The following is a 57671-nucleotide window of genomic DNA, read 5'->3' as shown; positions in this document are numbered from 1 at the left end:
GCGCCCAGGCCGCCACGCCCGGCCCCGCGGCCCCGGCCGCCTCGGCGCCGGTCGCCTCCACGCCCTCCACCTTCGGCGAGACGACCCGGGCCCACCACCCGGCCGGCCCGGCGGGCGAGGTCGCCCACGGGACCGCCTCCACCGATCTCCCCGGCCCGCAGGGCGCGCCGGAGAACGCGAACCGCCAGTCGACCGCGACCGCCGGGCAGCCGGTCGCCGACCCGGACGGTGCCCCGACCCCGACCGCCCCCGCCACCCTCACCGCCGCCACCGGCTGTGACCTGGCCGTCTTCAGCGCGCTCTCCCCCACCGCCCTCGCCGACTTCCTGAGCGACCCGGCGCACGGCTACGACGAGTGCCTGTATCCCCTGCTCAGCAGCTGGCGGCCCGAACTCGCCAAGGTCCTCACCCAGGACCACGTGCGCACCGTCGCCGACCGGATCACCTCCCTCGCGCCGGACTTCGACAGCGCCAACACCCACAACCAGCGCGGGCTCTGGTACTTCCTGCACGTCGCCGTCTACTTCGACTTCAGTCACAAGGAGCTCGACTTCGGCGACGACACCACCAAGGCCGCGATCAAGAGCGCCACCGCCGCCTACCTCGCCAACCCGCACGTCTTCGAGCCGACCGAGCACGCCGGCAACGCCATGGGCGAGGTGTTCCAGGCCAACAGCGGCCCGGGGCTGCGCCCCGGCCTCCTCCCGCTCGGTGAGCGGGTGATGCGCCAGTACGCCACCGCCGACAGCCCCTACATCGGCAACCGCGGGTGGAACTGGGCCCTCCAGGCCGCGCTCACCATCAACTTCCAGGGCATCAACAACGTCGTCGAGGACGGCGGGAAGTTCCAGGAAGCCGTCGCCGACAACCCCTCCTACCGGCAGGCGATCCGGGCGTTCGCCGGCTACGGCCACCTCAAGGGCACCGGCACCGAGTGGGCCGCCCGCGACGCGATGCTGGAGTTCGCCCGCCTCGGGAGCATCCCGGCAGTCCTGCCCGAGGTGAAGGCCAACGCCGGCGCGGTCCTCACCGCCACCCGCGACAACTTCGGCCGGCTGAGCCCCGCGTGGGCCAACGCCGCCATCCCGGTCAACGACTACGGCCTCTGCCAGGCATACGACGCCTGCCGGGCCGACCTGATGCGGCAGTTCTTCCCGAACACCTACAGCTACGACAACGGCACGCTCGTCGTCCGCACCGCCCTCGACAAGGCCACCGCCGACCAGCTCTACTACGCCACCAAGCAGGTCAAGGCCCAGTTCTTCCGCACCATCGGCACCGACCAGCCGCTCGCCGACGACACCCACCCCACCCTCACGGTGCAGCTGTACGACACCAAGAGCAACTACCAGCTGCTGCAGAACCTGCTCTTCGGCGTCGGGGACGTCGAGAACGGCGGCATGTTCATCGAGGAGCAGTCCACCTTCTACACCTACCAGCGCCTCAGCACCGAGTCCTACTTCAGCCTGGAGGAGCTCTTCCGGCACGAGTACACCCACTACCTCAACGCCCGCTGGGCCATCCCCGAGAGCGGCTACACCGAGCGCTGGCCGGCCGACACCACCTTCGCCATGAACGAGGGCACCGCCGAGTACTTCGCCGGCGCCACCGCCAAGGACGGCGTCAAGGCCCGCAAGTGGATGCTCACCGAGATCGGCTGGGAGAAGCGCGACGGAAAGCAGAGCATGACGGTCGATCAGATCGTGCACGCCACACGGGACGTGGGCTTCCGCGTGTACCCGTACGCGGCCGTCTTCTTCAACCTGCTCGGCGAGAAGCACCCCGAGCAGCTGGCCGAGATGTACCGCCTGCTGCGCGCGGACGACCTCGACGGCTACAACGCCTGGCGCGACCGGATCGGCCGGGACGCCGGACTCCAGCGCGAGTACGACGACTACCTGGACACCGAGATCCCGCGCGCCGGTGACCTCTACGTCCCGGCCACCGACTTCACCCCCAACGGCCGGCTCCGCTTCGCCTACGCCTACGAGGTGCAGGACGCCTTCGCCCGCGCCACCCAGAACACCCCGGTCTGCAAGGACAACGCCGACTGGAACAACACCGTGCGCTTCACCTGCACCGGCCGGATCACCACCAACCTGAACAACACACTGGACGCCGGCCGGGTCCGCGAGTCGATGGCCGACACCGTCGACTACTACCTGCTCACCCGTGCCGGCACCGCCGCCAACAACCTCGCCGACATGAACTGCTGGTTCGGCAAGATCGAGGTCTGGCCCACCGGCCAGGCCGGCAGCGCCGACTACACCTGTGAGGGCCCGCTCCGCCGCTGACCGTCCTCCCGCGGGAGGACCCGGACCAGGGACGGCCGGGTCCTCCCGCGGGGCGACACGTTGTGGATCCAGCCGCCGGGACCGAGGACCAGGAGTTCTCCCCCCGGCTACCCGGCCGCGGGGGCCGCCTGGTGGATGGCGGCGATCGTCGCGGCGGCGTCGAAGCCGAGCACCCGGTCGGGGCGGCCGGAGAGCAGGCCGGCGTAGAGCGGGCGGTAGTGGGCCACCTTGCGCGGGGTGCGGCCGTCGTTGCCGAAGGTGGCGATCAGCTCGCCGCCACGGGCGGCGAATCCGGTCATGGCCGTGTGGTCGATCCAGACCTCCACCCCGGAGCGGCCGAACACCAGGCTGCTCTCCTTGCTGCTGGATCCGGTCAGCCAGCTGCTGCGCAGCCGCGCCGTGCCCACCGCACCCCGCGAGCGGAACTCCACGGTGCACCAGGCGCTCGCGCCGCCGTCCGCCGGCTGGAGGGAGGTGAGCGCGGTGAGGTCGTCGACGAAGCGGGTGATCATGCTCAGCTGGTTCACCCCCGAGTCCGTCCAGCTGGACCCGTACGAGGCGAAGGCCGCGGGCAGCCGCTGGGCGTACGGGTCGTAGAACGCCGAGGTGATGCCCGTGACCGGCCCCCACTCGGGGTGCGCGGCGAGCAGCTCCGCCGCCCATTCCACCTCCGGCGAGAAGGCGAAGTGGTGGGCGGTGAACAGCCGGCGCCGGACGTCGGCCCTCCCGTCCAGCTCACGCAGCTCCGCGAGCGCGGCCGGATCGTGGACGATGGGCTTCTCCACCAGCACCGTGGCCGCGGAGCGCAGCAGCGCCTCGGTCACCAGCTCGGCGTGCGTCACCGTCGGGGTGGCGAGCACGATCAGGTCCGGCTCGTGCGCGCCGAGCGCCCGGGCGAGCCCGTCGTAGTGCGGAGGCGGCGCGGCACCCCGGAACCCGGACGGCCCAACCGGCCGCGGATCGACGGTGAACTCCAGCGTCACGTCGTCCCGTTCGGCCAGCACCGTGAGGTGGGTCTCGGCGATGATGCCGACCCCGACCAGTCCGACGCGCACCGGATCCGCCATCCGCTCCGTCCTCCTCAGCCGTTCTGTCCCGCTCAGTGGACCCTACCCCGGCCCCGTCAGGAGCCGGCGAGCGCCTCCACCAGCTCCTGGAGCCGGGCGTCGTCGACGGGCGTGCGGTGGGCGAGCTTGTTGCGTGCCTGCCGGAGCGTGCGCAGCCGGCCGAACTGCTCGTCGGTCAGGGTGATGTCCCGCTGCACCGCCGCGTGGTAGAGCTCGCCCAGCTCCAGGGAGGCCGCGTCCGGCGGTGCGCCCCTGGTGTCGCGCGGGGACTGCCGGGCGTAGGTGTCGACGAGCCGGGCGACGCCGCGCACCGCTATCCGCGGGAGGAGTTCGACGAAGCCGAGGCGGGCGTCGTCGATGAGCGGCAGGAGGACACGGTTCTGGGCCTGCCAGACCAGCTTGTCGAGTTCCGCGCCACCGGAGCCCTGCACACCGGAGCCGAGGCTGTGCCGGACCTGCCCCTCCCAGCTGTCCACCAGCCCCGCCGACCACGCCTCGCGCAGACCGTTCTCGGGCAGCGGTGCGTACGCCGCGGCGGGTGTGCCCCGCCCCTGGGCGCCCGGCTCGACGGCCCCGTCCGTGGGCCGGCACTCGCGCAGGGCGGACGCCAGGTCGCCGGTCCTGCCGCTCCAGGCCCTGGCCAGTTCCACCGCGAGTCCCAGATCGGGCCCGGCCGTCTGGACCACGGTCTCGCGGCGCAGGGCGTGCCGGATGAGCTTGGTCGGCGTCATGCGGCTGTGGGCGTGTCCGGAGGCCGGGTGCGGCATCGCGTCGGCCACCACGGTGGCCGTGTCGAGGTGGCTCCAGACCCCCCACCACCAGTGCGGCCGCGACACCGTCGCGTCGAGCAGCCCCACGGTGTCCTCCTCCAGGTCCTGCAGCCGGGAGGCCACCAGCAGCCGCGGACGGTCACTCGGCTTGAGGCCGGCCTCCTTCACGGCGGCCTGGAAGCGACGCACCAGCCGGGACACCGCGTACGGGTCCGCCTCCGTCCAGGCCCGCACGACGAGCACGGGCGTACCGCCGTCCGCGCCGCCGACCAGCTCGGAGACCAGGTCCCCGTCCAGACCGAGACTGCGGGCCAGCCGGGCGGCGACGTCGGTGTCCCGGTCGTCGGAGAGCCCGGCGTCGAGGACCGGCTCGTCGAGAACCGGCTCGTCGACGACGGGTGCGGGCGACAGACCCCCGGACGCTTGGACACCCGTACCCGCGAAGACGCCGAACGGGTCCCAGCCCCCGAAGCCGTCGTCGATGTCGAGGGTGTCCTCGGACGAGTGGGCGGCCCACTCGCCCTCGCCCCCGCCGCCGTCCGGCTCCCAGGGATCCCGGGCGTGCGGCACCGCCGCGACCGGGGCCGGACGCGGAGCCGTCCCCTTGCCCGGCGCCTCCACGGCGTGGTCCAGCCCGTGGACCACCTGCTCCACGGCCCGGTCGGCACGCTCCGACTCCACCTCGGCGTCCGGGAACAGCCAGACGCAGCTCAGCCCGGCCCGCAGGTCGGCGAGCACCCTGGCGCAGTGGCGCCGTGCACCCGGCAGGTACCGGACCGCCTCCGGGGACAGCCCGCCGGCCGGATCGAGGAGCTCGGTCACACCGACCCGCCCTGCGCACCCGCCACGGTCCTGAGCGCGCGGAAGGTGACGCTGTCCACGGTGAGGACCTCACCGTCGTCGTCGAGGACCCCGAGCGCCTCCAGGTCCGCCAGCAGTGCCTCGGCCTCGTCCAGGTCGTCGTCGAGCACGACGGCCAGGTCCTGCGGGATGGCGTGGACCCGGCCCTGCCGGTGCTCCTCCGGGCTGAACAGGTCGGCCCAGCCGGCCAGCTGCTCGACGTGGCGGTCGGAGAGGCCGACCCGCCGCAGGTGGTCACGGGCGAACTCCGGGTCGTCCGCCCGGGCCCGCACCAGGTCGAAGAGCCGCTCCCGGGGAGCGCCCTGGAGGTACTGGGCGATGGCCCACTCGACGAAGCCGGGCCAGCCGCCGGTCACCTCGATCAGGTTGCGCCGCTCCGGGGCCGAGACGAACGGCAGCTCCGGCCAGGCCCGCAGGCTGGTCGTGTTCCAGCGCCGCGGCTGCACCCGGGACACCTCCGGGAAGTCGGAGTGCAGCGCGGTCAACGGGTCGACGACGACCAGCGCGCGCCGGCGCGGGATCTCCTTGCCGTCCTCCTCCGACGCCGAGGTGTACTTGGCGAGTCGCTCGACGTCGGCCCGCACCTGCGCGACGGGGACGCCGCGCAGGTCGACGAAGAGCAGGTGCGGCGAGCGTTCCCGGGCCCACCTGGTGACCGCCTGGGTCAGTTCCGCGGACGCCACGGGCACCACCTGGCACGCGCGTCCGACGTGCTGCCCCGCGGCCTTGGCCAGGAAGTCGGCGCCGAGCGCCGCGGTGGCCGTGACCATCCCGGTGCGCCGGGACAGCACGGCGTGCCACTGCTCGTCCGTCAGCGGGCTCATCCGCAGGATCTGCCGGCGGTCGCGGTCGCGGCCGATGGATCGGCGGGCGACGCGCGGGTTGTAGTCGTACTTCTGGGTGAACTCGCTGGTGTGCAGCTCCGCCTCCAGCTCGTCACGGGTGCCGAGCATGTTGACGAGGTTCGGGCTGCGCATGACGAAGCTGTTGCTCCGGCCCGGGAGCGGGAGGACCAGTCCGAGGCCCTCCATCTCCACCAGGTCGGTGCGGACCTCGTCCACGCCGTTCTGCTCCGGGAACCCGTCCGGCCAGACCCGGTGCGCCTCCTCCTGCAGCTCCTGCGGCGTGTAGCCGCGGGCGTAGCCGTCCGTGAGGCTGCGCAGGGCCAGGATCAGCGTCAGGACCCGGTACCGGTCCTCCAGGTCGATGGTCAGCCGGAGCCGGTCCCGGATCTTGTCCCGGATGCCCCCGTTCTCGACGACCTTCTGCACGTCGGCGTTGGTGATCCGGGGGCGCCCGCCCTCCGGGGACAGGGCGCGGCCCTGCATCTCCTCGACCAGGCCCTCGCAGACGATCTGGACGAGGTTGGCCTGGTTGTTGGTCAGGGCCAGGATGCTCCAGACCAGGTCGGGGTTCTCGAAGAAGAGTCCGGCGGCGGCCAGCGGCTCGACGACCAGGTCGATCGCGGCCTTCGCCCGCAGCGGACCGACCAGGACCGGTTCGCCGCCGTGCCCGGTGATGGAGTTGGTGAGCCGGTTGTAGCGCTGCACCTGGTGCAGACCCGCGAACACGACCTTGAAGCGGCGTTCGGTGTCGGCCATCAGCTTCATCAGGCCGGTGAGGGTCCGGAAGGTCGACTGCGCGCCCGCCGTCGCCGTCTCGACCGGCCGGGCGTCCGCGTTGAGGAACGCGTCCGCCTCGTCGGCGAGGAAGAGGATGCGGCGCTCCTCGCTCTCGTTCAGCCACTGCTGGACGAGGTCGCCGATGGCCGTGGCGTTGGCGTGCTCCGAGACCCTGCGGTCGAGCACCCCGGCGGCCTTCAGCTGCTGGGCCAGCACGCTCCAGATCTCCTGCGGGAGGCGGCTGAGCCCGATCTCGGCGAACCGCAGGTCGGTGTAGACCGCGACCTGGTTGCCGCCGTGCCCGGCGCGGAAGCTGTCGGCCACCTGCTGGAGCAGCGAGGACTTGCCCAGCTGCCGCCCGCCGTAGAGGAAGAGGCCGCCCTCGCGGGCCATGATCGTGTGCTTCTCGTGGTCGCGGCCCTTGAACACCTCGGCGGCGACCTGACCGGCCTGGAACGGCTCGTACGGCCGGTACGCGGCCCAGGGCAGCGTCACCCGCTGCACCGCGCGGAAGGAGCGGGCCTCGCCGGCGGCGATCCAGCCGAACACCGCCGGGTCGACGACGATCGCCTGCTGCGGCTTCTGGTGGGAGGCCTGGGCGAGCCGCCGGCGCCCGCCGATGCCGAGCGGCTGCAGGTAGAGGATGATGTTGGCCCCGAGCGCGGACTCGGGCAGATGACGCATCAGGGCGTCGGGCCCGACCTCCTCGGTGCCGACGATGAGGACCCGGTAGACGCCCTTGGCCCGGGAGCCGATCCGGGACACGTAGCCCGGGACGTTGTCGCTGATCTCCGCGGTGATCGAGAGCGTCATCACCTGCCAGTCCTTGCGGTCCTGGTCCACCAGCCGGACCGGGCCCTTGACGCTCAGGCCGAGCATCCGCAGCACGCTGGGGACGTGCTTCTGGAAGGAGTTGCGGCGCTCGTTCAGCCGCCCGAGCGACTCCCAGGCCTGCAGGGCGACCGTGACCGCGTCGGTCTCCGCCTGCCCGGAGCGCCCGCGCGCGTAGTGGTCGAACCACCAGCGGGCGTCGGCGCCGGTGCTGCTGGCCCTGGGCGAGTCCGGGTGGCCCACGCCCTCCAGGAAGGCCGCCAGTTCGGTGCCGGTCTCGACGACCTGCTCCGGTATGCGCTCGCCCTTGCGGGCGAAGGAGAGCAGTTCCTCGGCGGTGGCGACGTCGCCGCGGTCGATCAGGGCGCTGACCCGGTCGAGGTCCGCCCCTTCGAGCTTCAGGTCGACCAGTTGCTCGCGCAGCTGGTCGGTCTTCTCCAGCATCCGGTCGTCCAGCCGGGAGACGAAGCCCCGCACCCGCTCCAGCAGCGGACGGAACCGCAGGCTGCGCTCCGAGGTCTTGAGGTCGAGCAGCTGGGCCGCCAGCTCGTTCTCCTGCCCGGGGGTGAGCAGGTTCTGCAGGCGGACCCGGGCGAAGAGGTTGTCGGCCTGGCGCAGGGCCGTGCCGGTCCTCTCGCGCCACTGCGCCTCGGCGTCACCGAGCCTGCGCCGCCACACCTCCAGCTGGTTCGCCTCGGGTCCGGTGGCGGCGGCCGGACGGCCCGCCGCCAGGTCGAGGAGCCGCCCGGCGATGTGCAGGTCACCGCGGTCGAGGTGGGCGGCGAAGGCCTTCGCCGGGTCGGCCGGCCGCAGGAGCTCCAGCAGGGCGTCCAGGGCGTCCGGAGCGGCGAGGTCCGGCGTGTCCTGGCCGTCGGCGGTCGCCGTCCAGGCCAGGCCCGGCAGCACGAGCAGCGGGTCGGTGCCGGGCGGACCGGCCGGGGCCCTCGAAACGCCCAGGGCGACTCCGTCGTCGATCCAGTCCAGCAGCAGCCGGACCGCTTCGCCGCCGGGACCCGGCAGCAGTGCCGCCTGGCGCGCCACCCGCCGCGCGGCGACCAGCTCGCTCCCGAGTCGCCGGCTGTCGCCACGCGGCGGCAGCTCGGCGACCTGGACCGCCTCGCGCAGCAGCGTCATCACCTCACCGATGCGCCCGCGCAGTTGGTCCAGGGCGGTGGCGATGATCTTGGTCTTGCGCTGGTTGGGCGAGCTGACCCGGCGCGTGGTCTCCCGGATGATCCGGTCGATCGCGTCGTCCTCGCCGTAGGTGTCCTCCAGGTCCTGACGCAGCTGTTCGGCGGTGGCACCGCCCACCGACCAGGCCACGATCAGGTTGAGGCTGTGCCCGAGTTCCGCGTCGTCCTTGAGCAGGGTCTGCAGCACCCGGGAGGCGAGCTGATAGGCCGTCTTGCTGGTTCCCAGACGGGCCTTGAGGGCCTCCGCCCGGTCCCGCAGGTCCGCCGGGTCGACGGTGTCGTCCTGTCCGAGCCCGGCCTCGTCGCCCGGCTGGAAGGGCACCCCCTTGCGGATCTCCAGCGCCAGCGTGCGGAAGAGCTCGTTCCAGACCTCGGGCAGGCCGGGGAGCTGTGCGAAGTCGTTGACGATCGGCAGCGCCCAGCCCGCCTGCAGTCCGCTGCGCACCGCGGCGGCCAGGGCGATGAGGTAGCCGTCCCGGTCCTCGGCGGTCGGCAGCGCCCGGTCCTCGACGCTGACCTGCAGGGTGATCGCCGCCTGCTGCCCGGGGGCCAGCCCGAACGCCGAGGTGGCGAAGGCCAGCGACCGGCACCGCTCCCGGCGGTCCCCGGCGGCCCGGGTCAGCCAGTACGCCTCGGCCAGCCGGCCGTCGGCGATCAGCTGCTCGACCGGGGAGGGGGCCTCGCCGGTCCGCGTCCAGACGTCGGTCGGTTCGGCGGCCGGCGGCTCGACGGCCACCGGTGCGTCGACCGGCTCGACCCGCTCGACCGGCTCGGCGGGCTTCGGCGCGGCCTCGGCCGACGGCTGCTTCGGGTGGGCGATCAGGTGCGCGGTCGGGTGGGCGGCACGTGTCTCCACCGACTGCCGCGGCACGCCCACGGCGGTGGCGGGCCCGGTCCGGCCGGGCCGCTCCTCCGCGGCCGGCTCCGCCGGTACGGCCTCCTCCGCGGAGCCCGGCGCGTCGAGGGTTTCGACGGTGTCGGCGGGCTGCCCGGGGGCCTCGGGCGCGGTCTCCGGCTGCGGTGCCTCCCGCTCGGCCTCGACCGGGAGGCCACCCTCGGCCGCCGGGACCGGCAGCTCCTCGTCCACGACGTCGCCCGTGCCGTCGCCCGTGGCCTCGGCCGTGACGTCGGCCGTGACCTCGCCCGCCGCAGCCGGCCCGGCGGGCTCCTCCGGGCGGACGGTGTCGACCGGGCCGCTCACCGGCCGCCCGCCCTTGAGCGACCGCAGCTCCCGGAGCCGGGCGCTCTTCGCTTCGACCTCCGCCTGCAGCGCACTGTGCACGGCCGGATAGCTCACCATCGCGGCCACCATGGCGGCGAGCTTCTCCAGCTCGGCCTCCGTGTTCGCGATCTCCTCGTCGGCCTTCGCCGCGCGGACGTCCGCCAGGATCCGGTCGAGGTCGTCATGGGTCTGCGTGGACGCCCACCGCACGTCACCGCCGAGGCCGAGCGCCAGTTCGGCCGTGGCGGCCCGCTGGTCGAACCAGGCGTCCACGGCCGCGGCCAGACCGGCGTCCCGCCGCCCCACGCCGCCGCGGACGTCCACCGCCAGGCGCTCCAGCCGACCGGCCAGCTCCTCGCCCTCCCCGCGCAGACGGCGCGCAGCGGCTTCGAGCTGCTCCGCCAGGTCGTCAGACACCGAGTTCTCCCTGTCCGCGGCTGCGGGTCGTGTGCTGTGCTGGTCGCCGTCCGGGGCCTCCGGCGCGGTCGTGCCGGAGGCGCGCTCCGTTCTGCTCGCACGGCGGCGAGGTCTCGGCTCGGGCCAGTCCGCCGGAGTCGCGGCGGCCTCCCAGAGGGTGCCCCAGTGCTCCAGGACCTGGCCGCGTTCGGGGGCTTCCTGGTCGGTCAGCGGATACCAGTGGAGTGCGAGACAGGCCAGCGACGGCGGCAGGTTCGTCAGCGCCGACCTCAGGCACTCGGCGTCCGCACCCCGGAGACCCTGTTTCACGAAGCCGTTCTGACGTGCCACCTGGTCGGCCGCCTCGCGCCCGACCTCGGCGATGTGCAGCAGCAGGTCGGCGGGAGCCTTGGCGACCCAGGCGCGCATGCCCGCGGCACTCGCGCGGACCTGCCGGGTCGACTCGCCCTTGTAGCTGAAGGTCCGGCCGTGCGCGACGGCGAGGAAGGCGAGAAGTTGTTGCAGGGTGTCCGGTGGCTGTTGGGAGAGCCACCGGCGGAGTTCAGGAGCTGACGACACGCCGCCCATCTTCACACGGTTCCGAAGCCCTCCGCAGCGGAATCGACCAGTACAACGGGCATCTCCCGGCTTTCAAACATCGGAATTGACACGAGATCGTACAGAGCTTGACAGCGGGTCGGCCGAGTGTCGGAGCGGAGCTTCGGTGCTTGGGCTCCGCGATGTGCCCAGGGGCCGGAGCGCCAGGGAAATATTGGTCTACTCCAATTCTGTCCGGAATACGTCGTCACAACGGGCGCCGGTGTGCCGTTCACTGTTGCACCCGAGCAGCCGGGTCCACTGGCCGCACGACTGGTCACTGTGGAGGCGGAATGCGAAGGGCCGTGCGCTGTCTGATCGTTGGGGTTGCAGCCGGAGTCGGTGCCGGGGTGCTGGCGGCCGTGCACCTCGGTGGACGGCTCCCCTTGCTGCCCGCCCTGTGTGTGGACGGGTTCGTCGTGGTCGGGTGGCTCTCGCTCGCCGCGCTGCTCCTCCCGCGACGACGGCCCCCGATCGTCGCGGTGGACGAGGCCGTGGGGCGGCCGTTCCTCTCCGACCTGCCCCACCCGACGGAGAACGAGCCCCGCGCCATGGCGCCCTGGAGAGGACGCCACTGGCCCTGAGCTTGGGGTTGGGAACCGGCCGAGATCACTGCGCGCCCTTTCGGCGGCGGGGCGGCTCCTGTCACGATGACACGAGACCCCAGAGACGAGGGAGAGCCAAGGTGTCGACGGTGCGCGTGAGTTCAGCGGTCATGACCCACCCGGTACGCCTGGTCCAGGCCCGCGAACTGGCCGAGCGGCTCGGGCTGGACGGCCTGGCGCTCGACCCGGAGCCGGACGGTCCGCCCTCGGCCATGCGGACGGCCATGGTCGCCTGGGCGGCGGCGGACTCCGCGGCGAGCCACCACCTCGTCGTCCAGGACGACGTGTCCGCCCCGGAGAACCTGGTGGCGCTCGTGGGCCGCGCGGCCGGCCGGTTCCCCGACGAGGCCCTGGTGTATTACACCAACTGGCACGCGCGCAACGGCGGAGCCTCCCGGCTCGCCGCGCTCGCCGGCGCCGCCTGGGTACGGGCCGTGCCCGACGAGTTCACGCCGTCGCTCGCGGTCTGTCTGCCGCTCGGCACCGCGGACGACTTCCGCGCGTTCGCCGCCGGCAGCGACGAGCGCCACGACGACGAGCTCTTCTCCGTCTTCTTCCGCGCCCGCGGCCGGATGAGCCTGATCGCGGTGCCCAACGTGGTGGAGCACATCGGCACCAGCAGCATCAACGGCCATGCCACGCAGGGGATCCGGCTCGCCGTCTGCCCCACCGACGCCGCCGACGCCGAGCCGCTGCTGGCGCGCGGCCGGGTCCTGGAGGAGCCGGGGTGGATCCCGTACATGCGCTACGGCGAGGGCTACATCCGGCTCGTGGGCCAGGAGAACGGCCCGGACGGCGGGCGCGGCCACCACCGTTGGCTCGACGCCCTGCCGATGACCGGCCTCACCGAGCGCGCGGTGCGCGAGGCGGTGGCCGAGGGCATGCCGGCGGACCTGGCGACGCAGGTGGCCGAGCGGTTCGGCCCGGCATTCGCCGAGGAGCTGTGGATCCACTGCCTGCTGCTCGGCCGGCAGGCGGCCGAAGCCGCCCGCCGGCTGGGCGACCCCGGCAGCCCCGGCGAGGTACCGCCGGACGTCCTCGCCCGGCTGCGGGACGCGGCGGTGTCCACCGCCGGTCCCGCCGGGCTGCCGCCCGAGCGCCGCCCGGAGGCCGGTCCGGACGAGGTGCGTCTGATGTCCGCCTTCGCCTGGACCGCCGTCAGGGCCGGGGAGCAGTGGTCTCCGGCGTGAGGCCTCGGACGTGAGCTCCCCGACGGCCTACGCGGAGGCCCCCGCAGCCGCCTCCGCGGCGGCCTCCGAGGTGACTGGGTGGGTGATCCACACCGCGGGCTCCCAGTACGAGCCGAGGTCCTGCTCGCGCTCGATCCGCAGGGTGGCGAGTCCGCTCGGGAACACGTAGTCGCCGTCCTCCGGGTAGTCGATGCCGGTCCAGCGCTCCCATTCGGCCACCGTGCCGGTGATCCGCGAGGAGCGCTCCGAGGCCCCGGCGATCGCGCCGCCGGCCTTCACCTGGGTGCGGATCCAGGGGTCGAACGGGGCGCCGTCCGCGCGCCGCCAGGTCGCGTACCGCTCGATCGGCACCAGCGGGTAGCGGTCCTTCCAGGTGGGCCGCACCGGCACCAGCACCGTCTCCAGGCCGGCCCGCCGCGCCACCTGGCGCATCCCGTCCAGCAGCACGCTGGAGAAGCCCCTGCGCTGGTAGTCCTCCGCGACCTCGATGCCCAGCGCGACCAGGGCGCCGGCCGGCCGGTCCGCCGCACGGTCGGCGAACGCCCGGGCGATGGAGTCGTCCAGTCCGGGGCCGAGGTCGGCGGCCGTGCCGTCCCAGGTCCGCGGCAGCGAGCGTCCGGCGCCCGCCACCACCTCGCGCTCGTCGTCGTACAGGACGAACTGGTAGTCGGCGAAGTCCTCGAACAGCCGGTCCCAGTAGCCGTCGTTGACGTCGCCGTGCAGGTTGTACTCGGGCACGATGCCGGCGAACCGTTCCGGCATGCGGTCCCACAGCTCGGGCTTCTCCGCGTGGGTCACCACGATCAGGGCCATCGGTCCGTCCTCCTCTTCCTGTTCTCCTAGGCGGGGACTTCGACGTCCCAGACGATGACGATCGGCAGCCCGTCCCAGGCCGCGCGGGCGGCGTCGGCGATGAACTCCTCGTAACCCCCGGGCGCGAGACGGCCGTTGAACAGCGGCTCGTGAAGGGCCCGGACCCGCAGCCCGGCTCCGGTGAACGCCTCCAGGTACCGCCCGGGCAGGTGCACGTGATTGCGGACGAACGCGAGCTGCTCGGAGCCGTGCACGAAGACGCACTGCCCCTGGAGGGCGATGACGAACGGGTGCAGGTCCGAGACGATGATCCGCCCGCCCGGACGGACCACCCTGGCCAGCTCCGCCACGCCCGCCGCCAGGTCCGGCAGATGGGTCATGGCCAGCGAACAGACGGCGAGGTCGACCGAGTCGTCCTCCAGCGGCAGGCTCTCCAGCCGCCCGACCCGGAACTCGGCCTGCGGGGCGCGCTCGCGGGCCTTGGCCAGCATCTCGGGCGACTGGTCCACGCCGATGGTGCGGTGCCCGCGGGCGACCAGGGCGCCGGTCTGCCGCCCGGTGCCGCAGGCGGCGTCCAGGGCGACGCCGGTGGGAAGGGTGTCGAGGATCCCGTGCAGCACGGGCTCCTCGACCTCGATGTACGAGTTGGGGAGCGAGTCGTAGACCGCCGACCAGGAGGCGTAGCCCTCGGCCAGGCCGAGTTCGCTGACGCCGGTGCCTCCTTCCGGCAGCTCCCCGTCGTCCGACACGAAGCGCCGGATGTCCTCGACGCGCGCCTTGAGGAACTCCTCCTCCCCGTCCATGGCGTGGCGCAGCAGCGCCAGGCCCTGGATTCCCAGGACGAGCTCCCTCACGCGAAATTCATTGCTCATGCGAATGCCTCGTTCTTGCCCGGAGGTGACGGATTTGCGGTAGCCGGTCGGCCTCGGCTGAATTCCGACTACCCGGCCCGGCGGTAGAGGATTCTCCCGATCCGGTTCGCTGTCCGAAAGGAGGCCCTGAATGACCGGTTCCACAGCACCGTTGCCCGGAATTCCCGGGACCCCCTACGATGGCGGGCCGAAGCGGCCGGGCACCTATTCACCGGCCGTTCGCCCTACCTGGGAGGCGGAATGATCGAGGGATATCTCGGCCGGGAAAGCGTCACCGCCGGGGAACAGCTGACCGTCCACGTCTCCACCGACGCCGCCGGGTTCCGGCTGAGGTTCTACCGGCTGGGAACGGAGCCGGTCCTGGTGGCGGAGAGCGGCCGGCACCCCGGGTCGCTGCACCTGCCGCCGCCGCACCCCGACGGCGTGCCCGGCCGGGCCTCGCCCGCCGAGGCCTGGGGCTGGCCGCCGCTCACCGTGCCCGTGCCGGAGGACTGGACGCCCGGCATGCACCTGGTCCAGTTCGTCGAGGACGGCGAGCACGACGAGGACGGACAGGACCGCGAGGACCCGCCACTGCTCGACGCCGCGAGCATCGAGGGCCCGGACCGCGAGTTCTTCGTCGTGCGGCCCCGGCGGCCCGGCAGCCGGTCCCGCATCCTCTACAAGAAGTCGACCTTCACCCGGCACGCCTACAACCGCGCCGACCGGCCGGGCGAGGACCGCGGCGCCAGCCTCTACGACCACCCCGTGTACCTGCCGGACGGCGATCCGCGCGGCCACCGGGTGAGCCTGCACCGGCCCGGCGGAATCATCGACCTCGCCTACTGGGACGCCCCTTTCATCGCCTGGCTGGAGCGCAACGGCTACCCGGTCGAATTCTGCACGGATCTCGATCTGCACGAGGATCCGGAGCTGCTTTCCTCGTACGATCTACTGCTCAGCGTCGGCCATGACGAATACTGGAGCGAGGAGATGCGGGGCCACGCCGAACAATTCGTCCGGGACGGCGGGAACATCGCCTTCCTCAGTGCCAACACCTGCTGGTGGCGCATTCGTCCGACCGACCGGAACACCGCCTTCGCCTCGGACACCGACCACCACGTGGGGGACGCGTACCCGCACCTTCCGGCGACCGACCAGTGGTGGCCGGCGGCGCCCGACGGTGTGGGCCGCCCCGAGAACTCCCTCACCGGGGTGAGCTTCCGCAACGGCGGCATGTGGGCGAGCGCCGAGGGGTGGCCCGGGGACCGTCCGCGCGAGGGCTACACCGTGCAGCACGCCGACCACTGGGTCTTCGCCGGCACCGGACTGCGCGACGGCTCCGACGGCGGTGAGCCCGACCGGCTCGGCGCGGGCACCACGCTGATCGGGTACGAGTGCGACGGCGCCGCCTACACCCGGGACGACCGCGGCGTCGCCCGCGCGAGCGGCGAGGACGGCACTCCCACCTCCTTCCTCATCCTCGGCATCCACGTCCTCGAACCCGTGCACGAGGACTTCCACGACTTCAAGTGGGGCCACTGGAACGGACCGGCCCGGGAGCCGGGTGTCACCAGCCCCCGGGCCGCGACCATGGGCGTCTTCACCGCCGGCGGCACCGTGTTCTCCGCGGGTACCACCGACTGGCCCGTGGTCTGCGGGAAGGACCAGGACGCCGCGGTCGCCCGGGTCACCCGCAATCTGCTGGACCGGCTGCGGCACCGCTCGCCACGAGCGTGAGCAGTTCCCCCAGCCCGCGGATCCGGGTCGCCCCGTCCACCAGGGGCGGCTCGGATCCGAGCACCGCGGGGTCCGGCCGGGACAGGTGGACGGAGCGCATCCCGGCCGTGAGCGGGCCGAGCACGTCCGGTGCCCACATGTCGCCGACGAACAGCACGTGCTCGGGCCGCAGTCGGCACCGCTCCAGCAGCGTCCGGTAGATCAGCGGGTGCGGCTTGCGCGCGCCCGCCCGGGCGGAGCCGACCACGACGTCGACCGACCCGTCCAGGCCGACCTCCCGCAGGCAGTCCTCCAGGTTCCAGAACCAGTTGGAGCAGATGCCGAGCAGCAGGCCGCGGGCGCGGAGCTCTCCGAGGACGGGGAGGGTGTCCTCGAAGAGCTCCAGCCGGACGGCCTTCATGGCCCGGTCGATCTCCTCGACCAGCCCCTCCAGCGCACCGTCCGGCACCCCGCAGTCCCGGGCCCTGCGCCGAAGCCGCCCCAACTCCCAACGGTGGTAGTCGAGTTCACTGGCGGAGTGGGCCGCGTGCTGCTCGCCCTCGGCGGGGCCCACCGTCCACTGGTCGCCCCAGCGGGCGCCCTGGGCGGACAGGCCCCGGCGGTCGAAGATCGCGCGGTGGTCGGGCGGCAGCGGCTCGACCATCCGCGCCAGCGTCCCGTAGAAGTCGAAGACGACGGCACGGATCTCCACCGGCCCCGCGGTCGGCACGGGCCCGGCCTCAGTAACGGCCGTGCCGGCGCGGGAAGTAGTCCTGCAGCTCGCCCTCGCGCTCGATGTCGACGGTCGCGCAGTGCAGCCCGCCGCCGAACGGCCCGACCGCCCGGAACGGCACCGGGACGATGTCGAAGCCGTAGGAGGACAGCTGCTCCGAGAGCCGGACCTCCTTCTCCTCGATGCACAGGGTGTTCTCGTCGAGGTTCAGCATGTTGCCGGCGAGCCACGGGCTGCAGAACGACAGCTTCGGCGGGTGGTCCCAGCTCGCGGGCTGCACCGCCTCGATGATCTCCCAGTCGTTGAGCCGGAAGAACTCCATCAGCTCGGCGTCCGCGAGCCGCTCGCCGCAGTGCAGCACGAGCCCGGGGCGCAGCGGCACCCAGGTCGCGTCGATGTGCAGCGGGTGGGTGTTGGTGGAGGTGACCACGTGCACCCGGTGGTCGGGGAAGTGGCGCTTGAGCCACTGGTAGCCGCTGCGGTTGGTGACGAAGGACAGCTGGACGAAGAGGTCCTTGCCGAAGCGGGCGACGTCGGCGGCGTCGAACAGCGGCTCGGCCTCGGTCAGCACCAGGTCGTAGTCGCGGACCCGGGCCAGCTGCTCCTCGGTCGGCAGGTCGTTGTAGGTGTCCCAGAACTTGGTGTTGTAGGAGGCGTCGGTGAGCCGCGGCTTCGGTGCGGCCTCCCAGCGCATGTTCTGGTCGGAGTCGAACAGGTTCTGCAGCAGGGGCCGGTAGGCCAGGTACTCGTGCCAGCGGCTGCGGTAGGACATGGTCGCTTCCAGGACCTCGTTGCCCACGGTCAGCAGCAGGTCGCGGGGCGGCATGCAGCCGAACATGGAGTCCTGCGTCCACTCGGGCGTGCTGACCTGCTGGTTGAAGTCGACGGGGGTGGGGCGGTCCACCCGGATGCCGCGCCGGCGCAGCATCTCGGCGAAGTTGTCCAGCTGCTCCTCGGCCTCGGCGACCATGTCCTCGGGCATCGGGCCGAAGGTGCCCAGCGGGAAGCCGTCCTCGGGGTAGTCGCGGCGCACCGCGTGCTCGGGGGCCTGGACCACGGTGCCCTCGGCCCGTCCCACGACCACGTGGCGCAGCGGGTCCCAGCCGTTCCAGGCGTTGACCCGGATCGGTCGGGCGGAGGTGTCGGGGGTCTGCTCGGTCGAAGAAGTCGTCTGCTCGGTCACGTTACAAGCCCTTCGTATCGGGATCACGTGGGTGCAGAGGCCTAACCTGCGGGTACCGCCCGGGAGGAGTCAAGTGTTGATCTCTCTGCGGGACACTGAACGTCATCTTCCGGCCGAATGTCTAAACCTCTGCGACTCTGGGCGATCAGACGGGTAATCAGAAGAGCACCCCCATAGCGAACTTGGAGACCTCATGGCCATTCGCATGTCCTACCGCCCCCTTGTCCTCACGTTTCTCCTGTCCCTCGCCGCCACCGGCTGTACCTCCAGTAGCGGGGACGGAGGCGACGCGGGCGGCAAACTGACGGTGTGGCTGGCCGTGGACGCGCAGGAGAGTTGGCCGCAATTGGTCCAGTCCACCAACGACCGGTTCACCCAGGCCCACCCCGGGGTCAAGGTCGACGTCCAGTACCAGCAGTGGACGACCAAGAACCAGAAGCTGGACGCCGTCCTCGCCGGGAAGAACGTCCCGGACGTGGTCGAGATGGGCAACAGCGAGACCACCAACTACATCGTGAACGGCGCCTTCGCCGCGGTGGACCCGGCGAAGTACGACCAGTCGGCCAACTGGCTGCCGGCCCTCGCCGACGCCTGCCGCGCCGACGGCAAGACGTACTGCGTGCCGTACTACGTCGGGGCCCGGGTCGGCATCTACCGCACCGACCAGTTCGCCCGCGCCGGTGTCGCCGACGCCCCGAAGACCTACCCCGAGCTGCTCTCCGCGCTCGACAAGCTGAAGGCCACCCTGGGCCCCGAGGACCCCAACTACTCGGCGCTCTACATGCCCGGCCGCTACTGGTACGCCGCCATGGCGTTCGTGAAGGACGCGGGCGGCGAGATCGCCGTGAAGGAGGGCGACAAGTGGAAGAGCACGCTGGGCTCGCCGGGCTCGGTGGCCGGTCTCACCGAGTGGAAGCGGCTGATCGACACCTACTACGTCGGTGACCGCGCCAAGGACAACTCCGACCAGCCGGCCGTGGTCGGCCAGGGCCGGGTGGGCGTCTTCTACGGCAACACCTGGGAGTCCGCCATGGCCACCGACGAGCGCTCCGGCGGGGACCCGAAGCTGAAGGACAAGTTCGGCACCTTCCCCTTCCCCGGCCCGTCCGGCAAGCTCCTGCCGCCGTTCCTCGGCGGCTCCACCCTGGCGGTGCCGGCCAAGTCGAGCCGCAAGGAGCTGGCCTCCGACTGGATCAGGATGTTCACCGACACGCAGTCGCAGAAGGCCCTGATCGCGGTGGACACCCTGCCCAACAACACCGTCCAGCTGGCCGAGGTGGCGGCCGGCGGCATCAACGGCCCGGCCGCCCAGGCCGCGGCCACCGGGGGCTGGATGACGCCGTTCGCGCCCGGCTGGACGTCGGTGGAGAAGTCCAACATCCTGCCCGAGATGCTCGAGCGCATCGCCAACAACAAGGCGTCCGTGCAGGACGCCGCCCGCGAGGCCGACCAGCGGATCAACGAAGTGATCAATGAGCGCTGACCGGGGCCGGCAGCAGCGGCGTCGGCCACTGCTGCCGTACCTGCTGATCGCCCCCACCGTCCTGGCGCTCGTCCTGGTCCTCGGCTACCCGCTGGTGGACATGGTCCTGCTCTCCTTCCAGGACATGACCCGGGAACAGCTCTTCAGCGGCGCCGCACCGCCGTGGGCCGGGCTCGACCAGTTCGGCAAGATCCTCGGGGACGGCTTCTTCTGGAAGGTCGTGGGCCGCACGGTGCTCTTCACCGCCGTGACCGTCGTGCTCACCGTGGTCTGCGGGCTGTTCACGGCGCAGCTCATGCACCGGGTCTCCCCCTGGGTGCGCGCCGTCATCGCCGGAGTGCTGGTCACCGTGTGGGCGATGCCCGCGATGGTCGCGGCGTCGATCTTCCGCTGGCTGTTCGACACCGACTACGGCGTCACGAACTGGGTGCTGTCCAATCTGCCGGGGGTCGACATGACCCACCACAACTGGTTCACCAACCCCTGGCAGGGGTTCACGGTCATCGTCGCCGTCGTGGTGTGGGGCTCGCTCCCGTTCGCCGCGATCACCCTGCGAGCTGCGCTCTCGCAGGTACCGCCCGAACTGGAGGAGTCCGCGATCCTGGACGGCGCCCGGCCGTTCCAGGTCTTCCGGCACGTCACCCTCCCGGTGATCAGACCGGTCCTGCTCATGGTCACCACGCTGAACGCGATCTGGAACTTCGGTGTCTTCAACCAGATCTGGCTCATGCGCGGCGGCCAGCCCGAGCGGGAGTACTACCTGCTGGGCGTCTACTCCTTCATCGAGTCCTTCGCGGTGAACCGGTACAGCACCGGCGCCGCGATCGCCCTCGTGACCGTCGTCCTGCTGCTCGCCGGCTCGGTCGTCTACCTGCGTCAGATGCTCAGGACGGGAGAGCTCGATTGAGGCGCCAACGCTCGCTCGGCCACGACCTCCTCGGGCTGCTCGTCGCCGCGGTGATCGGCTTCCCCATCTACTGGATGGTGCTCACCGCGTTCCGGCCGGCCTCGGAGATCCTGAGCCTGCCGCCGAAGTTCTGGCCGAGTTCGCCCACCTGGGACAACTTCGCACGGGCCCTGGGCTCGGAGACCTTCTGGGCCAACGTCCGCTCCAGCGTCCTCATCGGCCTCGGCACCGTCGTGGTGTCGCTGATCGTCGGGACGCTCGCCGCGTTCGCCCTCGCCCGCTTCCGCTTCACGGGCCGCAAGACCTTCGTCGTGGTGATCCTCATCGTCCAGATGGTGCCGCTGACGGCCCTGATCATCCCGCTGTACCTGCTGCTGAACGACGCCGGGCTGACCGACAGCCTGACCGGGGTGATCCTCACCTACCTGGTGTTCACCCTGCCGTTCACGGTATGGATGCTGCGTGGATTCATCGACGGGGTGCCCGTGGAGCTGGAGGAGGCGGCCATGGTCGACGGCTGCGGCCGTCTCGGCGCCTTCCGCCGGGTGGTGCTGCCACTGCTCGCCCCCGGCATCGTCGCCACCTCGGTCTTCGCGCTCGTCCAGGCCTGGAACGAATACGTCCTCGTCTACATCCTGTTGTCCACCCCTGAGAAGCAGACCGTCAGCATCTGGCTGGTCTCCTTCACGACCAGCCGCGGGACCGACTACGGCGGACTGATGGCGGGAGCCACGCTCACCGCCCTGCCCGTCGTGGTCTTCTTCCTCATCATCCAGCGCAGGATCGCCTCCGGCCTCGCCGCCGGGGCGATCAAGGGGTGATCAAGGGGTGATCCCGCGCACCGAACACCCGACTCTCCCGGTCGCACCCCGTTCACGCCCACAGGAGGACTCCGTGACGCACGACCGTCTCGATCTCGTCTCCAAGCTCTACCAGCCGTCCGGCTGGCCCCGTGTGCTGCAGGTGGCCGAAGGGGCCGCGTCGGACGCCCCGCTCGTCGTGGACCTCGACCCGACCACCTTCTGCGACCTGGCCTGCCCCGAGTGCATCAGCGGAAAGCTGCTCAACCAGGGCCGCTTCACCCCCGAGCGGCTGGCCGCGCTCGCGGAGGAACTGGTCTCCATGTCCGTCCGGGCCGTGGTGCTCATCGGGGGCGGCGAACCGCTCGCCCACCGCGGCACCCGTCAGGTCCTGCGCGTCCTCGGCGAGGCCGGCCTGGCCGTCGGGGTCGTCACCAACGGCACCATGATCGACAAGAACCTCGACGAACTCGCCGCCTACGCCTCCTGGGTCCGCGTCTCCATGGACGCCGGGACCTCCGGCACGTACGGCCTGTTCCGTCCCGACCGCAAGGGCCGCAGCGTCTTCGACAAGGTCGTCGCCAACATGCGGCTGCTCGCCGGGGCGAAGACCGGCGCGCTCGGCTACTCCTTCCTCGTCATGACCCGCCAGGAGCCGGACGGCCGGGTCGTCAGCAACCACACGGAGGTGCTGCAGGCGGCCGAACTCGCCCACGACATCGGCTGCGACTACTTCGAGACCAAGGCGATGTTCGACGAGGAGCACCACGTCATCCAGGTCTCCGAGGACATCCTCGACTCGGTCGACCGCCAGCTCGCCGAGGCCGCCCGGCTGGAGAGCGACACCTTCCAGCTCATCAACTCCTCCACGCTCACCTCGCTGCGCCGGCACACCGGGCCGGTCCAGCCCAAGGAGTACCACCGCTGCAAGGTGGCCGAGCTGCGCACCCTGATCACCCCGTCCGGGGTGTACATCTGCTCCTACCACCGGGGCAACCCGCTGGCCCGGATCGGCGACGCCGTCACCGACAGCCTGCCCGACATCTGGAAGACCTCGGACCGCGGCATCGTGGACCCGAGCCGGGACTGCCGCTTCCACTGCGCCCGGCACCGCTCCAACCTGGAGCTCGACCTGATAGCGGAAGGAACGGGCGCAGTCCCCCCGGGAGAGGACTACGACCCGTTCCTGTGACCTGACCGTCAGCCTGCGCTGACGCCGACCCGGTTCCCCGCCCGGGCACTCCGGCTCCCCGGAGCCGCCCGGGCGGGGATCACGCGTGCCAGGGGGAACGGAGCGCGCAGCGCGTCGGCCAGCCGCGCCACCACCCCCGGCGTGTCGGCCGCGGGGCAGACGCCGACCAGCGATCCGCCGCCGCCGGCCCCGCTGAGCTTCAACGGCAGGCCGGCGGCGCGCAGCGCCAGCGTCCGCAGCTCCTCCAGCACCGGGGTCGACATGCCCTGGAAGTCGCGCATCGCGTCGTGCGCCCGGGTCATCGCCTCCCCCAGCGCCTCGTGGTCGCGCCGGCGCAGCGCCGCCCACGCGGCCCCCGACGCCCGGTCGGCCTCGGTCCGGTACGCCGCGAGCGCCGGATCACCGGCCGCCAGCTGCGCCCGCACCGTGCGGATGTGGTCGGCGGTGTTCTTCCGGGTCCCGGAATCCACCACGACCACCCGCCAGTCCTCCGGGAACTCCAGCCGTTCCCGGACCACCGGCAGACCGCGCTCCCGGCCGTCGATCAGCAGCGCACCGCCCTCGGCGACGGCCAGGTGGTCCATGCCGCCGCCGTTGAAGCGGGCGAACTCGAACTCGTACGCCCACTGGACGAGCAGGGCGTCCGGCACCGGCTCGCCGCCCGGCACCGCGGCCGCCCGGGCGAACGCCCGGAACAGCGCCACGATCAGTGCCGTGGACGAGGACAGCCCGCTCGCCGAGGGCGCCTCACTGCTGACGCGCACGGCCGGCGCAGGGCCATGCACCTCAGGGAGCCGCTCGTGCAGGAACGTCCACACCTGCGCCGACCAGTCGCTCTCGGCCGGCTGCGGCGCGCCGGACGGTTCGCCGGGCACCACCTCGACGGTGGTCGGCAGGTCGAGGGCGAGGCTGACCGAGCGGCCGTCGCCCAGCCAGTCCAGGTCCTCCCCCGACAGACACGCCCGGCACGGCACCGCGACGCGGATCGCTTCTTCCTCGCTCACCTTGCCCGGAACCTCCCGTCCGTGAGAAACGCCCGGTACATCTCCAGTACGACCCGCGTGGGCGGATGCAGCGGCGCCGGCAGGTCGTCCAGCGGCCGGAACTCCGCCCGGCGCACCTCGTCCGCCCCCGGGGACAGCTCCCCCGACCAGCGCGTCGCCGCGAAGCACAGCGCGAAGCAGTGGTTGACGTCCCCGTTCGGGTAGGTCACGGTGTGCAGGGCCGGATCGGACAGCGAGCCGAAGGCGACCAGGTCCTCCTTCGCGACCCGCAGCCCGGTCTCCTCCGCCACCTCGCGGACGGCGGCCTCGGCGAAGCCCCCGTCCTCCTCGCAGGCACCCGCGGGAAGCTCCCAGACACCGTTGTCCGCCCGCTGCTGGAAGAGACCCCGGCCCGCCGCGTCGATCAGCAGGACCTGGGCCCCCGGAACCAACAGGGTCCGGCCACCCACCTTCTGACGCAGCGACCAGACGTACGACCCGACATAGCCCATGCTCGCACCACCCCCTCCGACGTCCGCCCGACGTCGGGCGGCCACGGGGGCACAGACTGTCACGCGCCGTCCTCGGCGAGCCAGCGCGGCACGGCCTCGGGCGTCTTCTCCAGCCACCGCACATAGCGGTCGACGCCCTCCGCGACATCGACCCGGGCCTGCCAGCGCAGCAGCTCCCGGCTCCGCTCGGTGGAGGCGAAGCCCCCGAGCGGGTCGCCCTCGGGGCGCGGGGTGACGATCCGCTGCGCCTGCGGGAAGTACGGTATCAGCAGGTCCGCGACGTCCCGGACCGCCGTCGGGCGCCCGGTCCCCACGTTGACCGTCCGGCCCGCCATCCCCTCCTCGACGAGCGCGAGCGCCGTCGCCTCGGCCACGTCCTGGACGTGGATCATGTCGCGCACCTGGACGCCGCCGCCGTTCAGACGCATCGGGCGGCCGAGCTTGGCCTGCAGGGACAGCCAGGGGACCATCCAGGAGTGGCTGCCCGGCTTCGGGATCTGCGGGTCGCCGTAGACGGAGAAGTAGCGCACGATCGCGTACTCGGTACCCGCCGACGCCCCGAGCATCAGCCGGGTCTGGTGCTCCGCCCACAGCTTGCCGTTGGCGTACACCGACAGCGGGAACAGCGCCTGGTCCTCGTGGAACATGTGCGGGCCGGGCGAGTCGGTGGGGCCGTCGCCGTACACCGACGCGGAGGAGACCAGCACCAGGCGGCGCACACCGGTGCGGGCCAGCTCCTCCAGGATGACCTGGGTACCCTGCACATTGGCCCGGAAGGCGACGTCGGGGTTCCGGGTGCAGGCGGCCACGTCGGCGTAGGCGGCGGCGTGGACCACGAAGTCGGCGTCCCGGAGCAGGCCGGCGACCAGCTCGCGGTCGCAGACGTCACCGACGACGAGCTCGGCCCCGGTCCTCTCGACCCCGAATATGGTGTGGCCGTCCTCGGGGTAGGCGTCCATCCGGTCCAGGACGACGACCTGGGCACCGGCCCGGCACAACAGGGACGTGAGGTGGCTGCCGACCAGGCCGCCGCCTCCCGTCACGACGATGCGAGCATCGCGGAGCTTCTCCAACCGGGACTCGACGCTCTCACCGTCGTCGCTTCCGGCCTCGTTCAACGGCGCGTGCGATTCAGCGGACATAGGGGGTTCCCTCCGTGAAGACGGCGAACTCTCGATTACTCGCTCAAGCACAGCCACATGCTTCACTCGGAAGGTGGCGTGCCAGTCCAGCATCCTTGGGACACCAACCGTGACGCCAGTGCGAATTCGGCACTCTTGCCAGCCTCCGGCTCTATCCGTACTGTCCGGAATCGATGGCACCCGCAGTAGCCGATAGCGACACGAGTGCCACCAAGTCCCCCACACCCCACCAGAAAGAGGGAAACCACGTGACGCGCCATCAGCTCAGCGCGGTGGTCATGACCCACCCCAAGCGCCGGCGGGCCGCCGAGCAGATGGCCCTGACCGCGCCTCCGGGCGCACTGCGCGTCGTCATGGACCCGGACCCGACCGGCACCCCGTCGGTGCTGCGCACGGCCCTCGCGGCCTGGGACTCCATCGAGGACGGCGCCACCCATCAACTCGTGGTCCAGGACGACATGCTGTTGTCCGAATCGTTCTTCGAGCGGGTCGACCTGGCCATCGAGGCGATGCCGGACGCGGCGCTGGCGCTCTTCGCCCTCTGGGACTCGCGCAACGGTGCCGCGGTCCGCTTCGGCGCCATGGCCGGTGCCCGCTGGGTCGGCGCGGTCAACGAGTACTTCCCGTGCGTCGCGATCGTACTGCCCCGGGCCGTCGCCGAAGGCTTCGTGCACTACGGCCGCGCGCGCCTCGGCGGCTGGCCCGACGACATCCTGATGCACCGTTACCTGACCGACCTCGGCGTCCCCCGCTACGTCTCCGTGCCCAACCTCGCCGAGCACCAGGACCAGGGCTCGATCTCGGGCAACGCCTTCCGCGGCCCGCGCCGCTCGGTCTGCTTCCTGCCCGACGACCGCCCCGGCGACGAGGGGCAGCGGCTGACCGGCCTGAGGGTCCTGCCGTTCTTCAAGTACGGCGTCGCGCGCTGCGCGGTACGGGTCGCCGGGCCCGGCCCCGAGCGCTGGCTGCACATGGACGGCGAGCAGTACCTGCGCGGCCTGGAACTGCCCGGCTCGCTGTTCACGCCGCCCGGGCCGGAGTCCGACGCACCCGACGTCCGGGGCACCTGGCTCACCGCCCTCGCCATGGGCCACGAGGCCGCCCGCCTCGGCCTGGACCCCGACGGCTCCGCACCGATGGTGCGCGCCGACGTGTACGCCGAGGCGATCGCCACGACCGGGCCGGGCGGCATCAGCAACACCAGCACCGAGGAGCGGATCGCCGAACGCCGCGAGGTCCTGGCGGCCGTGGCGCAGCGGGCGCTGGCCGCCGGCCACGAGTTCGCCGACCGGCCGGGCACCCGTCGCTCCCGGCGGCCCGGCGGCCTCACCGTCCGCGGCGGCGCCTCACCGCTCGGCGAGCACCTCGTGCGCAGGATCACCGACCTGGCCGACCTCGCCGACCCGGCCGGGGACGGCCTGCCGGACGCCACCCTCGACCTGAGCGGCCTGCGCGAGGGCGCCCCGGCGCAGGAGTTGACGGTCCGCCTGCCCGGCGACCCGCGCCCGTACACCCTCGCCGTGGGCGAGGTCTACGGCCCCGGCTGCTCCCGCGACACCCTCATCGGCCGCATGGTGTGGGACGCCCTGCGCAGCCACCCGGTGACCGTCCACGGCGATCCCGACAGCGAGCTGCACCCCGTCTACGTGGACGACCTGGCCGACGCCGTCCTGTCGGTGCTCCGCTCCCGCCCGGCCACCCGCGCCTTCACCGTCGCGGCCGAGAAGCCCACCACCCTCGCCGAGCTGGCGAACGCCGTGCACGCGGCCGTCCGCCCGGTGCCGGTGCAGACCGACCCCTCGTCCCACGACCTCACCGTCCCCCCACGGGAGTTCACGGACGGCCTGCGCCCGCCCGGCTGGGCGCCGGCAACCGACCCGGCCAAGGGGCTGCACGCCTTCTCCCAGTGGCTGGCGTACGAGGGAACCCTGCTCACCGTCGTCTGACCCCACCGGCCCCCGCCGCCGCACGCCCGGCCGAGGCCCATCGCCTCGGCCGGGCCGCTGCCGCAGTCCTCTTCCAGCCGCGCGGCCAGCGGCGTCGAGCCCCGATCCGGGAGAGCGGGCGGCCGGCGGCCGGCGCGACCGGCTATCAGGCGGGGAAGCTGCCGCCCATGCTCCACATGACGGACCACGAACCGCCCTTGTCCAGGTGGTTCTCGTAGACGTGACCGGCAGCGGCGCGGCGATGCTCTCGTTCACGGGCGCGTTGGTCTCGATGCCCGGGGCCATCGCTTCGCCGGCCCGCTCCAGGGCCGCCGCGTACCAGGCGGCGAGCCGGACCACGGCCGCGTCGAGACTCTCGGCCGTCTCCTCCTCGCCGGCCCGCTCGGCGGCGAACTCGCCGACCAGGTCGTGGAGGCGGTAGCGCAACGGCTCCGGGCTCTGCACCAGTTGGTAGTCCACGAGGAGTTCCAGCAGGCGACCCGTCGTGCTCGCCGTACGCCCCACCACCGCCGATGCGGAGTCGATCCCGAAGACGACGCCCGGCCACAGCCCCAGCAGGCGGAACGCCCGCGCGGCATCCCGCTCCAGCGGTGCGACGCCGTCCCGCAGGGCCAGGTAGCTCGACGACAGCGAGGCCCGCACGCCGAGATCGCCCACCGCCAGCTCCTCCAGCCGTCGACCGCCCTCGAGCGCCACAGGGCCGGCGCCGCGGACGACTCCTGGTGGACGGTGTTCCAGTCGCCGATCGGCCATGCGCCGCGTGCCCGGTCGAGGTGGTGCTCGAACACCCGGTAGTCCAGTTCGTCGTCGGCGACCGCGAGTCGGTATCCCAGCGGTGTGGCCGACAGCCTCGTGCCGGTGCCGTCGGACAGGACCTTGCGCAGCCGCGCCGCCAGGTTGTGCAGGGCGGCGGAGCCGGAGGCCGGTGGGTCATCGTGCCACAGGGCGTCCTGGAGGCGGTCGGTGGTGACCGCCTGGTTCGGGTGCAGCAGCACCACCAGCAGTGAGCGAAGCCTGGCACCACGAACAGCACGCTCCTGCATGCCTTCCTGGCCGCTCAGTTCGCCAAGGACCCGGAACCGCATCTTCCCCTGGAAGGGGATCTTCGCCTCATAGTAGGGCTGGGCGGGTGATGCGGGCCGGTCGCGCTGGACCGTCCGCGGGAGGGCCGCCGTTCCCGTGCGAGGCAAGGGGTGGCGGCCCTCCCGCGTCGACGGCCCGGGGGCCGTCACGGGTGGCGGACGGTTCAGAGGCGGGGGTCCACCAGGATCTTCACGGCCGTCTCGTTGTGGTGGATGAGGGTCTCGAAGCCTTCGCTGACGAGATCGTCCAGCCCGATGGTCCTGGTGATGAACGGCGCCAGGTCGATACGCCCCTCCTGCACGAGCTTGATGGTCTGCGGGTGGGAGTTGACGTAGGCGATCGTGCCGCGCAGGTCGACCTCCTTGAGGACCAGCTTCTGCATGTCGAGCGACGCCGGCTTGCCCCAGATCGAGATGACGGTGATGACGCCGCCCGGCTTGACGGCGTCGAACAGCGTGTCGAGGACGGCGTTGACGGACGTGGCCTCGAACGCGACGTCCGCGCCCCTGCCACCGGTGAGGCGCCGGACCTCCTCCGCGACGTCGGTGACGGCGGGGTCGATGACGTGGTCGGCGACCTTGGCGTCCAGCGCCTTCTGCCGGCGCAGCGAGCTGAGCTCGGAGACCGCGACCTCGACGCCCATCGCCTTGAGCACCGCGCAGGTCAGCAGCCCGATGGGGCCGGCGCCGCCCACGAGGGCGAAGTCGCCCGCCTTGGCACCCGAGCGCTGGAAGGCGTGGTACCCCACCGACAGCGGCTCGATGAGGGCCGCCTGGTCCAGCGGGACGTCGCCGACCGGGTGAACCCAGCGGCGCTCGACGACGACCTTCTCGGCGAGCCCCCCGCCACGACCGCCCAGCCCGATGAAGTTCATGTCGGGCGAGAGGTGGTAGACCGGATTGTTCTCACTGGTGTCGACATCGGGGCGCAGGATGTAGGGCTCGACGACGACGCGGTCGCCCGGCTTCAGGTCCTCGACGCCCTCGCCCACCGCGTAGACGACGCCGGACATCTCGTGACCGAGGGTCACGGGGGCGGACTCGCCGGAGACCGGGTGCGGGTGGCCGGCCGGCGGTACGAAGATCGGCCCGTCGAGGTACTCGTGCAGGTCGGTGCCGCAGATCCCGCAGTAGGCGACGTCGATGCCGACCGTGCCCGGGCCGACCGTGGGCTCCGGAGTGTCTTCGATGCGGATGTCACCGCGGTCGTAGTAGCGCGCAGCCTTCATTTGAACTGTCCTCTTCACCTGTTGTGCTCACGGCCCGCGTCGGGTCGTACCGTGCAGTGAGGCCTGCGCCTCACCAGGCGGATTTAAGTTGACCCTTAAACATTACCTCCGGCGCCGCGCACCGGCGCGGCGACACGCCCGGCACCGCTCGAAACCGGCGCGGACCTGCCGTCCTGCGACTGGGCCGGCCCCCCAAGCACGTGCGCGAGCGTCGAAACCGCGCTGCGGGCCGCCGGCGTCGGCCGACGCGCACGGTGGGCCGTTCCGATCCGGTCGGCGCGGCCGGAGCCGGCATGGCGCGCACCCCACGCGGGCAGGTACCGCTTGAACGCCGTCGACCCGTTCAAGCGGCGCCCGGCCGCCCTCCGTCACGCCGCGCCCGACCGAAGCCCTGCCGAAAGGCAGCAAGGAGCGCCGACGGACGACACCGGACGGCGGAGCCGGTCGGCGCTGATCAGGCGGACGGCTCAGCCCCCCGCGTCCGCGCCGTCCGGATCCTCGCCCTCCCGGGGCCACGTGCGGTAGCGCAGAACGTAGCTGGCGTTCTCGCCGTAGATCCGCCGGCGCACGTAGAGCACGGGCTGCCCGTCCGGGGCGCAGTTGACCCCCTCGCGCACGAGCAGCGGGCTGCCCGCCCCGATGCCGAGCCGCCGCGCGTCGGCGATGTCGGCGGCGATCGCGCTGAACGACCGCCAGTCGTACACGAGATCGATGCCGATCGCCTCGGCCACCGCCACCGTCGTGTTGCGGGACTCCGTCGATTCCGCGAACCCCGCAGGCAGCAGTCGGGTGGCCACCCAGTAGCTGCTCACGGCCCAGGGCCGGCCGGAGGCCGTGATCAGGGTGTCGAGGCGGGTCAACGCACCGGTGGGCAACCGCAGGTGCTCGGCCGCGTGCCGGTCGGGCGCCAGGTCCGGGCCGGCCGTCACCTCCACGGTCCGTTCCTCCGTGCCCTGCAGATCGCGCACGGGCAGGGGCGTGCTCCGGCCGTCGACGTCGAGGCGGGCACTGTTCGGGTTGACGTCGATCGTGGCCCGCACGACCGGTCGGCGCACGAAGGTGCCGACCCCGCGCCGGATCTCGATCGCGCCTGCGCGTTCGAGCTCGGCCATCGCCTGGCGGACCGTCAGTCGATTGGCGCCGAAGTGTGCGGCCAGCTCCGGTTCACTCGGCAGCCGGGAGCCCGCGGGGTACTGACCGGTGTCGATGCACTCCTGGAGCTCATGGGCGAACTGGAGGTACAGCGGACCGCTGCTTCGTGGTATCGGCACGTGGCGAATCCTACGGATCCGGCGCCGGCGGCCGGCCCCCGGTGCGCGATCCGTGAAGTTCTCCCGTCGTTCATCCGGGGGCCGCTCGACGAGGGATAGCATCTGCGCCATCTAGACATCTAGATGCCTGGCCGGAGCCCTGCGGGACCTGCACAGCCGCCTGGTGAAGGGCCCCGCCCCCGGCACCCCCATCGAATGAATCGCCACATCACGACAACCCGACGGGCAGGCCGACACCATGGACCACCAGCACGATCCGCGCACCCGGATCACCACGCCCATCACCGCCGACCTGCTGCGCGGGGCCCTCGACCTGGAGCGGACCGAGCGCGGCCTGCTGCCGCACCGGCTTCCCGCCTGGGCCCGCGCCCAGTGCGCGGACCCGCAACTGGCCAGGGTGGAGTCGCAGCCCGCCGGTGTGCGGCTGGCCTTCCGGACCCGGGCCACCGCCCTCGAACTGGACACCGTCCCCACCAAGACCGTCTACGCGGGCTTCCCCGCGCGACCCGACGGCGTCTACGACCTGCTCGTCGACGGCCGGCTCGCCGGCCGGGCGAGCGTGGCCGGCGGCGACACGCTGACCGTCGACATCGCCACCCGGACCGCCGAGCACCGTCCCGGCCCCATCGGCACCCTCCGCTTCGACGGCCTGCCCGACCGGCTCAAGGACGTCGAGATCTGGCTGCCGTACAACGAGACCACCGAACTCGTCGCGCTGCGGACCGACGCCCCCGTCGAGCCCGCGCCGGACCGGGGCCGCAAGGTGTGGCTGCACCACGGAAGTTCCATCAGCCACGGCTCCGACGCCGCGAGCCCCACCACCACCTGGGCCGCCCTCGCCGCCGCCCTCGGCGACGTGGAGCTGATCAACCTGGGCCTGGGCGGCAGCGCCCTGCTCGACCCCTTCACCGCCCGCACCCTGCGGGACACCCCCGCCGACCTGATCAGCATCAAGATCGGCATCAACGTGGTCAACCAGGACCTGATGCGCCTGCGCGCCTTCGTCCCCGCCGTCCACGGCTTCCTCGACACCATCCGCGAGGGACATCCCGGCACCCCGCTGCTGGTCGTCTCGCCCATCCTGTGCCCCGTGGTCGAGGACACGCCCGGCCCCAGCGCCCTCGACCTCACCGCTCTCAGTGTCGGACAGATCCGCTTCCGCGCGACGGGCGACCCTGCGGAGCGCGCGAGCGGCAAGCTGACGCTGGGCATCATCCGCGACGAGCTGGCCCGCATCGTCGAACAGCGCGCCGCCGACGACCCGAACCTCCACTACCTCGACGGCCGCAACCTCTACGGCGAGGCCGACGCCACCGCCCTCCCGCTGCCCGACCAGCTCCACCCGGACGCCGCCACCCACCAGCACATCGCCCAGCGTTTCGCCGCCCTCGTCTTCACCGCCCCGGGCCCCTTCGCCCCGTAGCCGACGGAACGCGGCGAGTCGGAGCGCCCATGAAGGGTTCTCCGGCCCGAGTGCCGCGTCCGCCCTGACCACCTGACCGCTCCGTCAACCGGGCCGGTGCCCCGCGCGATGAAGCCGAGCAGCCTGGCCGCGTTACGAACGGCCGCCTTCGCGTCGACAGGGACTGGATCGGCCCCAGCGGAGAGAAGACCGGGGTCCGGCTGAACAATGCCAAGTACCGGCACGGATCCCTGTCCCCCTCCATCGCGCCCGACTCGATGACCTGGGCGTGGTCTGGGACACCAGGGACGCCGAATGGGAGCAGCTCGTCCAGGACCTGACCGGCTACAAGGCCGAGAACGGTGACCTCCTGGTCCCGGCCACCTACGTCACCCCCGTCGGCGAAGGTGCTGATCCCCGCCACACGCGCAGCCGTCAGGTCGCTGGTTCAGCCGGAGAACCGGGTGCCATCGAGGGTGAGTGTTCGGGCGAAGGACAGGTAGCGCGTGCCGGTGCGCCGTTCACGGGGCCATCCAGCTCTCCGACTTCACTCTTTCGAACGACGCGGGTGGCGGATTCACCCATGATGTCCGCTTCAAAGGCAGGATCGCGTACTGACCAAAGGAGTTCCACCGGAACCAGGAGTACGCCATGTCCTACCTTGCCATCAACAGCACGGGTGAAGATGAGAACAGCGACGACGAGGCATCCGCCGACACGGCGGAGGAAGTACGGAGCCTGGTCCGCGATGTGGCTCAGCGGGACGACGTTCCCCAGGATCTGAGGCAGCGCGCCCAGGCGCTCACGGGGCGGTAGGGGCCGGGCTGCCCCTCCACCGCTGTCGTAGCGGTCCTGGCGCACCATGGCTCCAGGACCGCAGGACCTCTCCTACCTGGAGATCGGGCCTGCCCGGCGAGTGCCGCGTCTCTTCAGGACGCCGCCCCCGCAAACGGGCGCCTTGGCTGTTTCCCCGCCGTCCGGCAGCTCCGGGTGTTCATCGTGCGGGATCGCTCGGGTCACTATCAGTTCCTGCTCTTGTGTGAGGGAGTGAAGATGCGCGTGAGCGCCCGCCGGGTAGCGGCAGTTCTCTCGCTGACGGTGCCGTTGATCGGCAGTGCCGGTGATGTGAGTGCCACGACGAGGCCGAGCGAGCGTCCGGTTACGGTGACGGAATCCGTGGCTGAAGTGCCGGGTGAGTACATCGTCACGGTGAACCCCGCATTCTCTCCGGAAGCGGTCCTGCGCGAACTCGGCGTCCGGCCCCTGTTCACCTACGGCACGGCGCTGCGCGGCTTTGCCGCCCCGCTCACCGCGCTCCAGTTGCGGATGGCGCGCAGCCTGCCCGCCGTCGATGCGATCGAGGAGAACGCCCGGTTCGGCGTCGGTGCTCCTTCCCCGCAACCTCGGACGGTGGAGGACGCCAGGACCGGTTCCGTGCGGGACGGGCGAGCGCGGAGTACCGGAAGCGCGGACGCGTCCAGGGCGGCTGTTGAGGCGGCGAGCTGGGGCCTGGACCGGATCGATCAGCGACATCTTCCGCTCGACGGGCTCTTCACGGTCGCCGGGACCGGCAAGGGCGTCACAGCGTACATCGTCGACACCGGCATCGAAACCGGAAACGAGGAGTTCGAAGGCCGGGCCGCCGTGGGGTTCGACGCTGTGGATGACGGTCACAGCGGCCAGGACTGTCACTCTCACGGCACCCATGTGGCCGGCACCGTCGGCGGCAGGACCTACGGGGTGGCCCGCTCGGTGTCCCTGGTCGCCGTCCGGGTGCTCGACTGCCAGGGAGAGGGTTCCACCGCGACCTCCCTCGCGGGCCTGGACTGGATCGCCGCCCACGCCCGGCAGCCGGCGGTACTGAACGCCTCCCTCGGCGGACCGGCGTCCGACGCGCTCGACGCGGCCGTGAACACGGTGGCGGACCGGGGCGTACTGCCCGTCATCTCGGCCGGAAACGACGCCCAGAACGCCTGCGAGGTCTCTCCCGCCCGCGCGCGCAGTGCCCTCACCGTCGGCGCGGTCAACAAGCAGGACCGGCAGGCCAGCTTCAGCAACTACGGTCCCTGCCTATCGCTGTACGCGCCCGGCGTCGCCATCGTCTCCGCCAAACTCGGCGGTGGAGCCAGCACGCTCAACGGCACCTCCATGGCGGCGCCCCATGTCGCCGGAGCCGCCGCCCTCGTCAAACAGCGGGATCCACAGGCCACGTCCCAGGACGTCCTTGACAGGCTCGTCGCCGACTCCACGAAGGATGTCCTCACCCGCCTCGGCCCCGACTCGCCCAACCGCCTCCTCTACACAGGCGGCCTGTAACCAGACTTGTTCGCGCAGTCGCGCCGGAGACGTTCGAAGAACCGCTTCCGGACCGGGCGGGCCTCGGCGAAGACGTGCCAGGACGACAGGACCCGTCCCAGAATCGCCGCCAGGACTGACTTGACGTCAGGAAAGGCAGGGCGCCGCCCCTGCGACATCTCCGCAGGTCAGCGCACCCGTCCGCGCGCCTTCAGGGGGATGTCGGGGAGCGCCGGGGCCCGCAGTCGGGCGCCGGCGTAGCCGTGGACGTTGCCGAAGCGGGTGCCGGTTTCCCAGTCGGTGCGGGCCTGGGTGATCTCTTCGCCGGTGCGGCCGATGAAGTTCCACCACATACCACGGCTCTGCCGTTTCGTCCCAGGTCAGGGACTTGATCGACCATCCGGGGTCAGCAAGGGTCAGCAAGACGCCGGGAGTCGACACCATGGCCACCATCAACCTCGTCCGCGGCATGGGCAGCTTCTTCAAGGAGTACAAGATCCGCTGCCGCAACGCGGCCGACCGGCAGACCGAGGAGTCCGGCTTCACCACCCAGGACAGGTCGTCGAGGCCTTCACACTCCGGGGGCACCCGACACATACCGGAGTTGCTCAACAGTGCAGCCGCCCAGCGCAGTCCGGCCCACAGCAACCCCCTGGTCTTCCTCGACGCCTGCCGTTCCTCGGGAGCCTCCCCGGGCTTCACCCGGATGACGGGATGGGCCCAGCAGTTCCTCGCAGCCGGCGCCGGTACCTTCATCGACACGCTGCGGGCGGTGCGCAGCGACAAGGCCACTTCCTGGCTACGACACCGCATCCTCCTCGCCCGAATCACAAACGGTTACCCACCAATTACGGGACAGAGCTGTTCAAAGTACAGACCCTGACGCACGCGGGGGCGGGCGGTTACTCGCCCATGAAGACGACGCGGCGGGGTGCACCGGAGGTGCCGGACGTGGTGGTCGTGGTGCGGCCGGCCGGGACGGCTCGGTCGCGGCCCCAGGCGCGGATCTCCTCGATCTTTTCAGGGTTGGTCCGGCTGAGCGGCGTGGTGTTGGCGAAGGTGTCGAGCACGAACGACGGGAGCAGATCCGCGGCTCCGCCGTTGAGGTGCACCTCGGCGCCGACCTCGTGGAGGGCGGCTTCGATGTCGGAGCCGGCGAATCCCTCGGAGAGGTCGACGAGACGGTCCACCTGGTTCGGGTCGGGCTCGACCTTGACGTACTTGCGGTAGTAGAGATCGATGATCTCCTTGCGGTCCTGTGCGTCGGGGAGGTCGACGAAGAAGAGCTCGTCGAAGCGACCCTTGCGGAGGAGCTCGGGCGGGAGGCTGCGGACTTCGTTTGCGGTGGCGACGACGAACGCGCGGGAGTCCGACTCCTGGAGCCAGAAGAGGAACTGGCCGATGACGCGCTGCGGCACGCCGGTCCCGTCGTTCCTTCCGGCCAACCCCTTCTCGATCTCGTCGATCCACAGGATGCACGGCGCCACCCGGTCGGCGGTCTCCAGCGCTTCCCGCATCCTGCCCTCGGACTGACCGAGGTACTTGCCGTGGATGCTCGCCATGTCAAGCCGGTAGAGCGGGAGTTGCCACTGCGAGGCGATGGCCTTGGCGGACAGCGACTTGCCGCAGCCGGGCACGCCGACCAACAGCACGCCGCGCGGCGGCCGCAGGTCGGTGCCGCGCAGATCGGCGTGCATCAGTTCGTGCTTGCGCTGGAGCCATCCCCGCAGGCTGCTCAGGCCCCCGACGGAGTAGTCCGAGGCCTTGAGCTGGACCCGTTCGAGGCCGGCGAGGTCGCTGAAGATCCGGTCCTTGGCCCGCGCCAGCGCGAGGACGTCGTCGCGCTGGACCGATCCCTTGGCCACGATGGTGGCCATCAGGTTGACCGCTTCAGCCTCGGTCACGCCGAGCAGAAACTCCGAGGCGCGGCGCGCGTCGTCCTCGTTCCATTCGATCGGCACCACGCCGTGGTGGTCGTCGAGGAAGCTCCTGACGGTGCCGTACATCTCGGCGGCATCCGGCAGTTCGAGCTGCAGGCTCATGCCGAGCCGTTGCAGTCCGCTCCAGATCGGGCTGTCGGTGATCAGGACGATGCTGCCGGCGTTGGCGTCGGCCAGCCGGGCGAGTTCGGCGACGTGCCGGGTGAAGTGGGTGTCGGTCTCCAGCCCGTCCGGGTCGACCAGGATCAGGGTCGCCTGCGGGCGGCTGATGAACTGGGTGGTGGCGAACTCCATGGCGCCGGTCAGGGAGCGGTCGTCCTGGACGGTGGTGTTGGAGCGCAGGTCGCGCAGGCCGGTGGCCCTGGAGTAGATCCAGAACGGCTGGCTGCTACGGCGCGACCGGGTCGCCACCTCCTTCACCAGCCGCAGCGCCCGCTGCTGCTCGATGGTACGCAGGCCGATCACTGGTACTCGCGCGGTGAGGTAGTTGTCGAGGTCGTCTCGGCACTCGGCGTAGTTGGACATCTGGGCCTCGGGTCTCGGTTCGGCGGGACGGCGGTAGGAGGGCGGGTCGAAGACGCGGTCAGCCCGGGACGATTCGGCGGCGCGGCCCGTCGGCGGGGTCGTAGGACCAGCCGCCCGGGTCGGCCGGGGGCGTAGCGGTGATGACGGCGGTGAGCGGGTTGTCGCGCAAGGTGCGGCGGCGGGCGTCGACGGCCTGTTGGTCGTGCTCGCGCGACGCCCGGCGCTCCAGCCCTCGTTCCAGGTCCTGCTGGGCCCGGCGGATCTGCCCGTCGATGATCGCGGTCAGCTTCTCCCTCAGGTCGGCCGGGAGCTGCGGGTGGCCGGCGAGCGCCCGGATCCGGTGCAGCCCGGTGCGTGCCTGGGCGAGGGCGCGGCCCGCGGCGAACTCGTCGTCGGCCGCGTTGACGGCCGCGACGAGCGCGTCCGCCCAGGCCTGGAGGCGCCGTTGGAACGCTTCCCTGATCCGCGCCCCGAGCCGCTGCCAGGTGTCCTCGGGGAAGTCGGTGGGTGTGAGCGCGGGCAGGCCGGTGTCGTCGACCGGCTCGCCCGCCGACCAGCGCTCCAGGAAGTCGGCCCAGGCGTCGTACGGGCCGCCGAGTGGTCCGGGTGTTCGCACTTCCTGCTGCCTGGCCCGTGTCACGCGCCGCCGCCAGGCCGGTGTCACAGCCCGGTTCCGGGGCGACGCACCGTCACCTCGCCGGGCGGCAACGGTTCCCAGCCCGGCAGGCCCTCGACCATCCGGCGCAGCCGGCTGGTGGCCCGCTCCGTGGTGGGCTCGGGGCTGGCCGCCCACGGGGAGGCGGCGGGGCGACGCGGTGGTGGCGGGGCGGGGTAGGGCCTGGTCACTGCGTTCCTCCGGACTGCGGCGTGGCGGCGGCGGGTCGGACGGTGCGCCCGTCGAACGGGCTGTGGGCGTGGCCGGCGGCGGCCAGTGAGCCGATGAACTCGCGGGTCCGGGTCTCCACCTGGTCCGCGTTCCGGTAGGCGGTCTTCCAGTCGGTGTACTCGGCGCACGCGCCGCGCAGTTGGTGGATGGAGTCGTTCTTGGCGTGCGCCAGCAGCTTCTTGGCCGAGTCCGTGGCTTTCCGGGCGGCCTCGGAGCGGGTGTACAGCACCACTGCGCAGATGCCGCCGGCCAGGACCGCCAGGCCGAGGGCGACCGCGATGTTCATCGGGCCGACGACGAACAGCAGCAGCGCGAGCGCGCCGCCGAGCACGACCAGCCGGCGCTTCAGCGGGTAGGCCAGCGAGGCCAGGAAGGGGGCGGTGTGCTGGTCCCAGTGCCCGGCGAGCGACTGTTCCAGGGCGGGGAGCGGGGTGTTGAACGAACCCGCCCACTGCGGCAGCTTGAAGACCTGGGCCGCGACGGTGTAGCTGGTGGCGAACACCGCTTGGACGTCCGGCGGTTCGGCCATCCGGTAGTCCCGGCTGAAGCCGGCGTGGGCCTGCGCGAACCACTCGTGGCAGGCAGCGATGGCGAGCCGCTGGGTGGAGGCCGAGGCACCGATGGCCGAGGGGTTGAGTGCCGCGGTGGACTGGATGGTGAGGTAGTCGAGCGTCTCCTCCAGCGAAGCGGAGTCCACGTCCACGGCCTGCCTGGCCGCGTCCAGGTCGCCGTCGCACGCCACCACCGCCTGGTTGAACGCCAGGTCGCGGCGGAGCGGCAGCTCCTCGTTGTCGTACTCCGAGACCAGCCGGTCCAGGATGTCGTCGATGGCGTCCTCGAGCCGCTCGGACGGGAGGGACTCCCCCGCCATCATCGCGGTGTACTTGGCGAGGATCGCCCGCTGGGCCCGGGCCGAGGCGAGTACGGAGTCCAGGTGCGGCCACTGCAGGGACACCCGGGAGAGCCGGGGGAACTCGCCGGCGGCCGATGGTGCGCGCAGGCTGTCGATCTCCGCACGCCACCGACGTACCTGGGCGGCCCGGGCCTCGTCGTCGCCGAGCAGGGTCTCGCGCCACCGCCCGAGCGTCTCGTGCAGCATCTCGCGGCCGCCCGCGCCGAAGGCCCCCTGCGAGATGGACTCCAGGATGACCGCGAACTCCCGACCGAGCGCGGCCGGGTCCTGGGCGATCAGATAGTGCCGCAGCCACCGCACCGCGGCCTGCTGGCGGCCCTGTCTGCGCAGCACCAGCGCGAAGAGGAGCGAGGTGCGCTCCGGTGAGCGCCGGAACGCCTCGTCCACCGCCCGCTCGCACAGCGCCGGGTCGTCGGCGGACCAGGCCGCGAGGGCGACCAGGGCGGGCGCGAGCCAGTAGCGCGGCGTCTGGATCATCAGCTGCTCGCTCACCGAGGTCACCGTCGCCTCGGACACCAGGCCGAGGTCGAAGGCCTGCAGCATGCCGACGGCTGTGCGCCGGACCACCTTGTGGTGGCCGAACTCGTGGTCGACCTTGTCCTGGATGACACCGATGCGGGTCTCGGCCCGCTGCACGTTGGCGGTCAGCCGAGACTGGTGGACGAAGGCCAGGAAGTCGGCGCGCAGTTGCTGCAGTTCGCTCTGGGTCTGCTGCTGCGCGACGCCGACGGCGGAGACCTGACCGGACACCTGGCCGACCTGCTCGGAGAGCCGGTGCACGAGTCTGTCGACCTGCGCCACCTGGTTGCGCAGGACGTGGTCCACCTCTGTCATGCGGGTCTCCGTTCGCGGTGGAGCAGTCGGCGGGACGGGTTCACGGGCGTACCACGCTGCCGTCCGGGAGCACCGGCAGCACCAGGCCGCCGTCGTACACCTCGACGAAGGCGTAGGCGCCGGTGCGCACCAGCATCCGGGCGGCTGCGAAGGGGTGGGGCATCGGATCCCCGGGGGCGAAGTGGTCCACGATCGAACGGAAGAGGCTCAGCTGATGGTCGACGTACGGTGCACCGAGGTAGCAGGTGGCGAGGAAGCCGAGCGGGACGTCGCCGAACTCGGTGGTGTACTGCTCCTTGAGCCAGTCGGCCAGCTCGCTGCAGGCGGCCGGGTCGAGTCCGGCGTCGAGTCGGCGTACGGCGTTCAGGAAGCCCGCCGGCCTCGCGCGCAACCGGTCCGCCCCGACGCGGGTCTGTGGCGGTCGCCCGCCAGTGGCCGGACCGCTCGCCGCAGCCCGACCGGGCGCGGTTGCCTGGCCTGGTCGCACGACGCGGCGAGGCTGCTCAATGAAACCCATGAATCCCCCGATGACCATGGAGTGACACCGCGCTCACACCGCGCGGCCGAGAAGGGAAGGATAGTGATCGCACTGCCATAGTGCGAAGCCGTGCAGGTGATCGCACGCACATGGCCGGATGACGACCTGTTCCCGCCCACCATTCGCCCGGTCGACCGGACCACCAGGGCGGTATCCCCCTGAGACACTTCTGCCCATGCGGACGGTTTTTGCACTCCTGGTGGGGATCAACGACTACTCGGCGCTCGGCCGCGCTTCGCTCCAGGGGTGCGTCAATGACGCGGCTGCTGCTGAGCATTGGCTGGACGCGAAGGTGACGGAGCCGGTTGTGCGGACGCTGCTCGACACCGACGCCACCGTGCGTGCGGTCACCGACGGCATCCGCGGGCATCTCGGGCAGGCGGGGCCACAGGACACCGCACTGCTCTGGTTCTCCGGCCACGGTGCCGAGTTCGACGCCACGGCCGAGCAGCTGAAGGTCGAATCCACCGGCCGCTGCCAGTCCGTGGTCTGCGCCGACGGGCCGTTGCTGGACAAGGAGCTGGGGGCCCTGCTGGACGAGGTCGCCGCCCGCGGCGCCCATGTCGTCGCGGTCCTCGACTGCTGTTTCTCGGGCGGCGCGACCCGGGACGCCGAGGGCAGCGCGCGCTTCCTTCCACCGGATCCGTCCTGGGGAGCGCTCGCGACGGCCCGCGACATCACCGGTCCCGCGGCCGGGCCGGGCCACGTCCTGCTGGCCGCAAGTCGGCTGAACCAGCCCGCGTTCGAGGACTGGTTCGACGGACGCAGGCACGGCGTGTTCACGCACGCACTCCTCGGCGCGCTCGGCGAGCAGGGCGGCCCGGAGCTGAGCTACCGCCGGCTGATGGCAGCCGTACAGTGCCGGGTGCAGGGCTCGGGCGAACGCCAGCACCCGGTCCTGCTCCCCCTGGAGGCCGGTGGCCCTGCCGACCGGCCGTTCCTCGGCGGGGCTGTTCGCGCCCCGAGCCCTCACCTGCTCCGCCACGGTGCTTCGGGCTGGGAGGTGGACTGTGGAACCGTCCACGGGCTGCGCGCCGGCCCGGACGCCGGCGGTACCGAGTTCAGCGTCGAGCCCGGGCCCGGCAGCCGGGACCGGCACCTGCTGACCGCCCGGGAGGTCAGGGTCGACCGGACTCTGGTGGAGCCGTCCGGCTGGTCACCCGATCCGGCGCTCAGCTACCCGGTGACGCTGTCCGCGCTGGCCATGCCGCCGGTGTCGGTACTGGTGGAGGCAATGGAACGCCCCGCGGTAGCTGACGAGTTGAAAGACGCCCTGCGCACCGCCCGCTCGCCGCTGGTTCGCCTCGTGGACGATCCGCGGGACGCGCCCGGGACGCTGCTGCGGGTCGTCCTGGACCGGGCGGAGGCCCGGGTGCTGTTCCGGGACGGATCCCCCGCCGTCCCGGCGCTGCCGTGGGACGGTACGGCCGACGCCCGGCGGATCGTCGACTGCCTCGTCCACCTGGCCGGTTGGCATCAGCTGCGCGACCTCGCCAACCCCGATCCCTCGCTCGGATCCCACGTCCGGGTCGAGGTGACGCCCTGGGGCAGCGGTGGCCCGATCATGCCCGAGGGCTCCGGTGAGATCGTCTGTCGTTACGGTCGCGGGCCGGGCGGCTGGCAGGAGCCGAGGGTGTCCGTCCGCATTCACAACCGTTCGACGAGCAAGGCCCTCTGGTGCGTCCTGCTGAACCTCACGGACAGCTATGCCAGCCGATCGGTCCTCTTCCCCGGGGCCTTCATCGCCCCCGGCGGCACCGGCTACGCGCTGGACGGCGATCCGATTCACCTCAGTCTCCCGTCCACCCGACCGGTCCGACCCGCCGCCTACGTCCGTGACTGGCTCAAGCTGATCGTGGCGGAGGGCGAACTGAACACCGTGCCGTTCCAGTTCGGGCCCTGGGACCCGAAGCTGCCCGCGGACCGGCAGACCGGCCGGTCGACGGACGGCGTGTTCCGCCCGCTCGCCCCGGGCGGCACCCGGGACATGCTGCCCGGCCGCCCGGCGGCCTCCCCCGGCCGCTGGGCGGCGCTCACCCTCCCGCTCCGCACGGTCGTCCCGGACTGATCCGCCGTCACTGCCCCAGGTGGGTGAAACCCGCCCAGGCCGAGAGGTCGTCCGGCTCCACCGCAGCGGCGCGGGCGGCCAGCGCGTCGGGCATACCGGGCGGCAGCCGGCGGTCCGGGTCGAGCATCCACAGCTGGGCCCGGCGCAGCGCCCGGCCCGCCTGTTCCTGCTCCCGGCGCAGGAAGTGGTGCGTCATGAACATCAGGACCGAGGTGGCGTCGTCGGGAACCGGCCACAGCGAGCCGATCACCGATCGGGCTCCGGCCACCAGGAACGCCGTGGCAAGGCTGTACGCCTCGTTGTGGCCGCGCCCGGACACGTGGCTCCGGCAGGCCGCCAGGACCACCAGCTCCAGCCCGTCGCCACCCCGCCCGGCCGCCTCGGTCAGCTCCTCGGCGGCCAGCTCACCGCTGCTGAAGGAGAGGTACGAGCTGTAGCGCTGGTTGGCGGCCACGGTGGCGTGGCAGGCCAGGTGCAGGACGCCACCACCGCCGTGGCGCAGCCAGGCGAGCACCTCGGCCGGCGTACCCGGGCCGTCGGCCTCGCCCGCCGCGCGCCGCCCGAGGAAGCTGCCCCGCGGGTAGAAGGCCCGCTGCACCGCGTCCGCCTCCTCGCCGGCGTAGCGCAGGTCCCCGGTCGGGTTGCCGACCACCAGAGCGGCGCCGGTGTGCGGTGTGGACGGCCGGGCGGCCACGTCGCACAGCAGCCGGGCCGAGGCGGCGTACGAGATCTCAGCCTGCTCGACGGCGTACCGGCGGCGTCCAGTGGCGTCCGGTTCCGACCAGGCCGCGTGCCACGGCACCACGCCGAGGGTGCCCATGGGCACCAGGATCAGCGACGGCGGGCGGGTGCGGCCGGGTGGTGGCACGAGCATGCCCAGAAGTGGCTTGACCACCGCGTACCACGCCCAGGAGCACAGCCGGTCCAGTTGCCGGCGCAGCGAGGTCGAGTCGGGTGTGGCAGCGTGCGGGGCCGGCCCCATGTCCCGGACGGTCCGGCCGGCCGGGGTGTAGGCCCGCAGGGGTCCGGCGTCCTCCGTCAGCAGCGGCAGCGGCAGCCAGTGCGCGCCACCGTCCGCGGTGACCAGGACCGCCGCCCCGCCGCGGTCGTCGGAGGCGGGCATCAGGTACACCAGGGCGTCCGCCCGGCATCTGCGCAGCGCCTCGCCGATCTCTGCAGGGGCCGGGGTGCCCAGCAGCCGGGCCGACGGCCCGCCGTCCGGGCCGAGGGCGGTCAGCGCGGTCAGGACGCGGCGGCGCAGTTCGCTCGGGACGCCGCCGGACCCGGTCGAGCCGTCCGCTCCGCCGGGCGGTTCGGCGCCGACCGCGGCCCGCCACTCCTCCGCCAGGTCGGGCCGGCCGGTGGCGGTCAGCAGCTGGGGCACCGTCATCGCGGTGTTCGCGGCGTGCAGCACCAGTCCGCGGCAGGCGTCCAGTGCCTGGACGGCGGCTTCGGGGACGTCGTCGGCCAGGCACCAGGCAGCCACCTCCAGGGCCGCGGCGGTGGCCTCGGCCGCGCCCTCGGCGGCGTGCCCGGTGCCGGACTGGAGCAGCGCCGCCCAGGAGTGTCCACGCAGCGATTCGAGCCCGGCGAGGCGTCCCCGGCGGCGGTCGTCGCGGGCCGGGTCGGCGCGCAGTCGGTAGGCCCGGCCGAGGGTCAGGCTGCACACCGCCCACAGCCGGTGCTCGGGGCCGCCGGCCAGCCGGGCGGCCCGCTCCAGCAGGTCGATGCCGGTCCCCAGCTCCCGGCGGTCGCCGCTCCGGGAGGCCTTGGCGCAGTGGGTGCCGCCCAGCGTGAAGGCGTAGCGCAGCCAGTCGTCGCTTCCCTCGTCGGACAGGTCCAAGGCCTCCCGGAGCAGGGTCATTCCTTCGTCGAGAAGCCGGGGGTCGGGCGGGTCCATCGCCCGTGCGGTACGGGCGACACCCGCGTCCCCCAGCACCCAGGCACGGCGGTCGCGCGGCAGCCGGGCCGCTTGGCGGCGCAGTTCGTCGAGGGTGGCACCGCCATGGGTCGCCATGGCGGCGGTCGGCAGGCCCAGGTTCCTGGCGAGCTGGTCGCGGCCCATCCGGGCGTTCTCCAGCATCGTCCACATCTCCCCGCGGGCGGGGTCGTCCGGGTCGAGCGCGCCGTGGACCTCGGCGAGGCGCGCGACGGCCCGGTCGGTGCCGGCCAGGTCGCCCTGCCGCGCGCACCGAACGGCCTCGATGGCCGCGAGCTGGCCGTCGATGAGCGACCGGAGGTAGGGGGTGGTGCCGGGCCGGTCGCGCAACCGGGCGATGACACTCGCGGCCGTCTCCACCTCGTCGAGGCCGCCGCGCAGCTGACCTCGGTGGCCCTGGACGAACGAGCGCAGCAACTCGATTCCGTCGGTCGTCCGCCCGTCCTGGCCGGTGCGCAGGTCGCGGGCCGCATCGAGGTGCTCCAGCGCCCCGTCCAGGCTCGACCCGTCGCCGGCCGTCGCCTCGTTCAGGCCGATCCAGCCGGCGATGGCGTGGAGGCTGCTCAGCCCGGCGGCATCGCCCTTCCGGTGCTGCAACGCGGCCTGCAGGAGCGCGGTCTTCTGCTCGGTGGTGACGTGCGTGCCGTGCGGATCGAGGAGCGGCACCATGCCGAGCAGGAGCTCGGCCGACTCGCCCGACTCGCGGCTGTCCGGTTCCATTTCGCGCCAGGTCCGGTACAGCCGGTCGAATTCCGCGGGCAGCCGGTCGAGGCCGCCGATGTCGTTGGCGAGACCGTTGAACTCCTGATCGCTGAAGTTGAGGAAGGCCCCGCCGTGTTCGACGTCCGCCATCGCCCCCATGGTGGCGCGGTAGGCCTCCTGGAAGAGGGCGTCGACCTCGGGGCCCGCCTCGGCAAGGCCCTGGCGCACCAGCTCGTGTCCGACCCAGCCGTGGCACATGACGGCCATCCGCCGGAACTGGGCGTCCTGGCTCTCGTCTTCGAGGGCACGCCCGCTGGCCGCAGCGAGCACCGGCAGGCGCGCCGGGTCGCCGTCCGCCCGGTAGCGGGCCCACTGGAGTGTCGCCACCAGCAGGCCCAGCGGTGCGGCCGAGCCGCCGTCGCGTTCGGGCTGCCAGCGGTCGAGAGCCCGCTGCAGCAGGTGGAGTGCCCGGTCTCGTCCGGCGTCGTCGTCGCGCTCGGTGGCACGCTGGTAGAGCAGCCGCCCGAAGCAGTCCAGGTACGTGGGCAGCAGTTCGTCGACGGCATCCGGCTCGGCGAGCAGTGGCGCCAACTCCGCCTCGGCGGGCCCGACCTGGGTACTGTCGTCCCACTGCCACCACAGCATCGTCCGGATGTAGACCATCCGGGCCATTGCCTCGCGGCCCCACCACGGTCGCTCCGCGGATCGCTCGCCGGCCTCGACCAGCGCTCGGGCGAACTGGGTCCGGGCCTCCGTCAGCAGTTCCCGGTCCCGGGCACGCTGGCCGTGCACCATCTGGACGCTGGCGAGTCCGTAGCGCAGCAGCGGGACATCGCTGTCCGGCGGGACCGCCTCGAGAGCCTCGCGGTAGTGCCGGACGGAGGCCTGCGCGTCGGGCAGGTCACCGCCGGTCCGGTACCGCTCGTGGTGCAGTGCAGCGGCCTCCCCGTGCAGTTCGGCGGCCTCCGGACTGCCGGGTGCGTGGTCGTCGAGCGCGGCGTCGTACCGGCGCAGCGCCTCGGAGAGCAGAGCCGCCCGTTGCGGGGCGGGCCGGTCGTCGGCCTGCACCCACCGCAACCGGGCGAGCCGGGCCACCAGGTACCTGCCGAGCGCCCTGAGGTGCTCGAACGACGAGCCGGCGACCGGTTCGGCCAGGCCGTCGACCAGCAGCGCCCAGGCCCGGTCGAGCAGTTCGGGTTGCGGCCGCGCGTCGTACCGGAACAGCAGCACGCGAGCGCGGAGGATCCGCCAGGCGTCCCACATCTCCTCGTCGCCGGGCCGGGCGAAGGCCAGCTCAAACGCCTCGTCCGCCAGGTCCAGGTCCTCCGGACGTGCCTGCCGCAGGAAGAGCTGGTAGCTGAAATCCCCGGCGACCGCCCACGCCGTCGGCGCCTGCGGGTCGTCCGCCCGCAGACCCGCCAGCCGCTCCAGCAACCCATCCCGCTCGGCGCGCAGTTCGTCGTCGGAGACCTCGTCCGGGTCCCGACCCCGGTCCTGGACCGGGTCCATCGCCCGCTCCGGCGTCACGGGGCGATCCTCGCGTGGTAGGGCTCCAGCAAGGAGTTGAGCCGCCTCTCCCCCTCGGCGGTGTCGAAGTCGACCGGCGGGACGCCCGTCTCCTCGATCACGTCCGGCACGCAGCGGTCACCGAACAGGACCACCACCCGGTCGCCGGGCTCGCGCTTGGACGGCCAGAGGAAGCCCTGCGCCCACGGGTCGGTGTGCTCACGGATCCAATGACCCCAGTCACGGGTGAACGGGTACTCGGCGGCCTCCGCCTGGACCAGCCAGGAGTCCTGGGCGACACTCGCCAGCTCCCGGCCGGTCACCAGGGACACCACGTCCAGCTCTGCGGCCAACCGCAGGAAGGACAGCCGGCGGCCGCGAATCGCGGCCCTCGGCACCAGCCGCGACGTCCCGCCCGGATCGAACGGAACCGACCGCAGCAGCGACTCGCACACCGCCGACTCGGCGGTGAGCCCGGCATAGAGATAGCCGAACGGGTCGCACCTGGTCGCGTCGAAACGGCCGCCGCCGTAGAGGCAGTGGGCGGGTACGGGATTGAACGCTGTCGCCGGGTGGCGGGCCGCGTGCAACCGGTACAACGGGGCGCCGGCCGGCAGGGTCAGCTTGGCGGGCGTGCCCGGCAGCACCCGCGGGGGCCTGGTGTTCGCCATCCGGTTACTCCTCCTCCGACAGGTACCGTGCCGCGTCCACGAGTTGGCCGTCCCGCCCGGCGCCGAGCAGGTCGGCGGGGTTGCCGCCCAGCCAGGCATTGGCCGACAGCCACCAGTCCGCGACGCCCCACGGGTCGCGTTCGGCGTCCAGAACGGTGTTGATCTCCACCACTGTCGGCAACGGCGTGCCCGCGACGCCGAACTGGAAGCCGGGCAGCCGCGGCCTCCCGCCGAGCCCGGGCAACCTCAGCAGCCCGGCAGCGCCAGGATCACCGCCCAACAGCCGCACCTCGTCGGGGTCGAGTGCCGGTACGGCCAGGATCCTCGCCCGGATCGGGCCGAGCACCGGGCCGACCATGCGGTGGCCGTCGAGCACCAGCACGGCCAGGTCGTCCGCATGGAAGCCGAGGTGCGACCGGTCATGCGAGTCCACGGCAAGCCGGGCACCGGACGCGTCGTCGAGCCGTCCGGACTCGGCGTCCGGCAGCGCTTCCAGCAACAGCCGGGCCGCCTCCTCGGCCGCCTGCAGCCGGGCCGGCCCGTCCTGCTCGGAGGATCTCAACGCCTGCAGCCGCGACTCCAGTTGGCTGCCCGACGCGGGTTCCAGCAGGCCGGCCAACCGGTCCCAGTCGGCGGCGGCGGCCGCAAGCACCTGGTACGGGTTCATCGGATCCTTCCGTCGATGTCCTTCGCGGCCGTGAGTTGACGTTCAATCAGATCTGCGGCAGCGGCCCGCCGCACCACGAGGTGCACCTCCCACTGCGCACCGCGGATCAGTTCGGCCTCCACCGCGGCCCAGAGCATGCCGAGACTGACCTCGTACGGCAGCCCTCCCCGGCCGGAACCGAGCAGCGGAAAACAGATCGAGCGCAGCGGAGGATCGAACTGCCGGTACTCCTCGCCGAGCACGGCGAGCGCCCGGGCGACCGCCCGGGTCACGTCCGCCGGCAGCACGTCGTAGTCGTTCGTCCCGAGGCGCGGGACCGCCACCGCGGCGTGATAGATCCGCCGAATGCCCTGCTCCACCAGCGCCCCCGGCCCGACCGCCGCCACGGTTCCCGGCAGGGCCGCCCGGCCCGGCGCCCCGTGCCGGGCGGCCCACCTCCGCAACTCGTCGTGCACCAGGTCCTCGACGAGCTCCCCGGTCGACCCGCGCAGCGCTCCCACCCGCCGAAGCGACGCCGACACCGACGACTTGTACGGCTCCGGCAGCGCCAGATAGGTGTTGGTCGGCGAGACCACGACGTCAACATCGCGCAGCAGATCGACGGGGTGGACGTGCACCGTCACCAGCGCGGTCCGCTCGCCCACCCGGACCCGCAGCGACCGGTGACCCGACGACGCGGACGCGAGCGGCCCGACATCCCCCGCCTCCCCCGCCTGCTCCGCTCGGCGCGACTGCGCCGCCCGCACGGCCATCCGGATCACCTGCTCGGCGACCTCACCCAGCACCAGCGCCTCGTGGTGCTTGCGGAATCGCTCCACGCTCACCCCGTACACGCCAGCGGCACGCTTCCGACGGTCGGCGGGCGGCCAGTCGCGAGTGCCCTGGGCCAGGCCAAGGCTGTACTCGGCGGCCGTGTGAAGGTTGCCGGGATCGATTCGCGTCACCGCCAGCCGCACCAGCCGCTCCACAGCGGCGGGCCGCGGCTCCCGCCCGGCCGGCAGGTCGATCATGTCCGCGGCCCGGGCCAGCGCCGGGAGCTCCAGCTCACGCAGCCGCACCAGGCCGACTCTCCGCAATTGCCGCACCTCCCTGAGAACTGACGCGTGGTCCGGCAGGTCGCTGTGCAGCATGCCCGAAAGGATCGCACCGTGCCGACGGCGGCGACAAGCTGGATCCGCCCTCCCATCCAACCACCCCGCTCGGGCGGCTTCGGGTCGCTTTCCGGGCGTACCTCGGGCACCCGCCGAACAACGGCACGCGGTCAGCAATGGGTCAGCATCCATACGAGCAGACCCTGCGAAAGACGCCCAGACCCGAGAATCGAGAAGCCTGTAGCTCACTCCTCCAAGGACGCAGATGCAGGGAACGGAACTCGATCACCAGGCGCCCCCGCATACCCGAAGAATCCTGCCGCCGGCGGTGGGCGCGAACCTGGCCATCGATTCATCTTCGCAGGTCAGCGTACCCGTCCACGTGGCTTCAGGGGGATGTCGGGGAGGGCGGGGGCATGCAGTCGGGCGCCGTCGTAGCCGTGGACGTTGCCGAAGCGGGTGCCGGTTTCCCAGTCGGTGCGGGCCTGGGTGATCTCTTCGCCGGTGCGGCCGATGAAGTTCCACCACATGACGAGTTTTTCGGCGAAGGGTTCGCCGCCGAGGAGGAGGAAGGTGGCGTCGGTGGTGGCGTGGAGGGGGAGGGTGCGGCGGCCGGTGCCGAGGTAGAGCATGGCGCCGGGGTCGAGGGGGACGGTGTCGACGTCGACGGTGCCGGACATGGTGAGGACGGCGTACTCGAAGTCGGGGTCCAGCGGCAGGCGCAGGTCGGTGCCGGCGGTGAGGGTGAGGTCGGCGCCGACAAGGGGGGTGTGGGTGGTGCCCGGGGAGGTGGCGCCGTCGAGGGTGCCGAGGATGACGGTGGCGGACAGACCCGGGGCGGTGACGGTGGGCAGGTCGGGGTGGTGTTCGAAGGCGGGTTCGCGGTGGCGGTGGGCGTCGGGCAGGGCGACCCAGAGCTGGGCACCGTGCAGGAAGCGGGCGTGCGGGCGGGGGGACTCCTCGGAGTGGGAGATCGCCCGCCCGGAGGTCATCAGGCCCAGCTCGCGCGGGCGCACGGTCTGCAGGCTGCCGAGGCTGTCGCGGTGCAGGACCTCGCCGGCGTGCAGCCAGCTGACCGTCTGCAGGCCCATGTGCGGGTGCGGAGGCACCTGCATGCCCGGCTCGTCCGCGATGTCGTCCGGACCGTAGTGGTCCACGAAGCACCACGCCCCCACCATCCGCCGACCCAGGTTCGGCAGGAGACGGCGCACGACGGTGCTCTCGCCGAGCGGCACCCGGCGGGCGGTCAGCAGGTCGCGGACCGGTCCGGTGCCGGGCTCGCCGCCGCAGGTGGTCGGGGCGGGCTTGACGTCGAGGTTGCTCATGGGGCGGTCACCGCCGTGTGCGTCGGGCCGGGGAGGGGTGGCAGGGCCCGCCCCGCCCCGGCCGGAGGGGTCGTCGCAACGATCCTCCTCCAGGGCCCGGCGATCCTCCAGCCGGGACCGCCCGGCCGGGCCCCCTCGGCCTCAGTGCGCGCAGGCCCAGTCCGCACCGGCGCTCGCGCCCTCGGCGAGCGTGCGCAGCTTGGCGACCGCCTCGGCCGGGTCCTCGGCACCGTACACCGCCGAGCCGGCGACGAAGACGTCCGCGCCGGCCTCGGCGCAGCGCTCGATGGTGCTCGCCGACACACCGCCGTCGACCTGGAGCCACAGCTCCAGCCCGTGCTCGGCGATCAGCTGCCTGGTCCGGCGGATCTTCGGCAGCATGATGTCCAGGAACGCCTGGCCGCCGAAGCCCGGCTCGACGGTCATGATCAGCAGCATGTCCAGCTCGGGCAGCAGGTCCTCGTAGGGCTCGATCGGCGTGGCCGGCTTGAGCGCCATCGACGCGCGGGCGCCCTTGGCCCGGATCTCGCGGGCGAGCCGGACGGGCGCGGCGGCGGCCTCGACGTGGAAGGTCACCGAACCGGCGCCCGCCTCCACGTACTGGGGGGCCCAGCGGTCCGGGTCCTCGATCATGAGGTGGCAGTCGAGCGGGATGTCGGTGGCCCGGGCCAGCGACTCGACGACCGGGACGCCGAGGGTCAGGTTGGGTACGAAGTGGTTGTCCATCACGTCGACGTGCAGCCAGTCCGAGCCCCGCACGGCCTCGGCCTCCTGGGCGAGCCGGGCGAAGTCCGCGGACAGGATGCTGGGATTGATCTGCGCCATGGGGCCTGTTACCTCTTCTGCCTTCTTGCCAACGTACCGACGTACCGACATACCGACGTGCCAACGTAGCGAGGGATCGGGCGTGCGCGGGGGCGCACCCCGGCCATCATCTCGTGCGCCGCCGGCCACGTGTCACCACCGAGACCTCCGCGTGACTGTCATCACACCCCGAGCAGGGTTATCGTGGCCGCCGCCGTGGTCATCAGCCTCTACGAGAACACTCGTACGGCGCGCCAGTCCCTCCCCGAGGAAGGTTCCCCTTTGGCCGATCTCGTCCATCCCGCCCGGGCCCTGTGGTGGCTCTTCGAGCCGGTGCACGCCGTCACCTACTTCACCCCGGAAGGCGTCGGCGCCTTCGAGGACGCGGGCCTGCGCGGGGTCGCGCGCAGCTACTTCGCCGGCCGCGCCGCGCCGCTCGGCCCGGTGGACGCGCCACCCGTGATCGCCGCCTTCTTCAACTTCGCGCCCGCCCCGATCGAGCGCGCCCTGCCGGCGATCTGGAAGCTCGCCGACCCGGACACGGCGCTCGCCGCCCGGGCCGCCGGTGCCTCGGCGGCCCTGGCGCGGCTGCTGGAGCACGTCGACCGGGCGCAGATCGAGCTGGCGACCGACCTCCTGGAGGACGCCGTCACCCGGCTGGACTGCGCCGGGCGGGTCCTGGCCGCCGCCAACGCCGCCCTCCCCCGCCCGTCCGACCTGCACGGCCGGCTCTGGCAGGCCGCCACCGTGATGCGCGAGCACCGCGGCGACGGCCACATCGCCGCCCTGGTCTCGGCGGGGCTGGACGGCTGCGAGGCGCTGGTCGTGCGCTGCGCCCTGGACGTGCGGCGCGAGGCGCTGCAGCCGTTCCGCGGCTGGACGGACGAGGAGTGGGACGCGGCCACCGCCCGGCTGACCGAACGCGGCTGGCTCACCGAGCGCGGCACCATCACCGAGTGCGGCCGGATGCGCCACCAGTCCCTGGAGGCGGCGACCGACCTCGCCGCCGCCCGGGTCTGGGAGGACCACCCGCGCGCCGAGCTCGACCGGCTCGCCGCCGCCCTCAAGCCGATCTCGGCGCTCTGTCGCACGGCCCTGCCCCCGATCAACCCGATCGGGCTGCCGGCGACCACCACCGCCTGACGTTCCCGGCCGGTCACCGTCCCCGCCCGTCCGGTGGCGGGGACGGTGACCGGCCGGCTGGCTACTCGGCCGCCGCCTGCCCTGTCGCCTGCCCCGCCACCGCCTGCCCCGCCGCTTCCGAGCGGAAGGCGAAGCGCTGCGCGGCGCTCCGCCCGCGGCGCTCCACCGGCAGCACCCCGGTCGCGCCCGCGAGCCCGAACGGCGGCATGTCGAAGTACACGCACTCGTACGACCCCTCCGGCACGACGTACGTCTCGTGCCAGAGCCCGACCCGCCCGCGCAGCCGGCCCTCCTTGAGCTCCCTGTTGGCGATCTTCCACACCCGGTGGTGGAAGGCGTCCGGAGCGCTCGCGTACCGGTACAGCTTCTCCTTGGACTCCCAGTACTGGACGACGTAGTAGGTGCGCGGCGAGGCGGTCAGCAGGACCTTGCCACGCAGGCCGCGCTCCGGTTCCTTCGCCAGGTCGTGCAGCATCCGGAACATCGCCAGCATCACCGGCACCCACTGGTGGACGGCCCAGAACCGGTTGATCCGCATCCCGATGAGCAGGACGACGGTGTCCCCGGTGGCGGCCGCGGTGGTGAAGCCCGGAGTCGGTTTCGCGAACACGTCTGCCCCCAGCCTGTCGGCGCTTTCCGGCCCTCCCGCCGCTTCGGCTACTCGCGGGTAGAGGCCGATGTGAGCGGTGATTACACCAGCGCGGACAGAACCGGTCAACCCTTCGCGAGCGCGAAGTCCCTTTTGCTCAAGGGGTGTTGGCGACGCCCCGAGAGGTTCGTTCAAGCAGCACCTCGAGCCTCGGGTCGCGCAACAGCCGTCGCCACCCCGGTCATCGAACTCGGGCCGGTCCCTGAGCCGGTCCCTGAGCCGGTCCCTGGGCCGGGGCACCCCACCACCGGGTCAACGCGGCCTCCAAGTCCCCCTGGTCGTCGCCGGTCCAGGCCACATGGCCGTCCGGCCGCAGCAGCAGCGCGGGCGCGTCCAGCTCCGCGCCCGCACCGTCCACGTGGTCGACGCGGTCCGCCCAGCCGTCGACGGCGAGCCGTCCGCCGGTGCGGTCGAGGAGCAACCCTCGGCCGCCGTGCATCAGTTGGTACAGCCTGCGGTCCCCCGCGAGCCGGACGTCCCGCAGCCGCCGGCCGACGAGTTCGACGTCCCCTCCGCCCCCTCCGCCGAAGTCGTAGCGGATGTCGACGGCGGTGATCATCCCGGTCACGTAGCGGTTGACCTCCTCGATCTCCATCAGCCGCGTGAACAGCCCCCGCAGCGCAGTCGGCCCCGACGCGCTGCCGAGCAGGGTCATCTGCGCCCGGGTGTTGCTCAGCACGCGCGCCCCGACGGGGTGCCGTTCCGCGTGGTAGCTGTCCAGCAGCCCCTCCGGCGCCCAGCCGGCGACCTCGGCGGCGAGCTTCCAGCCGAGGTTGAACGCGTCCTGCACGCCGAGGTTGAGGCCCTGCCCGCCGGTCGGCGGGTGGATGTGCGCGGCGTCGCCGGCCAGCAGCACCCGGCCGACCCGGTAGCGCTCGGCCTGCCGGGTCGCGTCGCCGAACCGGGAGAGCCAGTGCGCCGCGTGGGCACCGAAGTCGGTGCCCGCGACGGCGCGCAGCCGCGCCTTGAACTCCTCCAGCGTCGGCGGCGTCGCCCGGTCCTCGGCGACGCCGGCCGCCGGTACGATCACCCGCGCGACCCCCGGCCGGCCGTCCACGTCGGGAGCCACCCCGAACCGCAGCTCGGTGCGGCGCACCCGCTCCACCACGGCGGCCACCTCCGCCGGGTCTGCGGACAGTTCCAGGTCGCCGATCAGCGTCTCGACCGTGGCGGGCTCACCGGGGAAGCCCACGCCGAGTGCCTTGCGCACCGTACTGCGCCCGCCGTCGCAGCCGACGGCGTAGCGCGAGCGCAGCCGCGTGCCGTCCACCAGTTCGACGCTCACGCCCTCCACGTCCTGACCCAGACCGGTGACCTCGCACCCGCGCCTGATCTCGACCCCGAGTTCGAGGGCGCGCTCCTCCAGCAGCCGCTCGGTGACCGCCTGCGGGGTGGCCAGCCCGTACGGGTGGGCGGTGTCCAGACTCTCCGGCCAGGGCGCCATGACGCCCCCGAACAGCCCGCCCACCTGGAACTTCTCGCTCACCGCGAGGAACCGCTCCAGCAGCCCCCGCTGGTCCATGATCTCCACGCTGCGCGCATGCAACCCGCGCCCGCGCGACTCCCCGCCCCGCTCCGCCCGCCGCTCCAGGAGGAGCACACCGACCCCGTGCAGCCGCAGCTCGCACGCCAGCATCAGCCCGGTCGGCCCGCCACCGACCACGATCACATCCAGCACCGAAGGCCCCGTTCCGTCGTTCCCGCACATCCACCGACCGGGGCAGAACGTCATGGACTCCGCGAATCCCACCGAATCCCGCCGTTCCGCCCCGTCCCGGCCCAGGGCGACGATTCTGCGCCTCCCCCACCCCCTTGCCGCAAGGCCCCCCGTGCGCTATACGTTGAGAGTGGCGGTGAGTGGACACTCCTCCCGCTCTCGAAATCCTCCCCTTCCGCATCCGGCACACGTGTGCCCGCTTCTCGTCTCGGCGAGAACCGGGCAGCGGGCACCCGTGTGTCGGTCCCCCTTCGTCCGCCGCCGCTACCAGGCGTAGTCCTCCGGCGCGGGCTTGTGGCCCGGGAAGAGGGTGTCGAGGCGGGCGAGGACCTCGTCGTCGAGCTTGATGTCCAGGGCGCGGACGGCGGCGTCGAGGTGGGCGGCGGTGCGCGGACCGACGATCGGCGCGGTGACGGCGGGACGCGAGAGCAGCCAGGCGAGGGCCAGGTCGGCGGGGTGCTCGCCGAGCTCGTCGGCAAGGTCCTCATAGGCCTGGATGCGGGGCCGGTTGGCATCCAGGAGCTCCCCCGCGTGGGGCATCGCGCCCCGGACGAGACGGCCCTCGCGCTCCTTGCGCAGGGCGCCGCTGAGCACGCCGCTGCGCAGCGGGGACCACGGGATCAGGCCGAGCCCGTAGTGCTGGACGGCGGGAACGACCTCCAGCTCGATGGCGCGGTCGAGCAGGTTGTAGAGGGACTGCTCGCTGACCAGGCCGAGGAAGTTGCGGCTGCGGGCGGCCTCCTGGGCCTGGGCGATGTGCCAGCCGGCGAAGTTGCTGGAGCCGACGTAGATGATCTTGCCCTGGGCGACCAGGACCTCCATCGCCTGCCAGATCTCCTCCCAGGGCGTGTCCCGGTCGATGTGGTGCATCTGGTAGAGGTCGATGTGGTCGGTGCCGAGGCGGCGCAGACTGGCCTCGACGGCGCGGCGGATGGCGAGGGCGGAGAGCCGGCCCTCGTTCGGCCAGTCCCCCATCGGAGCGTAGGCCTTGGTGGCGAGCACGGTGCGTTCACGGCGGCCGTCGCCCTTGGCGAACCAGCGGCCGATGATCTCCTCCGTGTGACCCCTCCGGCCGCCGTCGACGGTCCGGCCGTAACTGTTGGAGGTGTCGAAGAAGTTGATGCCCAGTTCGTGGGCGCTGTCCATGATCAGATGGGCGTCCGACTCCTCCGTGTGCGGGCCGAAGTTCATGGTGCCCAGGCAGAGTCGGGAGACGGTGAGGCCGGTGCGGCCGAGGTGGGTGAACTCCATGGGGCCCACCCTCCGCCGCACCGGCCGTACTGTCCAGCACATTTCACCCCGCGGGACACGGGTCGCACCGGCCCCGGCGCTTGCCTGCCCGTCAGCGCCCGCGGGTGCCGTGGGTGGCGAACTTCCGTACCGCGAGCGGACCGCAGAGCAGCAGCAGGAGCCCGCACCGGAGCAGGGTGGCCGGAGTCGCGTGCCGCATCGACCAGGCGGCGGACGGGGCCGAGTGGCTGGCGGAGCCGGCCGGTTACCTCGGCCCCGACGCCGCCTTCGACCGCACCTTCAACCGCACCCTCGACCGCACCCTCGACCGCGTCATCACCGCCGCGCCGGCCCCGCTGAAACAGCCCTGACCGGCGGCCCCGGCGTCACCCCGTCAAAACCGTTTCCCCAGGACCCCGGCCTACCCCTACCGTGACCCGGTCAACGATCGCGCTCAGGAGCCCAGGAGGCGGACACCGCCATGCAGACCCACCACCACGGCTGGGCCGACGAGGGCTTCGGCGCCGTCGCCGACACCTTCGCCCGCAACTTCGCCGACTTCCCCGAACTCGGGGCCGCCGTCACCGTCCACGCGGGCGGCCGCAAGGTGGTCGAACTGTGGGGCGGCGTCGCCGACGAGCGCACCGGCAGGCCCTGGCAGGCGGACACCGTCGTCCCGGTCTTCTCCTGCGCCAAGGCACTCGTCTCCCTCTCCGCCCACCTGCTCGCCCAGCAGGGCCGACTCGACCTGGACGCGCCGATCGCCCGCTACTGGCCCGAGTTCGCGAGGAACGGCAAGCAGGCGATCACCACCCGCATGGTGCTGGCCCACCGCGCCGGCATCCCGGCCCTCGACGCGCCCCTAACCTTCGCCGAGCTCGCCGCCTGGACGCCGGTCATCCGCGCCATCGAGAACCAGAAGCCCCTCTGGGAACCGGACACCACCCACGAGTACCACGGCCACGTCTTCGGCTTCGCGATCGGCGAAGTGATCCGCCGCATCACCGGCCTCACCCCGGGGCAGTTCTTCCATCGCACCTTCTCCTCCCCCCTCGGCCTGGACGCCTGGCTCGGGCTGCCCGCCACCGAACTCCCCCGCCTGGCCCGCCTCTCCGAAGCCGATGGCCGCCGCCCGATGCCCGGCCCCGAGCACCTGCTCACCCGCATCGTCACGATGAACGGCGCCCTCGTCTTCCCCGGCCTCGACGCCCCGCACGGCTGGAACGACCCCGACCTGCACGCCGTCGAACTCCCCGGCGCTGGCGCCGTCGCCTCCGCCACCGCCCTCTCCACCCTCCTCGCCGCCACCGTCACCGGCCTCGACGACACCCCACCCCTGCTCACCCCGGCCACCCTCGCCGACGCCACCCGCGAACTCTCCTCCGGCCCCGGCCACCTGGGCTTCGACCTCGGCGCCCGCTGGTCCTCCGGCTTCCTCCTCCCCTCCCCCACCCTCCGCCCCATGCTCAGCCCCCACAGCTTCGGCAACGACGGCGCCGGCGGCCAATTCACCTTCGCCGACCCCCACCACGGCATCACCTTCGCCTACACCGCCAACCGCATGATCGGCCACGCCGACCCCCGCGCCAACAACCTCATTGACGCCGTCCGCACCTCCCTCGCCGTCTGACCTGCCACCCGACTCGACATCAGATCTGCCGCACGGCACCGAGGATCTGCATCATGATTCCCTCAGAAGCTCCTTCACCGGCGAAGGCTCCATGCTGAATCCCAGCTTCTCGATGCCTCCGCCGTACACACCGATCGACGCCCAGAACGTGCACGTTCCACCGCCGTCCTTGCGCACCGCCTCGACCCGGACACCCCGGCCGGCATCGGGCTCGAACTCCTTCTCCCAGGTTCCGTCCAATTCGATCAGCAGATCATCCGGCCTGTACCGACTTCCGCCACAGACACCGGCCGGAAGGGACGACCTGCCGATCTCGCCGCCTTTTCGGAATTCCAGGAAATACGGCCCGCTGCGCCATGTTCCTTCCGGCTTGGTGCGATCCGCCGTGGCCAGGAGCCACCCAGCGACAGCCAGCACCCCCGTCCCGGCCAGGCCCGCGAGCACCACGCTCGACCACTTCATTCGAACAGCCACTTGCTCTCCCCTCCCCGAACTCGACCACACCCGCCGCCGCCCGGCTCAGTCCCTGTAGGATCTCGCCTTCTCCCAACTACCCACCCCCGACACCCGACTCGGCGAACGCACAACGGCCGTGGGGGGGGGGGGGGGGCCCCGCCCCCCCCCCCCCGCCCCCGGGGCGTTATAAAAAAAAAAAAAACCACAACAAAAAAAGTATTAAAAGTTAAGGGAGAATGTGGTATT

44 protein-coding genes and 1 pseudogene (1 of these 45 running past the window's edge) are annotated in these 57671 nt (G+C 72.3%); 17 read left to right on the top strand and 28 right to left on the bottom strand.

The window, feature by feature from the left end; translation table 11 throughout:
- A protein-coding gene (locus tag ACFVUH_RS16130; RefSeq protein ID WP_387913779.1) for a collagenase crosses the window boundary here: on the top strand, nt 1-2294 show its 3' portion. It extends 79 nt beyond the left edge of the window; only the last 2294 of its 2373 coding nucleotides appear in the window; its start codon lies off the left edge, out of view; the stop codon is at nt 2292-2294.
- 107 nt (nt 2295-2401) lie between these two features.
- On the opposite strand, the gene ACFVUH_RS16125 is transcribed toward ACFVUH_RS16130, so the two are convergent.
- From ACFVUH_RS16125 to ACFVUH_RS16115, 3 genes are read right to left on the bottom strand one after another with little or no spacing between them, the layout of a single operon-like run.
- The gene (locus tag ACFVUH_RS16125; protein WP_387913778.1) at nt 2402-3361 is read right to left on the bottom strand and encodes a Gfo/Idh/MocA family protein; all 960 of its coding nucleotides are present in this window, start codon (nt 3359-3361) and stop codon (nt 2402-2404) included.
- 56 nt (nt 3362-3417) lie between these two features.
- The gene (locus ACFVUH_RS16120; protein WP_387913776.1) at nt 3418-4953 is read right to left on the bottom strand and encodes a hypothetical protein; all 1536 of its coding nucleotides are present in this window, start codon (nt 4951-4953) and stop codon (nt 3418-3420) included.
- Nucleotides 4950-10835: a hypothetical protein gene (locus ACFVUH_RS16115; protein WP_387913775.1), complete on the bottom strand. Its 5886-nt coding sequence runs from the start codon at nt 10833-10835 to the stop codon at nt 4950-4952. Before ACFVUH_RS16115 ends, ACFVUH_RS16120 begins: the two co-directional genes overlap by 4 nt.
- 404 nt (nt 10836-11239) lie before the next feature.
- Between ACFVUH_RS16115 and ACFVUH_RS16110 the strand changes: the two genes are divergently transcribed.
- Both ACFVUH_RS16110 and ACFVUH_RS16105 read left to right on the top strand, forming a co-directional pair.
- Nucleotides 11240-11437 (top strand): hypothetical protein, encoded by a 198-nt coding sequence (locus tag ACFVUH_RS16110; protein ID WP_355367976.1) that lies wholly within the window; start codon nt 11240-11242, stop codon nt 11435-11437.
- A 116-nt stretch (nt 11438-11553) separates the two neighbouring features.
- Nucleotides 11554-12648 (top strand): hypothetical protein, encoded by a 1095-nt coding sequence (locus tag ACFVUH_RS16105; RefSeq protein WP_387913774.1) that lies wholly within the window; start codon nt 11554-11556, stop codon nt 12646-12648.
- Nucleotides 12649-12675: 27 nt separating this feature from the next.
- On the opposite strand, the gene ACFVUH_RS16100 is transcribed toward ACFVUH_RS16105, so the two are convergent.
- Entirely contained in the window at nt 12676-13461 is a 786-nt protein-coding gene (locus tag ACFVUH_RS16100; protein ID WP_387913772.1) for an N-acetyltransferase, read from the bottom strand.
- Between the two features lie 26 nt (nt 13462-13487).
- Nucleotides 13488-14315: a class I SAM-dependent methyltransferase gene (locus ACFVUH_RS16095; protein WP_387913771.1), complete on the bottom strand. Its 828-nt coding sequence runs from the start codon at nt 14313-14315 to the stop codon at nt 13488-13490.
- 258 nt (nt 14316-14573) lie between these two features.
- On the opposite strand from ACFVUH_RS16095, the gene ACFVUH_RS16090 reads away from it, so the two are divergent.
- The gene (locus tag ACFVUH_RS16090; RefSeq protein WP_387913769.1) at nt 14574-16052 is read left to right on the top strand and encodes a N,N-dimethylformamidase beta subunit family domain-containing protein; all 1479 of its coding nucleotides are present in this window, start codon (nt 14574-14576) and stop codon (nt 16050-16052) included.
- On the opposite strand, the gene ACFVUH_RS16085 is transcribed toward ACFVUH_RS16090, so the two are convergent.
- Both ACFVUH_RS16085 and ACFVUH_RS16080 read right to left on the bottom strand, forming a co-directional pair.
- A complete protein-coding gene (locus ACFVUH_RS16085) occupies nt 16003-16743 on the bottom strand; it encodes an HAD family hydrolase (protein WP_387913768.1) in 741 nt (246 codons plus the stop codon). The two genes, ACFVUH_RS16090 and ACFVUH_RS16085, sit on opposite strands and share 50 nt — an antisense overlap.
- Nucleotides 16744-16771: 28 nt before the next feature.
- Complete coding sequence (locus tag ACFVUH_RS16080; protein WP_387913766.1) at nt 16772-17947, bottom strand: serine/threonine protein kinase; 1176 nt, start codon at nt 17945-17947, stop codon at nt 16772-16774.
- A 193-nt stretch (nt 17948-18140) separates the two neighbouring features.
- Here ACFVUH_RS16080 and ACFVUH_RS16075 point away from each other — a divergent pair, with 193 nt between their 5' ends.
- The 4 genes from ACFVUH_RS16075 (at nt 18141) to ACFVUH_RS16060 (ending at nt 22329) form a co-directional block, all read left to right on the top strand.
- Nucleotides 18141-19430, top strand: coding sequence for an extracellular solute-binding protein (locus ACFVUH_RS16075; RefSeq protein WP_387913765.1), 1290 nt, complete (start codon nt 18141-18143; stop codon nt 19428-19430).
- Nucleotides 19420-20337: a sugar ABC transporter permease gene (locus ACFVUH_RS16070; protein ID WP_355368000.1), complete on the top strand. Its 918-nt coding sequence runs from the start codon at nt 19420-19422 to the stop codon at nt 20335-20337. The genes ACFVUH_RS16075 and ACFVUH_RS16070 overlap by 11 nt, the downstream gene beginning before the upstream one ends.
- The gene (locus tag ACFVUH_RS16065) at nt 20334-21158 is read left to right on the top strand and encodes a carbohydrate ABC transporter permease (RefSeq protein WP_355368003.1); all 825 of its coding nucleotides are present in this window, start codon (nt 20334-20336) and stop codon (nt 21156-21158) included. Before ACFVUH_RS16070 ends, ACFVUH_RS16065 begins: the two co-directional genes overlap by 4 nt.
- Before the next feature lie 73 nt (nt 21159-21231).
- Nucleotides 21232-22329 carry a radical SAM protein gene (locus ACFVUH_RS16060; RefSeq protein WP_387913763.1) on the top strand — a complete coding sequence of 366 codons (1098 nt, stop codon included), beginning with the start codon at nt 21232-21234 and terminating at the stop codon, nt 22327-22329.
- Between the two features lie 8 nt (nt 22330-22337).
- On the opposite strand, the gene ACFVUH_RS16055 is transcribed toward ACFVUH_RS16060, so the two are convergent.
- Genes ACFVUH_RS16055 through ACFVUH_RS16045 form a run of 3 tightly spaced genes read right to left on the bottom strand, consistent with a single transcriptional unit; the run spans nt 22338 to nt 24966 of the window.
- Nucleotides 22338-23333, bottom strand: coding sequence for a galactokinase (locus ACFVUH_RS16055; protein ID WP_387913761.1), 996 nt, complete (start codon nt 23331-23333; stop codon nt 22338-22340).
- Nucleotides 23330-23824 carry an NUDIX domain-containing protein gene (locus ACFVUH_RS16050; protein ID WP_355368012.1) on the bottom strand — a complete coding sequence of 165 codons (495 nt, stop codon included), beginning with the start codon at nt 23822-23824 and terminating at the stop codon, nt 23330-23332. Before ACFVUH_RS16050 ends, ACFVUH_RS16055 begins: the two co-directional genes overlap by 4 nt.
- Nucleotides 23825-23883: 59 nt before the next feature.
- Nucleotides 23884-24966, bottom strand: a complete 1083-nt coding sequence (locus ACFVUH_RS16045; RefSeq protein ID WP_387913759.1) for an NAD-dependent epimerase/dehydratase family protein — start codon at nt 24964-24966, stop codon at nt 23884-23886.
- Between the two features lie 248 nt (nt 24967-25214).
- Between ACFVUH_RS16045 and ACFVUH_RS16040 the strand changes: the two genes are divergently transcribed.
- Complete coding sequence (locus ACFVUH_RS16040; RefSeq protein WP_387913757.1) at nt 25215-26912, top strand: NAD-dependent epimerase/dehydratase family protein; 1698 nt, start codon at nt 25215-25217, stop codon at nt 26910-26912.
- A 1246-nt stretch (nt 26913-28158) separates the two neighbouring features.
- On the opposite strand, the gene ACFVUH_RS16035 is transcribed toward ACFVUH_RS16040, so the two are convergent.
- Nucleotides 28159-29223, bottom strand: coding sequence for a 2,3-butanediol dehydrogenase (locus ACFVUH_RS16035; RefSeq protein WP_387913755.1), 1065 nt, complete (start codon nt 29221-29223; stop codon nt 28159-28161).
- 467 nt (nt 29224-29690) lie between these two features.
- Entirely contained in the window at nt 29691-30494 is an 804-nt protein-coding gene (locus ACFVUH_RS16030) for a GntR family transcriptional regulator (RefSeq protein WP_387913753.1), read from the bottom strand.
- A gap of 238 nt (nt 30495-30732) precedes the next feature.
- On the opposite strand from ACFVUH_RS16030, the gene ACFVUH_RS16025 reads away from it, so the two are divergent.
- The 3 genes from ACFVUH_RS16025 (at nt 30733) to ACFVUH_RS16015 (ending at nt 34212) form a co-directional block, all read left to right on the top strand.
- Complete coding sequence (locus ACFVUH_RS16025; protein ID WP_387913751.1) at nt 30733-31917, top strand: GDSL-type esterase/lipase family protein; 1185 nt, start codon at nt 30733-30735, stop codon at nt 31915-31917.
- A 630-nt stretch (nt 31918-32547) separates the two neighbouring features.
- The gene (locus ACFVUH_RS16020; protein WP_387913750.1) at nt 32548-32712 is read left to right on the top strand and encodes a hypothetical protein; all 165 of its coding nucleotides are present in this window, start codon (nt 32548-32550) and stop codon (nt 32710-32712) included.
- Between the two features lie 237 nt (nt 32713-32949).
- Nucleotides 32950-34212 (top strand): S8 family peptidase, encoded by a 1263-nt coding sequence (locus ACFVUH_RS16015; protein WP_387913748.1) that lies wholly within the window; start codon nt 32950-32952, stop codon nt 34210-34212.
- A 167-nt stretch (nt 34213-34379) separates the two neighbouring features.
- Here ACFVUH_RS16015 and ACFVUH_RS16010 read toward each other — a convergent pair.
- Nucleotides 34380-34544, bottom strand: a pseudogene (locus ACFVUH_RS16010) (pirin family protein); the annotation flags it as partial.
- 89 nt (nt 34545-34633) lie between these two features.
- Between ACFVUH_RS16010 and ACFVUH_RS16005 the strand changes: the two are divergent.
- On the top strand, nt 34634-35074 hold the full coding sequence (locus ACFVUH_RS16005) for a hypothetical protein (protein WP_387913746.1): 441 nt from the start codon (nt 34634-34636) through the stop codon (nt 35072-35074).
- Nucleotides 35075-35093: 19 nt separating this feature from the next.
- On the opposite strand, the gene ACFVUH_RS16000 is transcribed toward ACFVUH_RS16005, so the two are convergent.
- From ACFVUH_RS16000 to ACFVUH_RS15980, 5 genes are read right to left on the bottom strand one after another with little or no spacing between them, the layout of a single operon-like run.
- Nucleotides 35094-36656 (bottom strand): AAA family ATPase, encoded by a 1563-nt coding sequence (locus ACFVUH_RS16000; protein WP_387913745.1) that lies wholly within the window; start codon nt 36654-36656, stop codon nt 35094-35096.
- Between the two features lie 58 nt (nt 36657-36714).
- Nucleotides 36715-37272 carry a hypothetical protein gene (locus tag ACFVUH_RS15995; protein WP_387913743.1) on the bottom strand — a complete coding sequence of 186 codons (558 nt, stop codon included), beginning with the start codon at nt 37270-37272 and terminating at the stop codon, nt 36715-36717.
- 44 nt (nt 37273-37316) lie between these two features.
- Nucleotides 37317-37502: a hypothetical protein gene (locus tag ACFVUH_RS15990; RefSeq protein ID WP_387913741.1), complete on the bottom strand. Its 186-nt coding sequence runs from the start codon at nt 37500-37502 to the stop codon at nt 37317-37319.
- Nucleotides 37499-39289, bottom strand: a complete 1791-nt coding sequence (locus ACFVUH_RS15985) for a hypothetical protein (RefSeq protein ID WP_387913739.1) — start codon at nt 39287-39289, stop codon at nt 37499-37501. Before ACFVUH_RS15985 ends, ACFVUH_RS15990 begins: the two co-directional genes overlap by 4 nt.
- A gap of 40 nt (nt 39290-39329) precedes the next feature.
- Nucleotides 39330-39680, bottom strand: coding sequence for a hypothetical protein (locus ACFVUH_RS15980; RefSeq protein WP_387913738.1), 351 nt, complete (start codon nt 39678-39680; stop codon nt 39330-39332).
- Nucleotides 39681-40002: 322 nt separating this feature from the next.
- Between ACFVUH_RS15980 and ACFVUH_RS15975 the strand changes: the two genes are divergently transcribed.
- Nucleotides 40003-41895 (top strand): caspase domain-containing protein, encoded by a 1893-nt coding sequence (locus ACFVUH_RS15975; protein ID WP_387913736.1) that lies wholly within the window; start codon nt 40003-40005, stop codon nt 41893-41895.
- 7 nt (nt 41896-41902) lie between these two features.
- On the opposite strand, the gene ACFVUH_RS15970 is transcribed toward ACFVUH_RS15975, so the two are convergent.
- The 6 genes from ACFVUH_RS15970 to rpe all read right to left on the bottom strand — a co-directional run bounded on the left by ACFVUH_RS15970 (nt 41903) and on the right by rpe (nt 50621).
- A complete protein-coding gene (locus ACFVUH_RS15970; RefSeq protein WP_387913735.1) occupies nt 41903-46063 on the bottom strand; it encodes a CHAT domain-containing protein in 4161 nt (1386 codons plus the stop codon).
- On the bottom strand, nt 46060-46713 hold the full coding sequence (locus ACFVUH_RS15965; protein WP_387913733.1) for an RES family NAD+ phosphorylase: 654 nt from the start codon (nt 46711-46713) through the stop codon (nt 46060-46062). The genes ACFVUH_RS15970 and ACFVUH_RS15965 overlap by 4 nt, the downstream gene beginning before the upstream one ends.
- Nucleotides 46714-46717: 4 nt before the next feature.
- Nucleotides 46718-47380 (bottom strand): hypothetical protein, encoded by a 663-nt coding sequence (locus ACFVUH_RS15960; RefSeq protein WP_387913732.1) that lies wholly within the window; start codon nt 47378-47380, stop codon nt 46718-46720.
- A complete protein-coding gene (locus tag ACFVUH_RS15955; protein WP_387913731.1) occupies nt 47377-48510 on the bottom strand; it encodes a hypothetical protein in 1134 nt (377 codons plus the stop codon). The genes ACFVUH_RS15960 and ACFVUH_RS15955 overlap by 4 nt, the downstream gene beginning before the upstream one ends.
- A gap of 326 nt (nt 48511-48836) precedes the next feature.
- Nucleotides 48837-49796 (bottom strand): pirin family protein, encoded by a 960-nt coding sequence (locus ACFVUH_RS15950; protein WP_387913730.1) that lies wholly within the window; start codon nt 49794-49796, stop codon nt 48837-48839.
- Nucleotides 49797-49937: 141 nt separating this feature from the next.
- On the bottom strand, nt 49938-50621 hold the full coding sequence (gene rpe / locus ACFVUH_RS15945) for a ribulose-phosphate 3-epimerase (protein WP_355368033.1): 684 nt from the start codon (nt 50619-50621) through the stop codon (nt 49938-49940).
- Nucleotides 50622-50882: 261 nt separating this feature from the next.
- Here rpe and ACFVUH_RS15940 point away from each other — a divergent pair, with 261 nt between their 5' ends.
- Nucleotides 50883-51743 (top strand): hypothetical protein, encoded by an 861-nt coding sequence (locus ACFVUH_RS15940; RefSeq protein WP_387913728.1) that lies wholly within the window; start codon nt 50883-50885, stop codon nt 51741-51743.
- A 61-nt stretch (nt 51744-51804) separates the two neighbouring features.
- Here ACFVUH_RS15940 and ACFVUH_RS15935 read toward each other — a convergent pair whose 3' ends face one another.
- The 3 genes from ACFVUH_RS15935 to ACFVUH_RS15925 all read right to left on the bottom strand — a co-directional run bounded on the left by ACFVUH_RS15935 (nt 51805) and on the right by ACFVUH_RS15925 (nt 55360).
- A complete protein-coding gene (locus tag ACFVUH_RS15935; RefSeq protein WP_387913726.1) occupies nt 51805-52353 on the bottom strand; it encodes a DUF4188 domain-containing protein in 549 nt (182 codons plus the stop codon).
- Nucleotides 52354-52573: 220 nt separating this feature from the next.
- A complete protein-coding gene (locus ACFVUH_RS15930; protein ID WP_387913724.1) occupies nt 52574-54070 on the bottom strand; it encodes an FAD-dependent monooxygenase in 1497 nt (498 codons plus the stop codon).
- A 303-nt stretch (nt 54071-54373) separates the two neighbouring features.
- Entirely contained in the window at nt 54374-55360 is a 987-nt protein-coding gene (locus tag ACFVUH_RS15925) for an aldo/keto reductase (RefSeq protein ID WP_387913722.1), read from the bottom strand.
- Nucleotides 55361-55473: 113 nt separating this feature from the next.
- Here ACFVUH_RS15925 and ACFVUH_RS15920 point away from each other — a divergent pair, with 113 nt between their 5' ends.
- Both ACFVUH_RS15920 and ACFVUH_RS15915 read left to right on the top strand, forming a co-directional pair.
- A complete protein-coding gene (locus ACFVUH_RS15920) occupies nt 55474-55710 on the top strand; it encodes a hypothetical protein (RefSeq protein WP_387913720.1) in 237 nt (78 codons plus the stop codon).
- Between the two features lie 110 nt (nt 55711-55820).
- Nucleotides 55821-56969, top strand: a complete 1149-nt coding sequence (locus ACFVUH_RS15915; RefSeq protein ID WP_387913718.1) for a serine hydrolase domain-containing protein — start codon at nt 55821-55823, stop codon at nt 56967-56969.
- Nucleotides 56970-57020: 51 nt separating this feature from the next.
- On the opposite strand, the gene ACFVUH_RS15910 is transcribed toward ACFVUH_RS15915, so the two are convergent.
- The gene (locus tag ACFVUH_RS15910; protein WP_387913716.1) at nt 57021-57443 is read right to left on the bottom strand and encodes a hypothetical protein; all 423 of its coding nucleotides are present in this window, start codon (nt 57441-57443) and stop codon (nt 57021-57023) included.
- Nucleotides 57444-57671 lie beyond the last annotated feature (228 nt).

Origin of the sequence: Kitasatospora sp. NPDC058032 (assembly GCF_042885845.1) — a bacterium.
Taxonomy (GTDB): domain Bacteria; phylum Actinomycetota; class Actinomycetes; order Streptomycetales; family Streptomycetaceae; genus Kitasatospora.
Note: the sequence above shows the minus strand (reverse complement) of the source record. Positions and strands in the feature narration are given on the sequence as shown.

What these genes read in the sequence shown, in the direction of transcription:
- ACFVUH_RS15975 (WP_387913736.1), top strand. Translation starts at nt 40,003, where the DNA reads ATGCGGACGGTTTTTGCACTCCTGGTGGGGATCAACGACTACTCGGCG.
- ACFVUH_RS16035 (WP_387913755.1), bottom strand. Translation starts at nt 29,223, where the DNA reads ATGAAGGCTGCGCGCTACTACGACCGCGGTGACATCCGCATCGAAGAC.
- ACFVUH_RS15965 (WP_387913733.1), bottom strand. Translation starts at nt 46,713, where the DNA reads ATGGCGAACACCAGGCCCCCGCGGGTGCTGCCGGGCACGCCCGCCAAG.
- ACFVUH_RS16020 (WP_387913750.1), top strand. Translation starts at nt 32,548, where the DNA reads ATGTCCTACCTTGCCATCAACAGCACGGGTGAAGATGAGAACAGCGAC.
- ACFVUH_RS16100 (WP_387913772.1), bottom strand. Translation starts at nt 13,461, where the DNA reads ATGGCCCTGATCGTGGTGACCCACGCGGAGAAGCCCGAGCTGTGGGAC.
- ACFVUH_RS15925 (WP_387913722.1), bottom strand. Translation starts at nt 55,360, where the DNA reads ATGGAGTTCACCCACCTCGGCCGCACCGGCCTCACCGTCTCCCGACTC.
- ACFVUH_RS16005 (WP_387913746.1), top strand. Translation starts at nt 34,634, where the DNA reads ATGGCCACCATCAACCTCGTCCGCGGCATGGGCAGCTTCTTCAAGGAG.
- ACFVUH_RS15915 (WP_387913718.1), top strand. Translation starts at nt 55,821, where the DNA reads ATGCAGACCCACCACCACGGCTGGGCCGACGAGGGCTTCGGCGCCGTC.
- rpe (WP_355368033.1), bottom strand. Translation starts at nt 50,621, where the DNA reads ATGGCGCAGATCAATCCCAGCATCCTGTCCGCGGACTTCGCCCGGCTC.
- ACFVUH_RS15950 (WP_387913730.1), bottom strand. Translation starts at nt 49,796, where the DNA reads ATGAGCAACCTCGACGTCAAGCCCGCCCCGACCACCTGCGGCGGCGAG.
- ACFVUH_RS15960 (WP_387913732.1), bottom strand. Translation starts at nt 47,380, where the DNA reads ATGAACCCGTACCAGGTGCTTGCGGCCGCCGCCGCCGACTGGGACCGG.
- ACFVUH_RS16125 (WP_387913778.1), bottom strand. Translation starts at nt 3,361, where the DNA reads ATGGCGGATCCGGTGCGCGTCGGACTGGTCGGGGTCGGCATCATCGCC.
- ACFVUH_RS16050 (WP_355368012.1), bottom strand. Translation starts at nt 23,824, where the DNA reads ATGGGCTATGTCGGGTCGTACGTCTGGTCGCTGCGTCAGAAGGTGGGT.
- ACFVUH_RS16070 (WP_355368000.1), top strand. Translation starts at nt 19,420, where the DNA reads ATGAGCGCTGACCGGGGCCGGCAGCAGCGGCGTCGGCCACTGCTGCCG.
- ACFVUH_RS15985 (WP_387913739.1), bottom strand. Translation starts at nt 39,289, where the DNA reads ATGACAGAGGTGGACCACGTCCTGCGCAACCAGGTGGCGCAGGTCGAC.
- ACFVUH_RS16090 (WP_387913769.1), top strand. Translation starts at nt 14,574, where the DNA reads ATGATCGAGGGATATCTCGGCCGGGAAAGCGTCACCGCCGGGGAACAG.
- ACFVUH_RS16075 (WP_387913765.1), top strand. Translation starts at nt 18,141, where the DNA reads ATGGCCATTCGCATGTCCTACCGCCCCCTTGTCCTCACGTTTCTCCTG.
- ACFVUH_RS16045 (WP_387913759.1), bottom strand. Translation starts at nt 24,966, where the DNA reads ATGTCCGCTGAATCGCACGCGCCGTTGAACGAGGCCGGAAGCGACGAC.
- ACFVUH_RS16025 (WP_387913751.1), top strand. Translation starts at nt 30,733, where the DNA reads ATGGACCACCAGCACGATCCGCGCACCCGGATCACCACGCCCATCACC.
- ACFVUH_RS16015 (WP_387913748.1), top strand. Translation starts at nt 32,950, where the DNA reads ATGCGCGTGAGCGCCCGCCGGGTAGCGGCAGTTCTCTCGCTGACGGTG.
- ACFVUH_RS16000 (WP_387913745.1), bottom strand. Translation starts at nt 36,656, where the DNA reads ATGTCCAACTACGCCGAGTGCCGAGACGACCTCGACAACTACCTCACC.
- ACFVUH_RS15955 (WP_387913731.1), bottom strand. Translation starts at nt 48,510, where the DNA reads ATGCTGCACAGCGACCTGCCGGACCACGCGTCAGTTCTCAGGGAGGTG.